The following is a 57671-nucleotide window of genomic DNA, read 5'->3' on the forward strand; positions in this document are numbered from 1 at the left end:
TAAGCTTTACCAACTCATTTTGGGCTTGCTGTTCATCAAATGCTAAAATATTGTTGTATGCATCATCGTTGTTATCACAGCTAAGTACTAACGTTGCAAGCTGTGCTGCATCATTTGTAGAGCACACACTAAAGGTATTATTGACAGTGTTGTGCGAGCGAGAAATTAAATAATGCTTACTCAGTGTATCACCTTCACTGGTTGTTAATACTAAAACGCGATTACCAAACTGAAACTCATAGCTGCCAACAAGCGTTTTATTCCCATCGACTAGCTTAGTGAATGACCCCGTGCTTGCTCCTTCTTCACTGGGTGTAAACTGCCACATTTCAATACTCGCTTTTGCCCCTTTTACAACGGGGTTATAAATTGTTCCCGTGAAGTCGGCAGGAGTGAAGGCGAGAGGCTGTGTACTGTTATACTGCTCAAAAATAAAATCTACAAAATGCATAATGGCAGTATCAGCACTCACTAAGCTGGTATTTGCTCCCCCAGCGTTAGCAAGCCATTGATTTACCTTTTCGTCAAAATCGTCACTGGCAAAGAATTCTGCAGGTGTTTGTCCTTGGGCTAATTCCATTACGGCAGCCTGTGCTGCTGCGTCACTAATGGTAATACCGTTACTGGTGTCACCATCCACATCTAACGACTGCAATAAACGCAAACTATTGATTACAGCAGGATGAAATACGGTGTCTGTAGAGAATACGCTCAGTGGAGTGACAACATTGCTGGCCGCGACACTTGGAAATGTCAGCTCACCAATAGAAAATGTGATCGCTTCACCACGGAAATAATCAAATTGGCCATTACTGTCCGTTTTACCGTTTGTCACAGACGGGCTGTTATAGGTCAATCCGGCGACAGGGCTATCTATAAAAACCCCTTGAATAGGGGGGAGTGGCGCCTCTTTTACGTTGACAGAGCTTTCTTCGCCGCAGCCTGCAAGTACGGCAGCAAGCAATAAGCAAGATGGAATTTTAATTGTGCTATTCATACATCCCTCCAAGGATGAACGCGTTTAGCAACACAAACGCGTGTGTTCAGTGATTATTTTTGTTTTAAGTAGTTGAATTATTAGTAGAACTTATAATTCATTCCTAGTTGATATGTCCGACCATAATCTTCTCGTTGATACAAAATCTCGCCGCCAGACTGATCATTACCGGTGAAATAACGAAGGTCTGACTCGTCGGTGATATTGATTGCATCAAAGTAGAATGAAAGGTGTTCGTTGAAGTCGTAAGTCGCTTTTATGTCAAAGGTTAATATGTCATCTTGGTAGATATCAGCCCATGTTTTACATGCTTTAGCATCATTTTTGTCTGCTGAAATAGGGCAAGAGCCTACTTGCTCTAAAATATCGGAACGATAATTACTGATTAGCCTAAGTGACGCTGTTTTATTCTCCCAACCCAGCGCAATATTAGCGGTAATATCTGCTTGGCCTGGTAACGGCATTTTTTCATAGCGTATGGTGTCATCGAGTTTTGACTCACTACTGACGACGGTCATATTACTTTGCCAAAATAAGCCGTTTTCAAAAAACTGGTTATAACTGAGCTCCATACCATACACGGTTGCTTTATCACCGTTTAAGGTGATATCAACTTGATTTATGACTAAGTCTTGTGGAATCGCGAAGTCAGAAACATGATCAACAGGTAATGTAAGAGGTAGCTCATCTAACCCCATTTGAATACCACTGACATCAACAATGAAGTTATCAATATTTTTATAGAAAACGGCTACTTCAACGAATAATTCTTTGGAAGGATACCAACCAAATGAGGCGTCAAAGTTGTCTGATGTCATTGCGACAAGATTTGGGTTACCAACTTGAAGTGCATTGTCGGGCCCCAAAATATAGTTTTGTAATTCTAATGCACTTTGCCCATCGGGTTCGCTATAACATGTATTGGTTGTGGGGTCGCATAAACTGATATCATCATCAAACCGTGCATATCCTCGTGCTTGTTTAAACGAAGGGCGAGTGTAGCTGGTCCATAAAGAGGTTCTAACTAACATCGTTTCATTTGGTTCATAACGAAGATGCATACTAGGGAAGTATTCACTGTAAGTTATTGATGATTCAGGTAACGGAACTGCAATATCTAAGGTATGCTCACCACCAAATGACCAATCGTCATTTTCAAGTGACATAAAACCAGTCGACGAAAACTCGGTATGCGCATAACGCACACCCGTTATTACGCTTACTTTTTCTGATAACTGCAGTTCTGCCATAACATAAGCGGCATACGTGTCCTCGGTGAGTATATAGTCTTCTTTAGTGCTGTCGATTGACGCTTCGCCACCGGTGGCATTTTCGCGCGTGATTTTTGTTGAATCAACCATGTACTCAACATCCTGCGCGGACACTAAAGGGTAGGTGAATAAATCACCAGCGGGCACACTATAGTCATAATCGGTAATATTAGAGTTAGCAACAGCGATACAGGTTTCATTACCATCGCAATCATCAGCATTTACCGTATAACTCCAACGATCTTTATCTCTGTAGTGTTCACGTTCGTTGTAGGTGCCTCCAAACTTTATAGAATTTAAAAACTGACTATCAAACTCCTTTTGAAAGTTAAGTTTAAAGCTTGTGATTTCGTCTGTGCGGGTGCTGTCTTCCATGAATAGGTTATCGTATTGCATATTAGAAAGATCGCTTAAATCACCGTCGGCCTCACCAGCAAAAACATCATTGTCTGGGTCAAGCTCAAAACCACCAAGAGCCGCAGCTTCAGAAGGCGTTAATACTTTCGCAGTAATAAAATCACGGCCAGCCTTGCCATAAACGATATTTTCTCGTTCGCGGAATTGCACACGACGATCGCCCACTGATTCATCGTCTGTTTTAGAGTAAGCATATTCGTAATCTACGCGCCACGACTCAGCAAAGTAGTTTTCACCACCAAAGCTATAGTTGGTGGTTACAGTTTCACCTTCTTGAATAAAATACTGGTTGTAAACATCAATATCTGAAAGTGCAAACTCCTTAGTTTGTGGGTTAACATAAATAACTTCGTCTTCTTGATCGCCATTATAAAAGTTATAAAATTCACGTTGAGCGATATCGTCGTCGGTGTATTTTGAATAATTACCACGAATATAGTAAAAGCTGTCTTCATTTGGTTTGAATTCGACATTAAGTGTGGCATTGGTACGTTTACGATCCGCTATTTCGCGACGGTTTTCGAGCTGTGCAGGGATTAAAATTTCTTCTGCATTTGCTAATTCTGTTTCAGAGAGACCAATACCCCCTTTTAAAAAGTTCATATCACGAGAGCTGTGATGACGTACTTCATCGACTTGTGTTTGTCTGTCTTCATAGCTGGCCGCAAAGCCAATACCAACTTTGTCATCAAATAACAACTGTGTACCATCAATACTAAACTTCGGTGAATGTGCCTCTCTCATTTCATTGTAAGAATCTTGAAGTTTTATTTTCAGTGTATTGTCACCACGGTCATAAGCCGAAATAGCTTTTACGTTTACTGCGCCACCGATTGAGTTTAAGTTCATATCAGGTGTGAGCGTTTTAAACACCTCAATTGCACCAAGAGAGTCACCCGTTATGCCATCAAGGCCGACTTTTCGGTCATCACCTGCACCAGAAAGTTCCGCGCCATTCATATTTACCGACACAAATTTGGGACCAAGACCACGTACTGCTACATATTTACCTTCGCCTTCGCTTCTTTCTAAGGTGACACCGGGAACACGACGTAGAGACTCAGCGACATTTTGGTCAACTAAGTTACCTAAATCATCTGTAGCAATCACAGAGCTAAATGCTTTGCTTTCACGTTCCATTGCTCGGGCTTTTAAATCAGCCTGATAAATGCCTGTTACAGCGATGATCTCAATGTCATCATCTTCATCTTGGGCTTTCTTTATCGCTGTTTTTTCATTACTACTAGACGCTGTTTGCGGTACGGATTTGGTTGTCTGTGCGTCTTGTGCATAGACGGGCAGGGCAACCAAAAGTGCTGCTGCAATACCGCTGAGTTTTATCGTTTTCATTGTTGTTCCTTTTTAAAAGGCTTTTATTGTGTTCTATTTTCTTTTTAAAAATCCATTTGCCACCGGTGGCAAATGAGGATAACATAAAGTTAACACCGCATTAATTAAACTGTCAATTTTTTAATCAGCATAAAGGCTGGTTTTTTTCTATAAGGTACAAAAAGGTGGGTTTGAATGAAAAGTGAACAATACCGGTTTCGTCGAAATGTCCTATTGCTACTGTTTGGTGCATTGAGTGTGTCACTATTTAGTGCAAATAGTATGGGTCAGTCGTTAACGCCTAGGTCTATTGCCTTTGATGGTGCTGAAGGGTTTGGTAAATTCTCTCGAGGTGGCGCAGAGGGGAAATTGTATATTGTAACGAGCCTCGAAGACAAAGATGAGCCCGGAACCTTACGTTACGCAATTAATCAAAAGCATCCTCGCGTTATTACATTTGCTGTGTCTGGGGTGATTAAGCTGTCAAAAGAATTAAAAGTAAACCACGGTCGAATTACGCTAGCAGGGCAAACCTCTGCGGGAGGCATTACCATTTCAGGTGCGCCATTTACTGTCTCAAATGCAGAGGATGTGATTATTCGGTTTATTCGTTTTCGATTAGGGACATTTAAGGTGGTAGAAGACGCACTAACTGTGCGCAATTCTAACAATGTTATTATAGATCATTGTTCATTAAGCTGGTCTGTTGATGAAACGGGTAGCTTTTACAATAATCGTAATTTCACATTACAAAACTCTATTATTTCATATAGCTTAAACGACTCTATTCATCCTAAAGGAAAGCATGGTTATGGTGGTATTTGGGGAGGAGCTAATGCCTCTTTTATTAATAATATAATAGCAAATCATGCAAGTAGAACTCCCCGTATAAATGGACACAGACTAAAATCTCCTTACCCTTACACAGATGAATTTATCGAAGTTAGTAATAATATTATTTTTAATTGGGGACACAATAATGTGTATGGCTCTGAGAATGGGCGATTTAATCTGATAGCGAATTATTACAAACCGGGTAAAGCGAGCAAGCGCATTCAATTTGCGGATATTTGGTTCTCCCCATTCATTAGCAAAAACCAAGCTTATATCGCTGGAAATATTCTAGAAGGGTACCCAGAGTTTGATGATAAAAACTGGTTAGCTGTCAATTATAGAAATAAAAAAGAAGGGAAACGTATCGCCAGCCAAGCATACAGCCCTTGGTTGAGTGATAAAAAAATTATAGTTGAGAAAGAGTCTGATTTTAAAGCAAAGAATGCGAAGCAGGTGTTTTATGACATCGCACAAAATCAGTTAGCGGGAGCGAATAGAAATGCAAATGGCGTGTTCATAGACAGCGTTGATCAGTTAGTTTATGACCAACTTAATGACAAGCGTCCCGTAACAGGGGATGGGTTAATTAATCATGAACTTGATGTTATTCCTAGCTGGCAAGCGTATGAAGCTCAATTTAAAGATGTTGCTGTTGTTCAAGATAAAAATAACGACGGTATTGCCGATAGCTGGTTTGCACAACAAGAAGCGGTGTTAAAAACATTAAACGAATCACAAAAATTAGAATTATATTTAGAGCATTTAGCAAAGTAGTCAATAATTTTTGTTAAATTTGCAGGATTAGGTATTTTACGGATTGGTATCATAGCCTATCGGTAAATGCCGCATAACAAAGGGAGCTATTGCTCCCTTTGTTAAGTTATAAGCATGATTTAAAAGCGTCTTTTTGGCACTCTTAGTTGCGAGTCAAATTCGTCAGGGAATAAAATAGTACCGTCATCTTGTTCAGTTGGAAAAACGGCAATCAGTAAGTCATCTTGTTCAAGACCTGGCGTCCAGCGGCTCAACCAATCTTTGACGGGTATCGCTTTGGGCTCGCAATCTTGCCACTCTCCGGTTGCCCAACTTTGTGCAAACTCACGGCTAGGCCAAACGGGTACGCAGTCATCGTCTTCATTGGTAAGCATTACACAGCCGTGCTCATCATTAAGGATCCAAATCTGTTTAAATTCGTGAACCATTTCAAACATATAAGCGAGTCGTTTTTTTGTACCAAGGGCAAGGATTTCGTCTAATTCTGTTTCAACACGTTTTGCAGTTGCATTATTCATGACAGGCTCACTCTTTTTAGTTATACACAGCATTATCTTAATCATAAGGTGATAAATTAATATGACAAGTAATAAAGCGATTATCTCTGTGCAATGAATGGTGGTTAATGCGCCTTCACGGCTATTAATGTAAGCGGCCAGCCATTGGTGCATTCGTTGTTTATAAATTAGATAGTTGTTGGTTCGGTGTGTGTTGATTTTGCACTTATCGATTTAGATTTAAGTAACTGAAATCGTTCACTGGAAGGTGGCACCAATGCAAAAGATAAATCATTTATCCACGAAGAATTAATATTAACAGTGACATAAGCAGGGTACACGTGCACTTTTGCTACAACAGTAATCGTGCTGATAACGCTGTGAGTTGGGTCGTTAGGAAGGGTCAATTTATCGGGATGAGTAAACCTACAAAGTGGGATTATGGGGTAGGACAGTTAATTTAACACTGAGCTGTTCAATGAAGTCATGGTTACTTGCTGTGATTGTAAATATATATTTTCCAGGCTCAGTTGCTTTATGTGTATGTGTAATAAGAGAAAAGAGGTCTCCTAAATTGATTTGCTTTTTTGTAAGATAACTATTCGCTATTGGCGTGGCGACATAGTAGTTATTAATAGTGCGAATGCCGTGAGTTAATTAAGAAGGGCACAATATAAATCATCGGCAAGCAGCTGTAGCGCTTTTGGATCGCTATTAGTGAGCGCATAAGTACGGATACCATAAATACCCATAACTAAAAAGCGCGCTAATTGCTGCGCGGTTTTACTGCTTTTAAATTCGTTGTTATCAAGGGCTTTTTGAATTTGTTCGGCAAGCGTATTTTCGTAGGCATTTAAGTTGCCACGTAGCACGCTGCAAATTTGCGGATCGTTGCCTTCTACCTCTGAAATACTCTTGGTGAGTAAGCACACTTTTGCTACTTCGCCTTTGATACACTCATCAACAATGAGGGTCAGATAATTTTTAAGTGTTTCTAAAATAGGCTGTTTATTATGAAATAACGCTGTGAACTGTTGATTACGATCTTTTTGATATTGTTCTATAGCTCTTAAAAATATCGCTTTTTTATTGCCAAAGGCGCCATACAGCGAACCGGGGTGAAGGCCAGTAACGTGCGTTAGTTTTTGCATGCTGGTTTTAGCATACCCAAACTCCATGAAGGCTAGCATGGCTTGTCTTAACACATAGTCATTATCAAATTCAGCAGTTCTCATTACATCAACTTTTTGAGGTCATTATTTGCAGTCTACTTAATCTTGAACAAATATTCAAAAATAGCCTTGAATAATGATTCAAGAATCCCTATCTTGAATGTACATTCAAAAATAATTGAGACATTTATGGCTACTGATTTATTAACTCCCTTTAGGTTAAACGACACAATTGAACTGCAAAACCGTGTATTAATGGCGCCGCTTACGCGCTGTATGAGTGATGATGATTTAGTCCCCACTCAAGCAATGGTTGACTACTATGCACGCCGTGCCGATGCCGGTTTAATCATTAGTGAAGCGACAATTATTCGCCCTGATGCACAGGGTTACCCAAATACCCCAGGGCTATTTACCAGCGAACAGATTCAAGGCTGGAAAAAAGTCACCGATGCAGTGCATGCGAAAGGCGGCAAAATGTTTGCTCAGCTTTGGCATGTAGGGCGTGTGGCTCACCCACATTTTTTTGGTGGTGATGTACTTGCTCCTTCGGCAATCGGTGTAGAAGGGTCTGTGCCACGCATGCGTGAATTAACTTACGTGACACCAAAAGCAGCAACCATTGAAGACATTCAAGGTTTAATTGCTGATTACGCTAAAGCGGCTGAAAACGCTATAGAAGCGGGCTTTGACGGGGTTGAAATCCATGGTGCAAATGGGTATTTAATTGATCAATTCTTACACTTTGCTGCCAACCAACGCGATGACCAATACGGTCAAACACCAGAAAATATGTCACGTTTCGCCTTAGAGGTGGTAGATGCTGTAATCGCAGCTATTGGCGCAGATAAAACAGCATTACGTTTATCTCCGGGTGCATATTTTAATATGAGTGAAGATAACCGCGATAAGGCCGTGTTTGATTATTTATTAACAGCGCTTGAAAGTCGCAATCTTGCCTATCTTCATGCGGGTATTTTTGATGACAGCATGCGTTTTGCAAGCCTTGAAAATAAAACGACATCTGAATACTTACGCAGTGCATATAAAGGTACATTAGTGGGTGTAGGTAGTTATACGTTTGAGTCAGCTAATCAGGCAATTGATAACAACCAATTTGACTTAATCGCGATTGGACGCCCCTTTATCGCAAACCCAGATTACATTAGTAAAGTTACCCATGGTGAAGCATTAACACCTTACAGCGAAGAAATGCTGGCAGAACTTATCTAATCTGCAGATCGCTTAAATTGTCACCTAAGAGCGTACTTAGGTGACTCTTATACCTATCCCATCTAATTAAAATATCTTACACTGTGTCAATTAGTTAGTTTCAAGCAAGGACAGTGTAAAGTGCTGAATATAATTCAATCAAATCGCATGGAAGCACTGCAAGCGCGGTTTCACGCTCTTCTTAAAGTTAATCCGTTAACGAGTCCATTCAAAAAAGAAATTGTGCTTGTGCAGTCACCCGGTATGTCGCAGTGGCTAAAAATAGGCTTAAGTGAACATTTAGGCATTGCCGCACAGGTTGATTTTCCACTGCCATCTAGTTTTATTTGGCAGCTGTATCAGCAACTATTGCCCGATGTGCCCAGTGAATCTCCCTATAATAAAGCAAACCTTGCGTGGAAGCTGTTTGCTATTCTGCCTGATTGTATTGATGAGCCGTTGTATTTACCTCTAAAAACGTATTTAGATGGCGATACTGATGGCCAAAAGACCTTCGCATTATGTGAAAAAATCGCCGATGTGTATGACCAATACCTAATGTATCGTCCACATTGGATTGCCACGTGGGAGCAGGGCACAGATCAACTTGATGATGTTGATATAGGCATAGCACCTTGGCAGCCTGATCTTTGGCGTAGGCTGGTGGCGCACAGTAAACAACTTGGCCAAAGCCATTATCATCGTGCCAATATGCAAGACCAATTACTCGCTGCGCTTGAAACGATGGATAGCAGCTTATTACCCGAGCGTATTAGCTTATTTGGTATTTCGGCGATTGCCAGTAGTCAGCTTGAAGTGTTCCAAGCCATTGCGAAAAAAACGCAGGTGTTTCTGTTTTTCTTCAACCCAAGCGAGCACTATTGGGGTGACACTTTAGATGAAAAAACGGCTGCTAAAATTGCTGCAAAATATGCCAAACGTCCGCACCTAGATGCGCTTGAAGACCATGCAAAAAATCCCGACCATGAGTACTTTTTTATTGGCAATCCGCTGCTATCGTCGTGGGGGAAATTAGGCCGAGATTACTTTGAGCAATTATTGCAGCTAGACGCGCAGTGGTTAGATGGTTTTGAGAATGAATTTGATGACACTTTATTATCGCAAATTCACGCTGAGATTTATCAATTAGCGTTTAAAGGCGAATCGCTTACACCCGATAAAGAATGGTTTATTAACGATGAAGGTAAACTGCCAATTAAAGCAGGCGATACCAGTATTGTGCTCAGTGACTGTCACACGCCACTGCGTGAAGTAGAGCGGCTTCATGATTACTTATTAAATTTGTTTAACCAAAACCCACACTTAACGCCGAAAGATATTATTGTGATGATGCCCGATGTTGGCACTTACAGCCCGTATATCGAGGCCGTTTTTGGTGGTGCAGAAGGTCGTCGTTTTATTCCTTATGCGTTAGCCAATTTAGCCATTGAACAAGAAAAGCCTGTACTGAGTTCATTTGCAAGTTTGGCCGATTTACCTTACTCACGGTTTGGTGTGTCTGACATTCTTGATTTACTGCAAGTCACACAAATCGCCGAAAAGTTTAACTTAGAGGCTCATGAATACGAACAAATTGGCTTTTGGCTTGAGCGAGTGGGTGTTAAATGGGGTTTAGATGCCGCGCATAAAGACAGTTTTGGTCTTCCTGCTATTGATTTAAATACCTGGCAGCATGGGTTAAACCGGTTACTGCTAGGGGTGGCACAACGTGATGAACACCTGCCATTTTCGGGAATTTACAGTGCCGATGAAGTCGAAGGCATGGCGTTAAATACCCTTAATAAATTAATTGAATTTATTGATGTATTGGCTCGTTATAAAGAAAAACTACACGATGATGCACCATTAAACGAAAAAGCCGCGATTTTAAAAGCCCTGCTTGGCGAAATTTACAGTGATGAGGGCGAGCAAAGCTGGGATTTACTGGTACTGCAAAAAGTGCTTGATACGCTCATTAAGCATTACGAAAACGGTGATTACCAAGGGGATGTTTCGCAGCGTATTGTTAGCTATTTAGTGAAGCAAGGTATTCAAGAGAAAGGCGTAGGACAGCGCTTTTTAGTTGGGCAAGTGAACTTTTGTACGCTGATGCCAATGCGTGCCGTGCCCTTTAAAGTGGTGTGTATGCTGGGTCTGAACGATGCTGATTACCCTCGTACCGTGCAGCCCATTGGTTTTGACTTAGTACCGTATTCAAAACGCCAAAAAGGCGACCGTTCGCGTAAACTAGATGACAGGTATCTGTTTTTAGAAGCCATTTTAAGCGCCCGTGAAAACTTATATATCAGTTATATTGGGCGCTCGTGTTTTGATAACCAACCAAGAATGCCCTCAACACTCGTCAGTGAGCTGTTAGAATACATCGCCCGTAGCTTTAAATTTGACGATGAAAAAGACTGTCACGCAGCACTGCCCGAGGCGCTGATTAATTATCAGCACTTGCAACCGTTTAATCCTGCCTATTATCTTAAGGCTAAGCAGCCTGCGGTAACGCAATTGCACAGCTATAACCCGGTGTGGATACCCGCTCAAAGTATTACGCCAGAGCCACAGCAAGACCTGTGTGTATCACCCGAGCAAATTGTTGAGCTAAACCAGTTTATTCGCAGTGTGTGTCAGCCGCACGAAAGCTTTTATCAGCAGAGTTTGGGCTTAAGGTTGCCGCAATTTAATGATATTGCGAAAGATGAAGAGCCATTTAGCCTTGATGCACTGCGTCGCTATTTCTACTTAGATGAAATTTTAGAAGCCAGTATTCTAGAAACACCAATTAATAAAGCGCAAATCATGCAACGCGGCGAGTTGCCCCAAGCGCATGTTGGCGATTTGGTGTTTGAAAGTATGCAGCACCGTGTTGATGCGTTAGCAGGGCAGGTGAAAGCCCATATTCAAGATGATGAGTTGCTGCCAATTGAAGTCAAAATAACTCTTGAAAATACCACCTTAGAGGGCTGGCTTAACCACATTTACGGGCAAAAACAGGTGTTTTATCGTACCGCAAGCATTAAAGCCAAAGACGTGATTAAGGGCTTTATTCAGCATTTAGCTGCACAGATCATGGGCCAACATGTTGAAACCTTAATACTTGGTTTAGATAAACAAATTAGTTTTTCAGCGCTTTCACAAGACGATGCACGTGGTTATTTGAACGATTGGTTTATGCTCTATAAAGCATTACTTACACGGCCAGTGGCATTTTTTCCAGTAAGTGGCTACGAGTACATTAAAACAAATAAAGACATGGCAAAAGCGAATAATAAATTTGCCCCGCAATATATCGGTGTAGGTGAAGGAGAAAACCCCTATATTCGCCTAACCATTCGGAATCTAAAAGACTGCGAAGACGAGTTTATTCATTGGAGTGAGCTGCTTTTATCGCCGCTGGTTGAATTAGCGCAGGAGGCTGACCATGCAAACGCTTAATCCTATTAGCATGGAGCTTTGTGGGCAAAGCCTGATTGAAGCCAGTGCCGGTACAGGTAAAACGTACACTATAACGGGGTTGTATTTACGTTATTTATTGGGCTTACAAAAAGCGACGCACGAAGACGGCACTGCGCTTTTAAATACCCCGCTCAGTGTTGAACAAATATTGGTTGTTACTTTTACTGAGGCGGCTACCCAAGAAATAAAAGACCGCGTGCGCGCACGTATAATCAATGCCAGAGATGCACTGCTGGGCAAAAATCCTGAAGATGAATTAATTAGTCAAATTATCAATGAAGTTAATGACAAACACGCGGCATTTGATTTACTCGACGCTGCGGCCAAATCAATGGACGAAGCGGCTATTTTTACTATTCATGGCTTTTGTCAGCGCATGCTCAAACAGCACGCGTTTGAGTCAGGTGTCGCGTTTAACTTAGAATTTATTTTAGATGAGCGAGAGCTCATTCAAGAAACACTCAATGATTTTTGGCGTGCCTTTGTATACCCACAGTCAAAAGCGCGCACAGAAGCGATTACTGATATTTTCCCGGTGCCAGCGTCGATGTATTCGCACGTGGTCAGCTTGCTCAGCAAACAAGGGGCGATTATTACCCCTGAATACAACCTTGATGAAATATGGCAAGCACGCGATAACTTTGTCGCAAAAGTACCTGCTTTTAAAAAGGCATGCCGTGACAGTGAATTTATCAATGCTGTAAAAGCGTCTGATCTGAGTGGTTCTAAAACGCCAGGCCGCAAAAACAGCCTTGCAGCGCTTGAAGAATATCTAAACAATGACGACACCTTTTTTGTATTTGGCACCAGCAAGTATTCGTTTGAAGTTTGGAGCACAGAGAATTTAAGCGACCCTGCGAATTATAAGAAAAACGGCAGTTTGCTTAGTCACGCAATGACGGCACAGTTTGATGAAATGGCCAAACTGAGTAGCCTTATTAATAACGGCTTGAATATTGCGATAGTGCAATATGCAACAAAATGGGTTGCGAATGCACTTATAAAACGTAAGCAGGAGCAAGGGGTTATCACCCCTGATGATTTGCTAACTAACTTGCATCAGGCACTTTGTAGCGACCAAGGAGACGTGCTAAGCGAAAAAATAGCGGCCTTATTTCCTGTTGCCATGATAGACGAATTCCAAGATACCGACCCAGTGCAATACGGTATTTTTAGCCGCATTTATAACGCCAAAAATACCACACTCGCTATGATAGGCGACCCAAAGCAGGCTATTTATGGTTTTCGTGGTGCAGATATTTTTACCTATATTGGTGCCAAAAAGGCGGTTGTTGCGCAAAAACAATACACATTAGACACTAACTTTCGCTCAAGTGAAGGGGTGGTCGAGAGTGTAAATCGCATTTTTTCTAAAAACGCTAATAGCTTTATTTATAACGATGCGATTCCGTTTCAAGCAGTTCATGCAAAGGGGAAGCCTGAAAACAAAGCGTTTTTAATCAATGGCGAAACCACCGATGCATTTGAGTTTTCAGTGTTTGTTGATGAATACGCTCAGGCTAATAATAAGCCAACCAGCAAAGGGGTTGCCCAGCAGGCGCTTGCCCAGCACTACACGCAAAAAATCACACGCTTACTTAAGCAGGCGCATTCAGGTGAAGCCACAATTGCTGGCAAAGCGGTCACCGCTGCCGATATTTGTGTATTAGTGCGAGATAGAAACGAAGCACAACTGATGAAGTCGGCGTTGAGTGAGGCAGCCATTGCCAGCGTGTATTTGTCTCGCGATAGCGTGTTTCAGCAAGAGCTTAGTCATCATTTATTAAACTTTTTAACAGCGCTTCATGGTCAGTACGATGAATCATTATTGCGCGGCGTACTGGCAGGACCCTTGTTTTGCTTAAGCTATAACCGTATTTATGCGTTACATGAAAACGAAAGCGAATGGCAAGAACATTTAAACTTTTTCGCTCAGCTTTCACATATTTGGCATAAGCAAGGTGCGATGGCGATGCTTGAGCGCTTACTGAGCCACAACCAACTCGCTGCACGCTGGCAGGGGCTTGGTTATAACGTGGAACGTTGGCTGACAGATTTTCGCCATTTAGGTGAAATCTTGCAGCAAAAGCAAATTGAACTAGAAGGCACTCACCGATTATTGCGCTGGTTTGCGCAAAAGGTCAGCCAACAAGAGGGTGAAGCGGTGCAAGTTCGTCTTGAAAGCGATGCCAATTTAGTAAAAATCGTCACGATGCATGCTTCAAAGGGCTTGGAATATCCGATAGTGTTTATGCCGTTTGCTTGTGGCTACCGTGAAACCAAAGAAGCGCTTTATCATCATAACGGAAAACTGATTTACGACCTTGCTAACAGTGATGAGGCCTTACAAAAAGCAGAGCAAGAACGCTTAGCTGAAGACTTGCGTTTATTGTATGTGGCGTTGACCCGTGCTATACATTTTTGCTCAGTCGGTGTGTATAACATTGCACAAGGGCGCAGTAATCGCCCTGGTATACAAAGTACCAGTATTGGTCATGTACTGTTTGCAGGGGAAGAAATTAAATCGGCTGATGAGTGGCACAGGTTATTAAGCGATTTTTGTGCTCAGTCGGCGCATATGCATTTTGAAGCTTTTACGCAACCCGATGAGGTCACTGTGCTTGACCTAACAAGCACAGATGCTGAGCAGTCATATCAAGTCAACACACTCGAAACCCACATTGAACGAGATTGGCGTTCAACCAGCTTTAGTGCATTAACCTTTAAAAAGCAGACTGATCATATTGAACTGGGGCGCAGTGATGAAGATCACGAAAAAGATGAATTTTTAGCGCAGCAAGCAGTGCAACTAACCCCCTATAGTTTCCCGAAAGGTGCAAAGCCGGGCAGTTGTTTACACGAAATATTTGAGCAATTGGACTTTACGGATCCCTATTCATTGAAACGACCTGACAACGAGCGTGACGACCATGCTCTTGATAAGGTAATAACAAAACTGTTTGCCAAGTATCACATTGATGATAGTTGGGAGGCAATGACCGAAAGCTGGATCAATGCCGCTTTAAAGTGTCCACTAAACGATAAAGGGCTTTGTTTATCAGCGCTTTCGCCTGAAGTGTGTTTAGTCGAAATGGAGTTTAATTTACCGTTATTATCGCTTTCAAGTGATAAGTTAAATCAAATTTTGGTAAAGCATTTTGGTTTACCGGGGAAACTCGACTTTACTGATGTGCAAGGTTTACTAAAAGGCTTCATCGATTTAATTTTTTGTTGGCAGGATAAGTATTACATTCTTGATTATAAGTCGAACTTTTTAGGCAACAGCGCAGCTGATTATCAACATGATCAGCTTGAGCAAGCGATGAGTAGTCACCAATATCATTTACAGTATTTGATTTACACTGTTGCACTGCATCGCTTATTACAACAACGTGTTAAAAATTACGACATAGAGACCCATTTAGGCGGCGTGTATTACACCTTTTTACGGGGCATGAGTGATGGCCAAGGGGTGTACTTTAATCAGCTTACAAAGCAGCAAGTACTTGAGCTAGATAGTTTATTTGCACGAGGAGCAATGTTATGAGTCAGATGACATTTGGCTTTGATGAACGTGAACCAGAGCAACCTCGCAAACACAAAGAACCGTTAAAGGAGCCTGTACAGGCATTAGAGGGGACTGAGGTTGAAATGAAAACACAGCCCTTACTCGACTTTTTGTTAGAGACGAAACGTATTCGCTTAGTGGATGTAAAACTTGCTGAGCTTTTAATAGGCACTGATACCTCCCAGAAAAATGAGGTGTTCTACCTTATTTTGTTGCTTGCCGTCGCTCAGCAAAGCCAGCATAGTTGCTTAGATTTAAACGCTATTAATTGGCAAAATCCGTTTGCAATTAGAGAACAGGCAGTATCGGAGGCAAGCATTGCTGCACCTGATATTATTTCGCCGTTTTCAGAAAACTATGACGCGCAGCAAGCTGAAACACAGCTCATGGCTGCAGCTTGTGTGGGTGATGACAAGCCACTGCTGCTGTTTGCTAATAAGTTATATTTTGCGCGCTTAGCTCAGTATGAAACTGTGTTAGCGTCACGTTTGAGTCATTTGGCAGCAAAACCACTAAACATCGATGAAACGGCGTTAACTGCGCTTTTGACAGAGTATTTCCCTGATGAAGCTCACCGTGAAGACCCCGCAGATCCTATTAAAACGTTAAATTGGCAAAAAGTAGCGTGTGCCATAGCCGCCACCAAAGGCTTTAGTGTGATTACCGGAGGGCCAGGCACCGGTAAAACCACAACTGTCACCAAATTATTAGCTATTATGCAGTCGTTGTATGCCAGTGCACCGTTGACAATTAAGTTGGTTGCACCCACGGGTAAGGCCGCGGCTCGTTTAAGTGAGTCAATTTTGGGAGCGAAGCAAAAACTCAGTATGATCCCAAAAGACATCGCACCGCTTATTCCTGAAACGGCACAAACGATTCACCGCTTACTTGGCGTGATTCCGCACACGAATAAATTTCGCCATAACAAACGTAATCCACTGCATTTAGATGTGTTGATCATTGATGAAGCCTCCATGGTTGATTTATCGTTAATGGCAAAATTAATTGAGGCGCTGCCAAGTCATGCTCGGTTAATTCTGCTGGGAGATAAAGACCAATTAGCCTCAGTTGATACTGGCAGTATTCTCAGCGATTTATGCCAAGGATTAACACTTGAAAAAATGCCTGCCTACAGCCAAGCGCGGGCAGAGCAACTCAATCGGGTGTGTTTTAATAATCGCGCCGTGCTTTCACACAGTGAAGACAGTTACTTGTTAAGCGACTGTATTGCGTTTTTACAGCAAAGCTACCGTTTTGACGGCAAAAGCGGCATAGGTCAATTAGCGCAAGCTGTTAATACCAATAGCCAAGGGTTACTTGGGTATGTTGAGCAAACGGTGAACGAGGGCGGCTTTAGCGACCTTAAACTTAATTACAATGTGATTAACAAACCGATTGAACATTTTGTTCAGTTAGCAGCCCAGCATTATCAGGCGTATTTAACACTGATACGCGAAGGTGCTGGGGTGGCTAAAGTGCACAATGCTTTTTCTGACTATCAATTACTGGCAGCGGTGAAAGAGGGCGATTATGGCGTAAACAGCCTTAATCTTCGAATTGAAAAAGCACTGTCACAACAAGGGCTTATTTCACCGTATCAGCGCCATTACCTGGGCATGCCCATTATGATCAGCCAAAATGATTATCAGTTAAAACTGTTCAATGGTGATATTGGTATTTTAATGCACGATGAGCAAGGTCAGCTAAAAGCAATGTTTATTGATGAGCAAGAAAACATTCGTGCTTTTTCGCCAGCTCGTTTACCCGCTCACGATAAAGTGTATGCCATGACTATTCATAAATCGCAGGGCTCTGAGTTTGCGTATACAGCGATGATTTTACCGCCAATAAATCAAGCAAACCAAGGGATCAACAGACAGCTTGTGTACACGGGGATCACTCGTGCAAAAAACACCTTTGAGCTGGTGGCAGATAAAAACGTGTTACTAATGGCAATGAATAAATCAGTTACCCGAGCATCGGGTTTATTCGATAGGTTAAAACATGCAGCTAGTTAGCGTGACTGATGAGCATTTAACTAAGCTAATGGGTTGGTTTAACACAGAGGCGGACCTGCGTATTTGGTCTGGGCCATTTTTTAACTTCCCATTTGATGCACACAGCTTTAAACAAGATTTAAATCTTGATGAACTGAACTCATACGCGCTGGTAAATAATGAGGGCCAGATGTTGGCTTTTGGCCAATATTACTTACGTGAAGGATGCTGTCATTTAGGACGTTTGGTCGTGGCTTTGAATATGCGGGGGCAAGGGCTTGCAAAAATACTGATTAATTTATTAAGCGAGCAAGGCAAACAGCAATTGCACTGTAATACAGTGTCGTTGTTTGTATATACCCACAATACCTTGGCCATTGCAGCTTATAAAAAATTAGGCTTTCAAGAATCCAAGTACCCAGCGGTAATGCCTTTGGCAGATTGTATCTACATGGTTAAATAAAAAGAGCCGATTAGTTCGGCTCTTTTCACAAGATTATTATTTAAGGTAATCAACTATTTAAGGTAATCAACTATTTAAGGTAATCAACTATTTAAGGTAATCAACTATTTAAGGTAATCAACTATTTAAGGTAATCAACCACTAATTGCGTCATGGCGTTGACACCCAATTGTAATGCTTTCTCGTCTGCAAAAAAGTGTGGTGAATGGTTACTAGGCGCTGTTACGGCATCTTGACCTTTTGGCGTAACTCCTAAAAAGAAGAACATTCCTGGTGTTTCTAAGGCATAGTAACTAAAGTCTTCTGCCCCTGTTATTAATGGCGTTGTGATCAGGTTTTCTTTGCCAACAACACCTGCAAGTGTTGGTGTCATTTTCTTGGTTAATTCAACATCGTTCACGGTGACTGGGTAACCGTGATCAATGTGAACATGCGCTTCTGCGCCACCAGATTCAGCCACCATTTCGGCGGTTTTAGCTAAGCGTTTTTTAATATCAGCACGCATGTCTTGATCAAAAGTACGAATTGTACCGACCATTTCAACTTGATCAGGGATTATATTATTACGTACACCCCCATTAATGGCACCAAAGGAGACAACAGAAGGGGCTTTTGTTACATCAACTTGGCGTGATGCAATGGTTTGCGTTGCCATAATAATTTGTGATGACGCGACAATGGGGTCAACCCCATTCCAAGGACGCGAGCCATGAGTTTGGCGACCTTTTACAGTAATCGTAAACTTATCGGCGCTGGCCATTAGCGGTCCTTCACGAAAACCAATTTGCCCTGTGTTTAGTGAGCTGGTGACATGTAAACCAAAGATGGCTTCGGGTTTTTCTTTAAATAAGCCTTCTTTTAGCATTAGTTCAGCTCCCCCTTCTTCGCCATCGGGTGCACCTTCTTCTGCAGGTTGGAATACAAATAGAATATCGCCAGCGAGATTATCTTTAATTTTGACCAAAGACTCAGCAGCAGCCATTAAGATTGCGACATGATTATCGTGGCCACAGGCATGCATAACACCCACGGTATTACCTTTATATTCAGTTGTTTGTGTTGATGCAAAAGGTAAATCAACTTGCTCTTTAACCGGCAGGGCATCCATATCTGCACGAAGCGCGATAAGTGGCCCTTTTTTGCCGCCTTTTAATTTGGCCACCACACCGGTGTGAGCTACGCCTGTTTGCACTTCTAGTCCTAATGAGCGAAGGTGTTTAGCAACATACTTTGCCGTTTCAAATTCACGATTGCTCAGTTCTGGATATTGATGCAGATGGCGGCGCCATTTTATGACCTTTTCACTGACACTTTTATTGGCTGATTTAAGTTCTGTCTCTATATCACTGGCAAATGCAGGAGCAGACATAGCACTGAGCAGTAAGCTGGTCGAAAGTAGTTTGTTAAACATCCTGTATCCTCTTATTATAAGTAATTGCACTCATAACAATGTAAGTATAAATAATTGAATGAACAAGACCTTTCGATAATTAACCACGATAAATGGTTTAAAAATCGCAGCCAAGAGTTTAAGCAACACTTACTTAAAAACGCTAAATTAATCACGTGTAATGCAGGTGATGCCTTATTTTTGCGCGGTGATGAAAATACGGGTTTGTATTGTGTAATAAGTGGGGTGTTACGTGTATCGGGCGTAAACAAACAAGGTAAAGAAGCGGTGCTTAGTTTTGTAACAAGTGCCATGTGGTTTGGTGAAGTGGCGCTTTTTGATGGCGGCAAACGAACCCACGATGTGTATGCCCATACTTCAGTGCGCCTTATACATGTGTCTGAACGAGCACTCACTCAATTGCTGAACGAACACCCGATATACTGGCATGACTTTGGGGTGTTATTAACCGAGAAAGTGAGAAGTTTGTTTGATTCTTTAGAAGATCATGCGTTACTTACGGCAAAGCAAAAAGTCAGTAAGCGACTGTATATGTTGTGCCACTCATCGGGGCAAACTAGGTTGCCACTTTCTCAGCAACAACTTGCCGATATGACTTATTTAACACGGCAAACAGTGAATCAAATATTACAATCATTGCAAACAGAGTCAGTTATTAGTCTTAAGTATCAGATAGTTGAAATAGAAAATATAGATAAACTCTTAGCTCAATGTTAGCTTGGAACTAAAATTGCTACATCTTTTCAGACAAGTTTAAAGGACGATTACGTGTGGCTATTACTTTTCATAACCAATATAAAGCTTATCATTACTCAGGCACTAATAAACTTGAGCGAGCACTGGATATATCAGAATCAAAATTGATGCCTCAAACGTCTTCTGATGCACAAAGTCTATTAAGAAAACAACCCGAACCAAGTTCATTTTTAGAGACAGCAAACGAAGCTCTTGTTTATCAGCGCTTAGGGGTAGATAAAGAGAAAATCGATGAAATCAAAGCGCAAATAGAAAAGCTTGCGGAACAAATGCAACAACAAGGTGCAGATACCAAAGCACTGCAAGAAAAAATGAATAAGTTGCAAGGCATGCTTGATGAAGAATATCAAAAAGGACGCGAGCGCATGGATATGCAGCCAGAAGCCGAAAAAGGCAAGGTCATCGATGCGCTAGTTTAATGTAGTTACTTTAAAATGTCGGCTAGATGACATTCTTAGTGGTAAATTTTCTGCTAATCTGAGTTTTGAACACAGTTTTGGCAGGAATAATAATGAAAACTCTCAAACAACAGCTGAGCAATTACGCCCTTTATCACCGTTCAAAACGCAATATCTATACACATTTTATTGGTATTCCCTTGATTGTGTTTGCCATTATTTGTTTATTGCAACGCGCAACAATCATGCTTGAACCCGTTACGTTAACAGTGGCAAGTATTGTTATTGCGATTACGTGCCTGTATTACTTAATGCTCAGTGTTTCTATGGGGCTAATTATGGCTGTGTGCTTTGCTTTATTGAGCATTATTGCACAGCCTGTCGTTGTGCTTTCAACAACAATGTGGCTGGCTGTGAGTGTGGGCTGCTTTGTGGTGGGTTGGCTATTTCAATTTATGGGTCATTACTATGAAGGTAAAAAACCCGCCTTTGTTGATGACATTATTGGCCTCGTTATTGGACCCTTATTTGTTGTCGTAGAAGCCTTAATCATACTTGGTTTTTATAAAGATGTTGCTGATTACATTGAGCAACATGCAGGTCCACATAAAGCGTGATAACAGCAATAATAACAATAAGAAAAGGAACACACATGAATTTAAAAGATAAAATAGTTTGGGTTACGGGGGCATCATCAGGTATTGGTGAAGCACTGTGTGAACAATTGGCTGCAAAAGGGGCAATCTTGGTTTTATCTGCCCGTAATGAAGATAAATTAAAAGCGCTAAATACACGTTTAGGCGGAATGCATCATGTTGTGCCACTCGATTTAGCAGAGCCTGAGGCGCTGCTTAAAGAGATGCCTGCGGTTGTTGAACGTATTAAGCGTATTGATGTGCTAATTAATAACGGCGGGGTGTCGCAGCGCAGTTTGTTTTTAGAAAACGATTTCAGTGTGTATCGCCAGTTAATGGAGGTGAACTACTTTGGCCTTATTGCATTAACGAAAGTGGTCGTGCCGCAGATGGTTAAACAAGGTATGGGCATGGTTGTATCTATAAGCAGTGTGGCGGGTAAAGTTGGCTCTAAATTCAGAACCGGTTACTCGGGCTCAAAATATGCGGTTGTGGGGTTTATGGATTGTTTGCGTGCTGAACTGGCAGATAAAAATGTCAATTGTTTAACAATCTGTCCCGGATCAATCAAAACAGCCATTGCGCATAATTCGTTGGATGGGCAAGGTAAACCACAAAATAAACCCGAAGAATCGATTGAAAATGGGATGGATGTTGGCAGAGCTGCTGCGAAAATGATCAAAGCCATAGAAGCGGAAAAGGATGAGGTTGTCGTTGGTGAAGGGATCAGCGGTTTAGCGCCGACAATTAAACGCTTTTTCCCTCGCTTTTTTAATCGACTAACGGCACGAATGAATTACCGGTAAAAGCAAAAACGTGACCGTGAATGATTATTAATAAAAAACACGCAATTAAATTGCGTGTTTTTTATACTGCGAGGTGAAATTATTTGCACTTTAATCGATAAAAGGCATGCGTTAGCTATGGTTAAACGGGGAGGTATTAGCATACAATGGAGAAAAAGTAGTCCAAACAAGAGAGAACAACAATGGCCGCATTTGGTACTGTATTTATGCCACACATGATCCAAGCACGCTTTGCAGACAACACATGGAGTGAAAGCGCGCTGGTCCCATCTGATAAAATCGAATTACACGCAGGTGCTCACGTATTACATTATTCAAGCACGTGTTTTGAAGGATTAAAAGCATTTCGTCACGAAGATGGCTCGGTCTATATCTTTCGTATGGACGCAAATATTGCCCGAATGAAGCAAAGCTCAAAGCTATTAAACTTGCCTGATTTTGATGAAAGTATGCTTGAGCAAATGATCAAAGACATTGTTAAAGAGTACGCAGACGAAACGCCAGCCCCTCCGGGTTCAATGTATATTCGCCCAACTCATATTGGTACAGAAGCGGCAATTGGTAAAGCGGCTGCGCCTTCAATGAGTTCATTACTGTATGTGCTTCTTTCGCCTGTAGGTGATTATTTTGCAGGGGGTGCAACAGCACTTCGTGTATTACTTGAAGAAGACGGCATGCGCTGTGCGCCTCATATGGGTATGGTAAAAAGTGGTGGTAACTACGCCAGTGCATTAGGGCCTATTTTACAAGCACGCTCTGAGCATCAGGCTGACCAAATATTGTTCTGCCCAGGTGGTGACGTACAAGAAACGGGTGCTGCCAACTTCATTCTTATTGATGGTGATGAAATTATCACCAAGGCACTTGATAGCACTTTCTTACACGGTGTTACGCGTAATAGTATTTTAACTATTGCCAGAGATTTAGGTATGACGGTGTCTGAACGCAACTTTACCGTAAGTGAATTACTAGAGCGTGCCGCTAAGCCAGGTACTGAAGCTGCGCTTTCAGGCACTGCTGCAGTGCTGACGTCTGTTGGTACACTTATTCATAACGACCAAGAGTTTAAAGTAGGCTCGGGCGAGCCGGGTGAGAAAGTGGCGAAGTTACGCCAAGCATTGAATAATATTCAATGGGGTAAATCACCGGACAACCACGGTTGGTTGACTAAAGTATAGGCACCCTTTTTATTGCAGAGCCACGCACTTGCGTGGCTTTTTTATTGGTATTTTACATTGGTTTACAGCCTAGGCTGTGTTTAACCGCAAATTGCTAGACTTTCTATTTCATTAACTCTATTTTCTGTTTGTTAACAATAACTAAAAAGTATGAAGATTATGATTAAGAAGACGCTTGCATGTGCAATTCTAATTGCACTGGCTGGTTGCAGTGAATCAACCACAACGAAGACAGAACAAACAGTAAAAACCGCAGAGGTAAAAGCTGCCGTGAATTATCCTGAAACTAAAAAAGGCAATGTTGTTGACGAGTATTTCGGTGAAAAGGTTGCCGATCCTTACCGTTGGCTTGAAGACGACATGAGCGAAGAGACGGCGCAATGGGTTAAAGCCGAAAATGAGGTGACATTTTCTTACCTAAAGAATATTCCTTATCGAGATGAATTAAAAACGACTCTCGAAAAGCTAATGAACTATGAAAAAGTCACTGCGCCGTTCACTGAGGGCGAGTACACCTATTTCTACAAAAATGATGGCCTACAAAACCAATACGTTGTTTACCGTAAAAAAGGTGACTCAGAGGCTGAAGTTTTCCTTGACCCTAATACATTCAGTGCTGATGGCACAACCTCTATGTCGGGATTAACGTTTACCGAAGATGGCACGCTAGCTGCGTACCAGATTTCAGAGGGTGGAAGCGACTGGCGTAAAATTATTATTATTGATACTGCCACTAAGCAGCCTATTGAAGAGGCGTTAGTTGATGTGAAATTTAGTGGTATTTCGTGGTTAGGAAATGAAGGTTTTTATTATTCAAGCTACGATAAGCCAAAAGGGAGTGAGCTGTCGGCTAAAACTGATCAACATAAAGTGTATTATCATAAGCTTGGCACTTCTCAAGCGGATGATCAGTTAGTTTATGGTGGCACAGAAGAACAAAAACATCGTTATATTGGGGCTGCTGTTACCCGTGATAATCGCTACTTGATCATCTCGGCAAGTACCTCAACATCTGGTAATAAACTGTTTATTAAAGACTTATCTAATCCAGATAGCGAATTGGTGACAATTTTAGACAACACAGATTCTGATACATCCATTATTGATAATGATGGCAGTAAATTGTATTTGGTAACAAACTTAAATGCACCGAATAAACGTGTTGTGACAGTTGATGCGAATAATCCAAGCCCAGAAAACTGGCAAGATCTTATTCCCGAAACAGACAATGTATTGAGCCTGACTAAAGGGGGAAATTACTTCTTCGCTAAGTATATGGTCGATGCTATCTCGCAAGTTAAGCAGTACGATAAATCAGGTAAGTTAGTTCGCGAAATCAGTTTACCAGGTGTAGGCACAGCCTATGGTTTTAGTGGCAAGCATGACGCTGACACGCTGTATTATTCTTTCACGAATTACACGACGCCGGGTAACACTTACTCATTTGATATTGAGTCAGGGCAATCGGATGTTTATCGCAAGTCGGGTGCTAAATTTAACAGCGACGAGTACGTGTCTGAACAAGTGTTTTACACATCGAAAGACGGCACGAAAGTACCGATGATTATTTCGTATAAGAAAGGCACTGAACTTAACGGTAAAAATCCAACGATTTTATATGGCTATGGTGGCTTTAATGTAAGTTTAACACCAAGCTACAGCCCAACAGTTGCAGCGTGGCTTGAGCACGGTGGTGTGTATGCAGTTGCTAATATTCGTGGCGGTGGTGAATATGGTAAACAGTGGCACATTAATGGTACACAGCTTAAAAAACAAAATGTATTTGATGATTTTATTGCGGCTGCAGAATATCTAAACGATAAAAAATACAGCTCGCCAGACTATTTAGCTGTGCGTGGTGGTTCAAACGGTGGCTTATTAGTTGGTGCGGTTATGACCCAGCGCCCAGAGCTATTCAAAGTAGCATTACCGGCTGTTGGTGTACTGGATATGCTGCGCTATCACACATTTACAGCGGGTGCAGGCTGGGCGTATGACTACGGTACTAGTGAACAAAGTAAAGAGATGTTTGACTACTTGAAAGGGTATTCACCTGTTCATAACGTAAAAGAGGGGGTAACGTACCCTGCAACGCTTGTGACGACAGGCGATCACGATGACCGTGTTGTACCTGCTCATTCATTTAAATTTGCCGCTGAGTTACAAGCAAAAGGTGCAAAACAGAACCCTTACCTGATCCGTATTGAAACTAACGCGGGTCATGGCGCGGGTACACCAACCAGTAAGATTATTGATCAGTACGCTGATATCTATGGTTTCACGCTTTATAATATGGGTGTTAAATCACTTTAATTTAATGAGTGGTAACAAAAACGCCGAGCAAAATTGTTCGGCGTTTTTTGTTTTAAACGATCGTTTTTAAACGCGTATTTTATAAATCGATTCCCAAAGCAAAAATCATTTTATAGTCTTCCTTTTCAGGCACCACGGCATTCTCGTCGGCAATCGGGTCTGCTAAGTAATCCCAAACCAGAGAGATATCAAAATCAATGTCGTCAGTAATATCAATCTCGAAACTTGCCATAGCGTATTGAGAATCTCCTCCTGTATCACTTTTGGCCGTGAGGTAGCGATAATTGAAGGTAAAGTCGATTTTTTTAGTAAGTTCATGCTCAAAATTAGTGCCAATAAAGTAAGACATTGACGCATTACTTTTGTCTTCACCGGTGGTGACAGTATCAAATTCAGTTTTTTGATACGCAGGGCCAGTTGAAAAATCCCACTCAGTTTTGTCGGTATCCATCACGTAATAACCGACACCTGCGCCTACAGTGTATTTATTAGCAATGTTTTGAAAAGGGTCACGGTAATATTCAAAAAAGATAGGACGGAAATACATTTTTTGAGTGTAAAACCAGTCGAACGTGCCATTGGCTCTAATGTTGTTTTTAGTTACTTGTTCATCGCTGGTGGTACGGTAGCCTAAAAACTCGGCTAAAAAGCGACTCGATGCCGTACGACGTTTAATATCGGCTCTGGCAGAGTATTCTGTTTGGTCTGTATTACCTCGCGATAAATCAGCACCCAAGGAAATTTTTACTGTCCACGCGCTGAGCTCACTGTCGATTGAAGGGGCAATCGACACTAAATCACGATAGCGATACTTTGCCGGTAAGTCACCGACCTTTACATAACCGCCTGATATATTAAGTGTGCCACTGAGTTCTGTGCCGTCGTTAAAGCGTACTGTGTGATGGCGGTCAGAGACAATCATATAGATATCTTCACGGTCAATTACGAGGGTGTCGAGTACATCACTGTCAAATTCAAGCTCTTTATCGTACATTGCGATAAGTTCACCTTTGAGCCATTCACCTGAGTTGAGCCTTACCCAGTCAAATTGACTGGCATCTTTAATGATGACACCACGCTCTTCTAACAGTGGATCAGGCATTGCGAAGCAAGTTAAAGGAGAGAGTAAAAGCGTGCTAATAAGCAGGTATTTTTTGAGCATTATTCCAATCCATGTTTAATAAAATGCGAAAGAAAGTTGTTATAGTAATTAGGTACTAATTAAATACTAGCTCAATATTTTACCCTCTTCAAAGTCCTTAAGCAGAGGGTAAAAATAGGCGTTGATAGGTTTTATATGCGTATTCGTCACTCATCCCCGATAAGTAATCGCAGATAATACGCATTGCATTATCACCTTGTTGGTGTGCATTTAGCCACATTTCTTGGGTGGTTTCTGGCAGTAAACGCATAGGATCACTTGCAAACGCACTGAACAGTTCAATGAGTAAATTTTGCCCTTTAAATTCAACTTGCTGCATTTTCGGTTCACGAATTAAACGTTTAAATACAAAGTGTTTTAACACATTAAGAATGCTTGCAAATTCGTCGGGTAAACTAACCGTGTATTGCAAGATTTCTGATTCGAAATCAGCATTTTGCACCACTAAATTGGCGTGAATTATAAAAGTATTAACAAGCTCACCGATGGCATCTTTTCGCTCATATTCATGGTGTGAAAAAAGGCGCGCCGTAATAGAGCTTAAATGCGTTGTTAACCATGGTGAGTTTAGTGCTTGTAACTGCGTTAATGCATGGTTTTGCCAATCAGCTAATGTGAGTACTTCTGTGGCGATAGCATCTTCCAGGTCATGAACAGCATAAGCTATATCATCGGCGAGCTCCATGATGGCAGAGTCAATCGATTTATAATGTGTTTTTGCTCTGAATTCATCAACGTTATAATGGCGACTTAAAATGTGCTGGTCGTTTTTTGATAGTGGCGCGACAATCCAATCAAACACATCTTTGTCGTCTTTGTATAAGCCTTTTGCAGGACGCCAGTGATCAGCTTTAATAAAGCTGCGCTGCTCAGAGAGCGGTGGAATGGTGTGCCATAAGTCATCAATAAAAGCGGGGTATTTTATAAAACCAAGCAAAGTGCGGCGTGTTAGGTTCATACCATAGCCATTGCTGTATGGCTCAAGCTTAGAAACAATTCTTAGGGTTTGCGCATTTCCTTCAAAACCACCGTGTTCACGCATCATGTAATTAAGGGCTATTTCACCACCATGACCAAAAGGAGGGTGCCCAATATCATGAGCAAGGCACAAGGTTTCAAGTAAGCTACCACTGGGGAAATGGCTAAAATTTGGGTGTTGTTTTTTAAGGTGGCGCAGTAGACCACTGCCTATTTGTGCGACTTCAAGAGAATGGGTGAGGCGAGTACGATAAAAATCGTTTAGGCCAATGCCCATTATTTGAGTTTTAGCTTGTAAACGTCTAAATGCTGCCGCGTGAATTATACGAGAGCGGTCAACCTGCCAGGCAGTGCGGTTGTCGTTTGGGCGATATTTTTGCTGATCAATGATACGCGCTTGCCAAGACTGGCACATAAATAGAACCTTATAATTACTCGCTCAGTTGCCCTTTAGTATACGCAAGCACTTGAAAATTGCGAGTAAATTGGACGTGATTCGCAGCAAGTCATGTTGAGTTAGGGCAAAAAAATACGCTGATATTCGCGAAAAAATTAGCTCTTTGATATAATCCGCCTTTGTGTGTGCGTGGCTTTACCGCACATGAGTTGTAGTTTATTTGAGAGAATACATGCTTAAGTACGTTTTTCGAGGTTTACTGACCGCTTTTTTTGCATGGGCGTTATTATCGCCTTTCATGAATCAAGATGTTGCAGTGGAGGAGGCCGACCAAACCGAGGCAACTCAGCAGGGTAAACAGCGAGTAATTAAAAAAGAAAAGCCATTACATAATGTAAAGCTGCCTGACTTTGCGGGCTTTACTGATGTAAAAGAAAAGAAACAGGCGTTTTTTGATTTTATTCGTCCCCATGTTGAAGCTGAAAACAAGAAAATTCTACAGCAGCGTGCCAGCTTAGAAATTGCACGTATGATGCTAGAATATAATGAGCCTCTGACGAGTAAGCAGCTGTCTGATATTAAGAAAATTCTTACCAGTTATAAATTACCAACAAGTATTGATGTATTGTCTTTGACACAAGCACTGCGTCGTGTTGATATCATTCCAAAAGAACTTGCCTTAATGCAGGCGGCGAATGAGTCAGCATGGGGAACATCGCGTTTTGCGCGTATTGGCTTAAACTTTTTTGGCCAATGGTGTTATAACAAAGGCTGTGGCATGGTGCCACGACGTCGTGCAAATGAGGCGGCTCATGAAGTGACGGCATTCAAATCTGTTCGTGCTGCTGTAAGCTCTTACTTTAAGAATATTAATACCCATGCGGCGTATAAAGATTTACGCACAATCCGCGCAGATTTACGTCGCCAACAAAAACCGATTGAAGCGACAAAACTAACCCAAGGGTTGTTATCGTATTCTGAGCGACGTGAAGCATACATAGAAGAATTAAACACGATGATTAATCAGAACAGAGCATATTTTGATGAATAAAGTCTTTTTATTGTTAAAAGTGGTGGGTGTGATCAGTGCATTAAGCGTTACGAGCTTTAAAGCAACTGCCAGTGAGTTTGTGATTGCATATGACGGTTTTTACGACCGTTTAAAAGTCGTAAACAAGGGGGAGTTTCAGTACGCACAAGTTAACTTTTATTTAAGTGATATTGCCACTAACGAAGTATGTACGATTAAGTCAGGTAAAATTCTAACCGAAAAACAAGAGTTCGATTTAACGTACACCGACAATGCACAGCTGTTATTGCCTTTTGATAAGCAGTTAGACACGGATAAAGCCGTGATTGTCGTACAGCCTAAAAACCCTCAGCATGATTGCCAATTAAAGCTGCAAATTGAAGCAACAGAGCTTAGTAACTTTGCACTAACAAAAGCGAATTTATTTGAGCTTAACCAAGAGTTTGATGAGCTTTTATCTGATTTATCGGGCTTTTTTGTTAGCAAACTAATGTGGTTTTTACTACCTGAGCAACAAGGAGTCGTACTTAAATTTGACGCTCCTGCAAATATGTCGGGTGAGGGGGTTAGCTGTAAAGAAAACCGCTGCACGATTAAAATCACTGATGAGTGGCAAGATGATAAGACTCTGCTTAATAGCAGTGCAAATCTTATTAGTGCAACGCCGTGGATTGTAAAATAGCTGAGTCATCTTTTTTATAGCATAGCTAATTATTCAAAAAAGGATCTTTACAGGTCCTTTTTTTGTTGCTTTTAAATTACGCTTTAATGATTTATACCATTTTGCAAAAATACTTAATCATTTTGAGTGATTAAACCAGTCGCTACCTACGTTAAAAATTTCTGATTTACGACTGCATGGATGCAGGAGGTAGAGCAATCCAGGAGCAATTGCCGAGAACAACTAAATAACTAAATTTTTGCCTTGTTATCAACGCGGTTTTATTGCCTCAAAATAGACCACTTAATTAAGCACAATGGTATTAATCTGAAAAATCTATATCTAACACTATCTCTTAAATACAAATAAAGCATGTCACATAAATTGATTTGGTGGATAAGGACGTTCGAATGTATCTCAATGAGGTATCTAAACTGTATGGGGCAACACAAAGAGCAATAAGGCTCTATGAATCAGTGGGATTACTGACTGTTTCTAGGGTTGGAAAGTATCGAGTTTATAATCAAGAGAATATTTATTTAATCAAATTAATAAAAGAGGCTCAAACTCTGGGAGTTGCACTGTCAGATATGGTTGCTTTGAAGGGAGAAAACGAGGATTTTGATTGGCAGGCTGTCAGCCATTGCCTTATTCAAAAGCAAGCTGCAGTCGAAGAAAAGATAAAGGAGCTTGAAGTTCAAAGAGAGCGCATTAAAAATTACCGAATTTCAATTGATAAGTGTATTCAAGAACTTGACTCTTACCCTTAGGTGAGAGTTTACACTGTGTCCTCACTCTAAATGGATATGTCAGTGTATGAAAAGAATATTAGTAATCAATGCTAACCCGAAACTAACCAGCCTGTGTAAATCTTTAGCGGAACAGTATGCAGCAGTTGCCATAAAAAAACATGACGTTAAGCACGTTAATATCGGTGACTTGAATTTCGAAATGAACTTAGCCGAAGGCTATGACAAAGTGATTGATTTAGAGCCTTGTTTAGCAGATCTCCAAGAGAAGATTCTGTGGTCTGAGCATATTGTGATTGTTAGTCCTGTTTGGTGGGGAACCATGCCTGCTAAGTTTAAAGGGGCGATTGATAGAGTTTTTTTACCGGGGTTTTCGTTTAAATATGTCGAAGGTAAATCAATACCGAAAAAGTTATTAAAAGGACGTACATCAGAGTTATTAATAACGTTAGATACCCCTGCTTTTTGGTATAAATACATTCAAGGGAATGTTATCTATAAGAATTTTAAACATTGTATTTTGGACTTTTCTGGCATTAAAAATAAAACCACTACATACTTTGGGCCAGTTATAAATTCCAGTAGCAATAAAAGAAAAGTCTGGCTTGAGAAAGCAGCTCGATTAGGAGCGAAGGTTAGTTAGATAATTTTTTACCAAAAATAAAAAGGAGAGCTTCTTTGCTCTCCTAATAATTAGTTAAATGTTTTTTTAAACCATTAGCTCAGGTTAATTGTCACAACGTCACTAATGTGCTCGTCATCAAGCGCAGGCTGTTTTGGGATATCTGGCTTATCAAGGGCGATATCGCCACCATCAATTACATCACCTGTTTGCAGGTCTTTAAAATTGAATAAGTCTTTATCAGCTAAGTGCGACGGCACGACGTTTTGCATTCCCGTGAAAATGCTTTCAATACGACCCGGATGCTGTTTATTCCACTCAGCAAGCATGGCTTTTGTGTGTTTACGCTGCAAGTTTTCCTGAGAGCCACATAAGTTACATGGAATAATAGGGAATTCCATACGCTCTGCGTATTTTTCGATATCGACTTCTTTACAATATGCCAGTGGGCGAATCACCATATGCTCGCCGTTATCGCTCATTAATTTAGCGGGCATACTTTTTAATTTACCGCCGTAGAACATATTTAAGAACAACGTCTCTATCATATCATCGCGGTGGTGACCAAGGGCAATTTTAGTCGCGCCCATTTCTTTCGCTGTACGGTATAAAATACCGCGACGAAGGCGTGAGCACAGCGAACAGGTTGTTTTACCTTCAGGAATAATATCGGTAACAATGCTGTAGGTGTCTTCTTCAACTATTTTGTATTCAATACCGAGTTTATCTAAGTATTCGGGTAAAACGTGCTCAGGAAACCCTGGTTGCTTTTGGTCTAAGTTAATGGCGAACAAATCAAACTTAACCGGTGCGACACGTTGTAGATGCTGTAATGTATCTAATAGGGTGTAGCTGTCTTTGCCGCCTGATAAACAGACCATGATACGATCGCCATCTTCGATCATATTAAAATCCATAACGGCTTGGCCGGTTAATCGACGTAAGCGTTTTTGTAACTTATTAAAGTTATATTGCGCTTTAGCTTCTGCTGAGTGAGACACTACGCCCCCTTATAAATACATGGGTAAAATAAAGGGGCGTATTATATTTGAAGCGCGGGTAAACAACAATTATTTGTTTCCCGCAACGATGAGAATTATTTTGCTAAAGGGCTCACGTAGCCATCTGGTTTTAGAGCCAATACGTCGCAATCTAGGCTATCAATTACATGCTCAGCTGTATTACCAACCAATGCAGCACTTAAACCGGTGCGGCCTACAGTGCCAATGACCACAAGCTCGCTGTTAAGTTTTGCAGCAACATCAGGAATCACATCTTCAGGAAGACCTTCTTCAATGTGGCATTGTGCTTCATCAATTTGAAAACTTTTTGCTAGTTCTAAGGTTGATTCAAAATGATGCTTTTTAACCGATTCGTTGTATACACCCGGGTTAAACTCAGGAATTTCGATAGCAATATTTACCGGTGTAGCAGGGTAGGCATTCACTAAATTAAGCTGCGCATTAGCAAGGTCACAAATAAAGCGTGCATCATTGATAATACGTTTGTTCAGCGCAAGGTGTTGCTCATTTTCACTGACTGCATTAACTGCTGCGAGTATGTTGCCATGTGCAGGCCACTCTTTTTCTTTAACTAATAACACCGGTGCAGGGCACTTACGAATGAGGTGCCAATCTGTCGGTGTAAAAATCACTGATTTAAGGGTGTCATGCTGATGTGTGCCTTTAACCACAAGATCATAACCGTCATTGATCACCGTATTAATAATGGCTTCGTAAGGGCGATTGTGCCAAACAACACAACTATCAATTGATAATTCAGGGTAAAGGGCGATTTGTTCATTTAACCAGACTTGACGGTCTTTGATGACAGCTTCGCGCATGGCTTCACGCTCATCAGATGAAAGCATTGTGGTCATTTCGTAGGAGAAGTCATAAATACTAAGAAAAGCAGTGATGGTTGCGCCTGACTTTTTGGCTAGGTCAATTGAGCGGCTTAAACTATGCTGCTGTTCCTTGGTGGGATCTATTACTGCTAAAATTCGTTTTATTGCGTCCATATGCTGCTCCTTAACTGTTCTGCAAAAAGGTATACCTTTGAGTGTAACCTAAATTCTGAGCAGTTAAAGGGGCAAGCAATAGAAAGTTGCGCTATATCAAACTCTATTTACATTTAATCGCGGCTGTTGAAGCAAGCGCCTGTTGATCTAAAATGGTAATAAATTTACCTTCAACTTTGATAGTGTCGGCTTTTTGAAAGCGGCTTAGTAGGCGGCTAATTGTCTCGACGGTTAAACCAAGATAATTACCTATTTCGCCACGAGTCATTGTAAGACGGAACTCTTTACGCGAGAAACCACGCTCACCAAATCGTTCTGCAAGGTTGTAAATAAAGCTGGCTAAACGCTCTTCTGCTGATTTCTTATTAAGCAGTAACAACATTTCTTGGTCGTAATTAATTTCGTTACTCATCAAGCGCATAATTTGTTGGCGTAACTTTGGTAGTTTACCTGCCAATTCATCTAATGTATCGAATGGAATTTCGCATACCATTGATGTTTCAAGCGCTTGCGAAAAACTTTGATGAGACATTTTATTGATAGCATCAAAGCCAACGAGATCACCGGCTAAATGAAAGCCTGTGATTTGCTCATCACCTTGCTCCGAAAGCGTATAAGACTTAAATGAACCTGAGCGAACTGCATAAATTGCATTTAGCTTTTCACCCGACTCAAATAAAAAGTCGCCTTTGTGAAGAGGCTTTTTACGCTCGATAATCTCATCAAGACGATCCATTTCTTGGCCGTTAAGCGAAAATGGTAAACACAGCTGACTAATACTGCAATTATTACAGCTAATAGTGCATAAGCCTTTTGACTTGTTTTGTGAAAAGTCCATACATCAAATCCATTCTAATAAGTTAACAACTCGTAAGGTTAATGAACGAGCCTGTCAGTTGCTATAATTAATAAGTATACACCGTACCATATTATTACGCTTCCTAGAATAACCCTAGTCCAAACATGGTTTAAAAAAACGTTTATTTTTTGACTCGCGAGGCCAATACTGACCATCGCTGGAAATGTGCCTAGGGCAAAAAATAGCATAACCCCTGCACCATGAAGCGCAGAAGGGCTCGTCAGGGCCCATGTCAGTGCAGAGTAGACTAATCCACACGGCAGCCAACCCCAAAGCGCACCATAAAGCAGGGCTTTAGGGGTTGTATTAACCGGCAATAAATAGCGATTTAATTTTGCTAAATGCTGCCACACGAGCGTTTTCCCAAGTTTTTCTAACCACTGTAATGTGGCAGCCAAACGCATAATATAGATGCCCACAAGTAGCATAAAAATGCCACTCAAAAATGATAAAGCGAGGGCGATACTGGTGTTCTGTGCTGCAAAGCGACTGCTGATACCCGCGACTAAAGCACCCGCTAACATATAACTCAGCGCGCGCCCTACATTGTAGGCAACAGAAAAGCTCACAGCACGATTTTTGTCGGCGGCAAGCTGTAAGCTACTTGCAATGCCACCACACATCGCTAAGCAATGGCCACTGCCAAGTAACCCCATAACAAATGCACTAATGAAAAGGGGATCAATCATTACTTTTGTTGTGCTGCTCTTTGTCATCTTCAAACAGGATACTGTGGCCCTGTTTATTTAAATCTGAGAATTGTTCACTTTTTACAGCCCAAAAAAATACACCAATAGCGATTATTACAAACAAAATCGCAATCGGGATTAACATGTAAATGATACTCATAGTTTTAATAACCTTAATGAGTTGGTAATAACCAAAATGGAGCTTGCAGACATGCCAATAACAGCCATCCAAGGCGCAACGAGCCCCAATGCTGCTAAAGGTAAAATCGAACCATTGTAAATAAGTGATAACGCCAAGTTTTGTTTCACAATTCTGCGCGTTTTTTTCGAGACGCTAAGCAGATGCTCAATGGCGCTTAAATCACTATTGAGTAATACCACATCGGCACTGTTTTTGGAAATATCTGCCCCAGTTTCCATCGCAATTGATAAGTGTGCACTTGCAAAAACTGGGCTGTCATTAACGCCGTCTCCAACCATAGCAACCACAGCGCCTTTACTTGCAAGGGCATCAACATGCGTTTGCTTATCTTGTGGGCTGCAGCCAGCGTGAACAGTGTCGAGATTTAGTTGTTTAGCCAATCGCTCCCCACTGTTTGAGGCATCCCCAGTTAACATATGGCACTTTATGTGTTGCGCATGAAGGTTTTTAATGAGTTTATCGGCATTATTACGCAAACTATCCGATAGGTAGAAGCGTGCAACAATCTGTTTGTTTACATATAAAGTGGCTTGGGCGTCTGCCTTATCGGTTTCAAACCAGCCACTTTTACCAATCGCAAAGTGCTCATTATTAAGGTTAGCAGTGATACCTTTGCCTGGTTCAATAGTGACATTTTCGAATGGATTGACGCTATTGTTAAACCCTGCAAAGGCATTGGCAATCGGGTGCTCGGAAAAGCTCTCTAGCTGAGCAGCAAGAGTTAATGCTTCAGCTTCTGAGTACGTATTATCTATTAACTCAATGCGCTCAATTGTAAAACGACCTTGTGTGAGTGTGCCTGTTTTATCAAAGGCGATATCACTTAGTTGAGGGAGTGTCTCTAAGACGTGGGCTTGTTTTATTAATATACCGCGTTTAGTTAAGCTTGCCACGGCGCAAGTGAGTGCCGTAGGAATCGCTAAGCTGAGCGCACACGGGCAGGTTGCAACCAATACAGAAATGGTGATCCAAAATGCATGTTCAGGATCAACTTGATACCAGCCAATAGCGGTGATTGAGGCAAAAAGCAATAAGCATGCGACAAACCATTGTGCCACTTTATCCGTTATCTCAACAAGTCGTGGACGCTTAGTTAGGGCTGTATGTTGCAATTTTATAATTTGATTAATAAGGGTGTTTTGGCCAATTTTATTAATCTCAATGCTGATCACGCCATCGTGGTTAATGGTGCCAGCAAATACTTGATGATTAACAAATTTATTAACGGGTTGATGCTCGCCTGTCATCATCGCTTCATCGACCGTTGTTTTACCTTTAATAACTATCCCGTCAGCGGGGATTGTTTCACCAGCTTTTATAAGTACCACGTCGCCCAGTTTGAGTTTTTTAGCGGCAATGATTGATTCTTGATGGGTGTTATCAATAATGCGTGCGGTGAGCGGGAGTAGTTTTTGTAGGTTTGCTGTGAATTCGCTGGCTTTTAATCGTGCTCTGAACTCTAAATACTTACCCAACAATAATAGAAAGGTAAACATACAGATTGATTCAAAATACACTTCGCCAACCGACATAATGGTTGCATAACAACTTGCGCCATACGCGCCAAAAATAGCCAAAGAGACGGGTAAGTCCATATTCAGCTGTTTTGCTCTTAATCCATTAATTGCATTCGTTAAGAAGGGTAATGCACTGTAAAGAATAACCGGCGAAGCAAGTACGAGGCTTATCCAGCGAAAGTATTGTTCAAAATTTTCTTCCATGCCAGAAAACATGCCAAAGTACATTGCAAAAGCAAACATCATTACCTGCATAGTCATCAGGCCGGCGACACCTAAGCGGCGAATATAGGCCTTTGCAGCTTGTTGCTTTTGGCTGGCTTCTAAGTCGGCTTGAAAGGGGTAGGCTTTGTAACCTATTTCATGTAATGCAGTAATTATTTTACTCAGTGGGGTGACTGATTTATCCCACTGGATCATGGCACGATTTGTTGAGGTATTTACATCTACGCGTCTGATGGCTGACAAATTAAGTAACTGCTTTTCAATAAGCCAAGCACAGGCGGCACAGGTAATCCCTTCAACGGTCAGTAAAACCTCAGATAACTCATGGGAGGTGGCAATAAACTCATCTTGAATATCTTCGTTATCGTAACTTTTTATAAGCTCTAATTGCTCTGGAACTAGTTGTTCAACTTTCCCAGAGCGAACAGTTCTAAACTTATAGTAATCGGTCATGCCTTGGGCAACGATATTCTCGGCCACTGTTTGGCAGCCAATACAACACATAGGCTGTGCCTTCCCATCTATTACGACAGTTGCATTAAAGCCTTTTGGCACACTTTCAAGACAATGAAAGCAATTATCAGACATGAGCGTTAACTACTTATATTCAGGGCTAATCGAAATTGTTTTAGCTGTTGGAAGAATAATATCTTCTTTTAGTTTCCAACTGTTATCGACAGGTTCAATAAATACGGTATACGCACCATCAACATGAGCATCGAGCAGGGCTGTAAAGTCACCATGAGCATTTTTCATCAAGCTTACATCAAAGTCGTTAGCTTTAATGGTGCGATGATAAAATGACATTTTTAAAGAATGAACATTACTGGCATCACCTTTAGTGAAAACAAACGTGACTTTGTCATCAGTAACGTTTAAATCACCATGTAAATAAAGCGCTTTGGCTTTATTAAATTTACTAAGCTCTAAATTGATTGCTTTTCCTTTTTTATAATAATCATCAACAACCATGTCAGGTCCGTTGCCTATTGCCATATAGATAAGACCCGCACAACCGATGATAGCGGCAAGTGGGAAAGAGATTAAAAACCATGGCCAGAAATTTTTATACCAAGGAGTGGGATTCATAGTACTTACTACCTCAAAAAACGTTGTACGCATTTTATCGGATCTAAAAGCAAAAGACTAAAAAAAAGCCTCCAGATGGAGGCTTTTTTGATCTTAATTAATCTATTGAATTAAAAGATTAATTGTATATACATTTTATTAACCGCGCGGTTATTTTTCTTGTGACAGACTGTAAACGTACGCTGTTAAAAGGTGTACTTTGTCTTCACCAAGAATGTCTTTCCATGCTGGCATCACACCTGCACGACCATTTCTCAGTGTTTCTTCAACAGCACGTTTAGAGCCACCATATAACCAGATATTGTCGGTTAGGTTAGGCGCACCAAACGGTAAGTTGTGAGCAACCGACCCTTTGCCGTCAGCACCGTGACATGCAGCACACATTGCAAATTTAGCTGCACCAGCTTCAGCGTCTTTTTGGTTAACTGTACGACCCGAAAGGCTAAGTACGTGAGCAGTCATTTCTTTAATGCCTTGCTCGCCAAGTGCATCACCCCAAGGTGGCATTGCTGCAACACGGCCGTAAAGAAGCGTTTCTTTAATTTTGTCTGGTGAACCACCGTATAACCAATCGTTATCCGTTAGGTTAGGGAAGCCTTGACCACCACGCGCATCTGAACCATGGCATTGAGCACAGTTTTGAGAGAATAAACGTTGACCAATCTCAAGCGCTTTTTCATCTTTTACAAGTGATTCAATGTCTTGTTTCGCGAACGACTCAAAGATTGGGCCAAAACGCTCATCTGCTGCAATAAACTCTTGGTCTAACTGAACATTCTCACCATTGGCTAACGCTTCTTCAGTGGCCTTTTTAGACTCTTCTAAAGACGTAATACCTTGGTTTGAACTTGTCCATTTACCTAAACCTTCCCAGTTACCTAAACCCGGGTAAGCCGCTAAGTAATAAACTGACCAAACGAATGTTGCAAAGAACATGTAAGTCCACCATTTTGGTAGTGGGTTATTCAGCTCTTCAATGCCATCAAATTCGTGACCACAACTTTCGCCTTCTTTAACACCTGTGTAGTTTTTTAAGTTCCACAGAAGTAGGCCGAAGATGATAGCAAGACACGCAAGGGTTAATACAATAACCCATATACTCCAAAAGCTAGTCATTTCTCAGACTCCTTTTCCTCGTTAGAGATTGTGTTGTTGTGTTTTTTTTCATCTTCAAATATGGCATTAGCTGCGTCATCAAAACGACGTTTGCTACGCTTGCTATATGCCCATACAACAATCACAATAAACAGTACTAAAATTACCAGAGTTAAAATGCCTCTGTATGTTCCGTAATCCATAATAATTACTTCAAGTGTGTGCCAAGCTGTTGTAAGTAAGCAATTAGAGCTTGCATCTCAGTTGCGCCTTCACCATTGTTCATGGCTTCAATTTTCGCAATGTCAGCTTGTAACTCTTCATCGCTTCCATAACCTTTACCGTCGTAACGGGTGCTTGCTTTATCAATTCCGAAGCTATCACGGAATATTTGAAGCTTTTTAAGAGTATGGGTCGTATCGACTCTGTTTTCGTCTAACCAAGGAAACGCTGGCATATTTGATTCTGGAACCACAGCACGTGGGTCCATTAAATGCGCATGATGCCAATCGTCTGAGTAACGCTCACCAACACGTGCTAGGTCTGGACCAGTACGTTTAGAACCCCATTGGAATGGGTGATCCCATACTGATTCACCAGCAACAGAGTAGTGACCATAACGCTCAACCTCGTCACGGAAAGGGCGAATCATTTGTGAGTGACAGTTGTAACAACCTTCACGTACATAAATATCACGACCTTCCATTTCTAAAGCTGTAAGAGGGCGTAGGCCATCAACAGGCTTAGTCGTATCATCTTGGAACATCAACGGTGTAATTTCTACAAGTGCACCGAAGCTGATCGCAAAGACAGTCAAGATAGCCATAAGGCCAACATTTTTTTCGACTATTTCATGTTTGTTTTGTGAATTATTATTGCTCATCATCCTACTCCGTTATGCTAATTGTGCGTCAGCGTCTAATTGAAGCGAATCTTTCTTCGCAGCAATTGTACGGTAAACGTTGTAAGCCATAATTAGCATGCCCGTTACGATGAATACACCGCCAAGGAAACGCATGATGTAGAACGGATACGATGCTTCTAGTGATTGTACAAAGCTGTACATTAACGTACCGTCTGAGTTTACTGCACGCCACATAAGACCTTGCATTACACCTGAAATCCACATTGCTACGATATATAGAACAACCCCTACAGTGTGTAACCAGAAGTGTGTATTAACCAGTTTAACACTGTACATACGACCCTGAGAGAATAGTGCAGGGATTAAGTGATAAATTGCACCGATTGAAATCATCGCAACCCAACCTAGCGCACCTGAGTGAACGTGACCTACTGTCCAGTCTGTGTAATGTGAAAGTGCATTAACAGACTTAATAGCCATCATTGGACCTTCAAACGTAGACATACCGTAGAAAGACAGTGAAACAACTAAGAAGCGAAGTACTGGGTCAGTACGAAGTTTGTGCCATGCACCTGATAACGTCATGATACCGTTAATCATACCACCCCATGATGGGACGAATAAGATAACTGACATAACCATACCTAAGCTTTGCGTCCAGTCTGGAAGCGCAGTGTAGTGAAGGTGGTGAGGACCTGCCCAGATGTATAAAGAAACAAGCGCCCAGAAGTGAACAACCGATAGACGGTAAGAATATACAGGGCGACCTGCTTGTTTTGGTACGAAGTAGTACATCATACCTAAGAAACCAGCAGTTAATAAGAAGCCAACAGCATTATGACCGTACCACCACTGAACCATCGCATCTACTGCACCCGCATAAATAGAGTATGATTTAGTTAGTGACACTGGAATTGCCATGCTGTTTACAATGTGTAATACGGCAACAGTAATAATGAAACCAGCATAGAACCAGTTTGCAACATAAATGTGCGATACTTTACGTTTGATTAGCGTACCAAAGAATACAACGGCGTAGGTTACCCAAACTACCGCGATAAGAATATCAATTGGCCATTCAAGTTCTGCGTATTCTTTTGAGCTCGTGATACCTAACGGTAAGGTAATCGCGGCAAGTACGATAACAAGTTGCCAACCCCAAAAGGTAAAGGCCGCTAGTTTATCTGAGAAAAGACGCGTTTGACACGTACGTTGTACGACGTAATAAGACGTCGCAAAAAGTGCACTTGTACCAAATGCGAAAATTACTGCGTTCGTATGTAACGGACGTAGTCGAGAGTAAGTTAACCATGGTGTATCAAAGTTAAGTGCTGGCCAAGCTAATTGGGCAGCAATCAGAACCCCAACACTCATGCCAACGATGCCCCAAATCACTGTCATAATAGCGAATTGGCGTACAACTTTATAATTGTACTCAGTTTGTGATGCTACTGTTTGGCTCATTTTCTGGCTTCCGCTGCAATTAATGCGTTTTAGAAATGAATTACCCACTTAGTAATAAGTGGGGCCTACTATTACTTCACAAGCGTGTTACCCAAAGCTAGCTGTAGATGATAGCTTCAGAAAACAAACTCGAGAAACCCTTATTTTGCGATGGAAATGATAAAATTTTTGACCTTAAAAAGATAGGTCAATTGCATAAAATTATGACATCAATCAAATTTTCCCGCTTTGTTGGTTATTTTTTGTCAGTCATTGTATTTTTATTAACTTATTCTACTTAGCCTAGTTGTTTTTCATAGACGAGCGGACTAGTATCCGCTTTTATTTTATACAGGTAAGTTGAGTGCGAACTACAATAACCAGCTACATTTTGTTTTTGAGTGTTTTCATAGTTGCTTGTGACAGGCAAAGTATAGATGAGCCACAGACAAGTGCAACGTGCGAAAAAAATACACATTGTCAGTTTGCGAACGGTGTGGAAATTTGGTTGCCCAATTCAGTCATTAGCCCAGAAACTCCCTTTTCAATTAACCTTAAATTACCTCCAAATGCGTATAACGTTTCGGCAAAACTAGAAGGGGTTACGATGTATATGGGGTATATCCCTTTACAGTTTACCCAAAAAGGCAGTTATTGGTCGGCCCAGACGATGGTCGGAGTGTGCTCCGAACCTGTGATGACTTGGAAAATGACAGTCGTTTTTACCGATGCGCAAAACCGTCAACAGAGTGTTTTTTATTACTTTGACTCACGCCATGCTGTGTAAATAAGGTTGAGCATTAACAGCCTCCTCATTGCCTTATAATAGGTAATAGCTTTTTACGTTTGCCACTTTTCTTGAATAACACGCTCTCACTGCTTTTTTGCATGGAAATTTAATCCGTGTGAACAAAATACAAAAACCATCCTCTAATACCTTGTTTAAAAGCTAACTTTGCCAATTTAGTTATTTTTTGTGAATAACTATGGTTAGCAGACATATTGACCTATTACGGTTTTTATAACGTTGTGTGATCAACTTGTAAAATTTTCATTTAAAGACAAATATCCATCATGGTTACACTTGATTACAAAGTGTGTGTAATTGATTTCAATCGTGTTTTTTTTGTTTTAAACATTTTGTACCTGTTTGTTTTGTATTGGTTTTTTATTGTTAACATTGATACATAGTGAAATCTTATTACCTTAAATGGGTACGTAATTTTTGGGGTGTTTTTTATTTAATCTACCATTCAGTTTTCGTTCAGTTAACTGCGCCTAAGTTGCCCTCCGCTGACTCGTGATTCTAATAATAACGAGCGCTACCTAACTAAAGGTAAATTTCCAACAAGTAGGGTTTCACATGAAAAAATCAATTCTTGGTTTAGCTGTTGTTTCAGCAATCCCAATGTTCTCAAGCATGCAAGTTTTAGCTGCTGATGATGCAGCAGAATCTATCGAAAAGATTCAAGTTACGGGTTCTCGCATTAAGCGTTCAGATATGGAAAACGCAAGCCCAGTAACATTGATTGGCGCAGACGATATTAAAGCGATGGGTGCAACTAGCATCGATAGCGTATTACAAAAAATGACTGCCACTGGCGGTGCGATGACTAACCCAGGTATCAACAATGGTTCTGGTGGTAATGCACGTATCGATTTACGTGGTCTAGGTAGCAGCCGTACATTGGTTCTTGTTAACGGTCGCCGTATGATTGCATCGGGTACTGGTGCTGCTTCAACTGTCGACTTAAACACAATCCCTGTATCAATGATCAAATCAGTTGAAGTGCTTAAAGATGGTGCTTCTGCTGTTTATGGTACAGATGCGGTAGCAGGTGTTGTTAACATCATTCTAAAAGACGATTTTGAAGGTCTTGACATGAATGTTAACTCAGCTATCACTGGTGAAGGTGATGCAACTGAGAATTCATTTGACTTCACAGTTGGTTCATCATTCGACAAGGGTAATATTGTAATCGGGATGCAATATACAGACCGTGGTAAAGCGAAGCAATCAGACCGAGATTTTTCTTCTTGTCCAATCGCTGAAGGTGCTAATGGTTTAAATTGTAATGGTGGCTCACAATACAGTGAAGGCGGTCACATTTGGCAAGGTGGGGTCATCGGTGATGTAAACGATAAAGGTGAAACAGTCGATGCTGATGGTAAAAAAATTACTTCTAGCTTAGCGCCTAGCGATTATGGTTTAAGTGGTAAAGATGGCTTACACCCTTACAGTGATTCTGATCTTTATAACTTTGCACCTGACAGCTATTTGTATACGCCAATGGAGCGTTTAAACCTGACTGGTTTAGCACGATATGAACTATCTGATGACACAACATTGTTTTCAGAATTCACTTATACTAAACGTTGGTCAGAACAGCAAATGGCTGCTCAACCAGTATGGTTTGATTTCAAATATACTGAAAATATGGGTGACTCATTACTTGGTCAAACATATGTTGGTAAAGTAGATCGTGATGGTGACGGTATTGCAGATCGTGATGCTGATGGCAACTACATCACTGATACTCTGAACTACGCTTATGGCGATGATATTTCTTATGGTCGTCGCATGACTGATACAGGTGCACGTTACTTTGAGCAATCTGTAGACACTGTTCGTGCAGTAATTGGTGCCGAAGGTTTCATTGGTGATTATGCTTGGGATGTGTCTGCTAACTTTGGTCGTAATGACTCAGTTGACAAGCTAAGCAACCTTCACAACATGGGTGCTATTCAAGACCAAATCACTGAGGGGACTTTTAACCCATTAGATCAAGCTGCATGGGTATCTGAAGATTTCCGTAAAAATGTTTACACTGAAGTTAACAACGGTGGTAGCCAATTATTTATGCTATCAGCATCGATCTCAGGTGAAATGTTTGAATTACCAGCTGGTTTTGCTGCATTCGCTGCAGGTGTTGAACGCCGTCAAGAAAAAGCATGGTACACACCTGACTCACTTACAGCACAAGGTCTGGCTAATGATCCTCCAGTAGAGCCAACTTCAGGTGGTTTTGATGTTAATGAAGCGTATGTTGAATTTGCATTGCCACTTCTTTCTGAATTGCCATTTGCTCAATATGTTGAATTAAGTGCTGCAATTCGTGCGTTTGATTACAGCACATTTGGTTCAGATGAAACATGGAAACTAGGTTTAACCTGGAAAGCAAACGATGAATTAATGCTACGTAGCGTTGTGTCAACTGCGTTCCGTGCACCAACTGTTTCTGAGTTATATTCTGGTAATTCACCATCTTTCGAACGTATATCATACCCAGGTGCTCAAGACCAAGCTGAAGTAACTGTAGGTGGTAACTCTCTTCTTACTCCTGAAGAAGCAGATACGTTTACTGCAGGTATCGTTTACGAGCCTGAGTGGTTTGAAGGCTTCAGCATGACGCTTGATTACTACAAAATCGATATTGAAAATGCAATTGCGTCAGTTAATGAGCAGTATATTGTTGATCAATGTTTAGCTACTTCTGCAAATAGCGACACAGTATTATGTCAATCAGCAAACATCGGTATTGATAGTACTGGCCGTATTAGTTTTAACAATCAACTTCAAAATGTTGGTTCTGAAAAGACTTCAGGTGTTGACCTTAACTTAGCATACAGCTTTGAAGCTGCAGGCCTTAACTGGAAAGCAGGTTTAGACACAACATATTTAGATGAGTATGTTGTGACTGTATTAAATGACACCGTTGACTACGCTGGACTAATTACATCAAACATTGGTGGATATGCAGATATCAAATCTAACTTCACGCTAAATGTAGCGGGTGATAATTGGGATGCTCAATACCAAGCACGTTACATTGCAGGAATGGATAGCTATGCATGTGTTGGTAAAGATTCATGCTTAGCACCTACAACACCATCAGTTGTTTATCATGACATCAGTGGTTCATACTTACTATCTGATACAGTGACTTTATCTGCAGGTGTTAATAACTTGTTCGATAAAGAGCCACCTTACTACACAGGTAACAATGACTCAAACACTGACCCGTACACATACGATGTACTAGGTCGTCGTTTCCACGCTGGTGTGAACGTTAAGTTCTAATCTAGTTTGAAATGATTATTAAGGCCCGGTTTTTACTGGGCCTTTTTTATTGTCTGAAAAGCTATCTCGGCGTAAACTTACAGTGTAAAAGTAAACAACGAGGTGATATTGCTTAAACAAGACGAAAACCTATCTTTTATTATCGAACCTGAGCTAAGTCCCCGCGCAGAGCAGCGTCTCGATCTGTATTTTTCTATTCCAAATGAAATGAGTGTCAACCCGCAAACACTCAGTGAAGAAGCGTACTTCAACAACCACTTTAAGTCGCACCTAGCTTACAATGCGAACAATATTCACTTGCCACTGGTGCGAAGTCGGTTTGTGAGTAAAAACAAAGGTGAGCAACAAGATTATAGGCAAAACCTAAATTTATATTGTTATCAGGTTCGTCTAGCACTCAATGCCGATATTAAAGACACCCTAAAACATAACGAAGCTGACGAGTTTTACCCTGCGGCGATGGAGTTGTGTGAGCAAACTGAAGGGTTACTAAAAAAACTACGTCGTTATACCCCAGATGATGAAAAGTTGCTGCCATTTTATAAAAATGCCGATAACTATTTAAGCTGGCATGTTGAACAATCATTTTTAAAGTTATTAGACGAAGGGCCGCGCAGTAGCGATTTTGCAAAAGAGCGTGGTGAGTTGCTCGATTTCTGTAAAGCAGAAAACAGCTACCGAGAAGAACAAGAGTATAATTCGCAATCAACCCTTGAAGATGCAAACCGCATTACAAATAAAATGCGTTTATTACAACGCTTAATTGAGCATGGCGTTATCTTAAATCGCACCACACGCCATCTTAATAGTTATCTAAAGCGAATGGTTAAAGGCACTGTCACTGCCGTTATAATGGCTTTTGTTATGCTGGTTGTACTTAATGCACGCTCAACCTTTACTGAAGTAACAGCAACATTAATTTTGATTTTAGGAGTGATCTACGGGCTGCGTGAAATATTTAAAGAAGATATAACCCGTGTTATTTGGCGTGCCATTGTGAGAGGCCGGCCGAAATGGCGTTTTCAGTTTAAGAACAGTATTACAAAAGACAGGATCGCCAGTCAGTACATTTGGCTCGAATACACCTCGTTCAAGCGGATCCCAAAAAAAGTGCGTCAGATATTTTCTAAGCGTCGCCATCAAAATAAACAAGCAGCACAATGGTTACACTTTGCCAGTGAAACACACGTCAATGCAAAAGAGTTTTTGCCCGGGTATGATACGTTGCAACAAACTGTTAGCTTTAGCTTAGCGCCGTTTGCGCGTTACTTAAAACGTGGTGAGGGGAAACTCTATCATCTCGACAGTAATAAAATATCAAAGCAGGCAGTTGAGAGGCGTTACCAATTAAATTTGGTGTTAGTTTTTTCAGAAAATGAGCACGAAACTAGGTATGAACGCTACAAAATTACGTTAAATCGCAGCAAAATTATTAATATAGAGCTGATCCACAGTCAATTAGATAAGAGTGAGTAGGGTGGCTATATGCCACCCTTACAGGATTATTTAGCGTCTAAACCTGTTTTACTATAAAGCGATACTTTATCTGAAACTAAAGTGATTTCGATATTTTTATCATTATCACCCCAGATACAGTTCGTATGCAGTGTTTTCTCTTCGCACTTATCAGCCGAGCCTAAGATAGCTTCAACTTCTGCTTTATCCATACCGATTTTTATTTTTTCATAGTTCTCAAGGTTTACTTTAGAGCAGCCAGCTAATGTTAACACTGCAGCGGCAGCAGCAATTGCCATATATTTTTTCATAATAGATTCCATTAATGGTTGTAGCGTCTTATTTGCACGATCATGCCCATACGAGGATGATCGAAATAATGTATTTCGTTGCTGATCACACGCTTAAATTGTGAAAAGCGGGCTTTTTCATAATCACCGGTTTCTAAACGCTGACTAATATCAAAATCAGCATTTATAAAAAGGTAATGACGAACGTAAATTTTCATTAAACCATCTAATTCCCAATCAGGCGTTTGTTGCAAACTCTCCGGAATATATTGCTCTGATGGAGTTACTAGGCTAATAAAGTCATTGTTATCTGGTTCAATAGCAGGTGAACTTGCTGCTAAATGTTTGCCTGCAAATAACCGAATACTTTGAGCGCGTGATTCACTCATTTCAGGAAAACGCCAACCGGTGTGTAATAACGGTGTTAAACCTTTTCTATCAAGCTGGTTTTTCTGTTCAGTAAATTGCAGTTGCTCAGGCGCCATTAAATAAATTTCGTCGGTGTCTTCACGTGGTTCGACAGGGGGAGAGACTGGTAATTCGTTGTAGCTTGCTAAAAAATCAACGCTGTCGTCACAGACATTCGAATGTGGGTTTGAATTAATCAATTCATCAGTAAATGACTGTGAACGAAAACGACTATCACCGTTAATACAAGCTTGTTTAGCGTGCGCTTTGTAGACAGGTGATAATAAGTCTTTCGAACGTTTTGCATTGATTTCATCATGTTTTAACGAGAAATCTTCTTGTAAGTAGGGCGCTGGACGTTGTTTATAAATAAGCACTTCTATTTCGAACCAGCGTGCTGCAAACGATGAGCTTGTAAATAAGCAACAAAGTAAAATAAAACTATTTCTAAACAACATTAATGGCTAACCTTTTTTTCGAAATCTGCAATCATTGCAGTGACCATTTTCAAGCGTTCACGAGGGTTCGCCTCGCTGATCGCAAAACGCAATTTATTTGCGCCGTCCATTTTATATATATGCGGAGCACTTTGTATCAAACCTATAATGAAGCTAGGGTTAACCTTTGTATGCTGGCTAAACTCAAAATAGCCGCCTTTCGGGTTTGCTTCAATCTTTTTGATGCCAATATTGCTGGCTTGCAATTTCAGTTGTTGCAAACTAAATAAGTTTTTAGTGGCATCTGGGAGTAAACCAAATCGGTCTATTAACTCGACCTGTAGCTCGTCCATGTCATTGAGATTAGCACAGCTTGCGATGCGTTTATAGATTCCTAAGCGTGCATTTACATCATGAATATAATCATCCGGTAATAAGGCTGGCAGTTTTAAATCAACCTCAGTCTGTTGACCTAGCAGGTTCTCCAGTGTTGGCTCTTTGCCTTCTTTTAGTGCGTTAACGGCCTGTTCAAGCATTTCCATATAAAGGCTAAAACCGATGCTCTGCATTTGCCCTGATTGATCATCACCGAGTAGCTCACCCGCGCCACGAATTTCTAAATCATGTGTCGCTAACGCAAAGCCTGCGCCTAAATCTTCTAAAGACTCGATGGCCTCAAGGCGTTTTACTGCATCTTTGGTTAATGACTTTGGATTGCCTGTTAATAAATACGCGTACGCTTGGTGGTGACTTCGACCAACGCGGCCGCGAAGCTGATGCAGCTGAGCTAGGCCAAGCTTGTCGGCTCTATCCATTATGATGGTATTCGCAGTCGGAACATCAATGCCGGTTTCAATGATTGTTGTACACACAATCACATTGTATTTTTGGTGATAAAAATCACTCATGATTTGCTCAAGCTCGCGTTCACGCATTTGGCCGTGTGCAGTGGTAACGCTTGCTTCTGGTACCCACTCAGTAATTTCTTCAGCAACACGGTCGATAGTTTCAACATTATTGTGTAAGAAATAAACTTGGCCGCCGCGCTTAATTTCACGCAGAATAGCTTCGCGAATGAGCTCAGCATCACGTTGTCTTACAAAGGTTTTAACGGCCAATCGTTTAGCCGGTGGTGTGGCGATAATCGATAAGTCGCGCATGCCGCTCATTGCCATATTCAGTGTACGCGGAATCGGGGTGGCGGTGAGGGTTAAAATGTCGACATCGGCGCGCAGTGCTTTTATTTTTTCTTTTTGACGAACACCAAAGCGATGTTCTTCATCAACGATTAATAAGCCTAAGTCTTTAAATTTAATGTCTTGCTGAATTAATTTGTGTGTACCTATGACAATATCTAGCTTGCCTTCGGCCATTTTATCCAGTGTTTCTTTTTGCTCTTTTGTCGAATTAAAACGCGATAAAACACCGACTTCTATTGGCAAATCAGCGAAGCGATCTTTAAAGTTTTCAAAATGTTGCTGTGCAAGTAACGTAGTCGGGACAAGCACGGCGACTTGCTTGTTATCATTTACGGCAACAAAGGCAGCGCGCATGGCGACTTCTGTTTTACCAAAACCCACATCACCACACACTAATCGGTCCATAGCCTGTTTACTTTGCATATCGCCCAGTACAGCTTCGATGGCGTTGCGTTGGTCGTCTGTTTCTTCAAATGGAAAGCTGTCGCTAAATTGGCGATAAGCACTGCCGTCAAGCTTAAACATATTGCCAGGTTTAGCTTGGCGTTTTGCGTAAATATCTAACAGCTCAGCAGCGACATCGCGTACTTTTTCTGCGGCGCGTTTTTTCGCTTTTTCCCATGCATCTGAACCCAGTTTATGAAGTGGGGCACTTGCTTCTTCTCCACCTGAATAACGGCTCAACATATGAAGTGCAGAAACGGGCACATAGAGTTTGGCTTCGTTTGCGTAGGTGATCGTAACAAACTCGGTAATCACCCCTGCAGCATCAATGGTTTCAAGACCTTGATAACGACCCACACCGTGATCAAGGTGCACAATTGGTTGACCTTGACGCAGTTCTGCCAGATTGCGAATTAATGCATCTTGGCTTGCTTCGTATTTATGTTTTCGGCGTCTGCGCTGAGACACCTTAATACCTAATAACTCTTGCTCTGTAATGATGGTTAAACGGGGTTTACCATCCAGCACTACACTTTGTTCAAGGGGCGAGACAATTAAACCCACATCGCTGGAGCTTTGGGTAAAGTCGGTGAATGAATTAAATTCTTTAAACTTTAAACCACTTGGTCTTAACAGTGTCAGCAGCGATTCACGTCGTCCGTCAGACTCTACAGACAGTAGCACACGGCCTTTTTGTTTTTTTTCACTGGCAACATAGTCAATTAGGCCTTGATACGGCTCATGCAATTTATGATCAATACGTACATTGGGTAAATCGTTGCTGGCTAAATTTGTGTGTCCTGCTTTCGTACCAAGCTTTGCCTGTGATAAACGTATTCGCGCGTAGTGTGCAAACTCACCAAACAGTTCATTGACACTTTGATAAAGTTTTATGGGCTCAAGAAGCGGTCTAAGAGGGTCTACACGGCGGTTTTCATAGCGTACATTTACATCATGCCAAAACTGCTCAGCGGCATGCTCAATATCACCAAAGTGCATGAAAGTGGTATTGTTGGGAAGGTAATCGAAAATTGTCGCTAGTTGATCGAAAAACAGCGGCATGTAATATTCAATCCCCGCAGGCCAAGTGCCTTTGGTTACCTGCATGTAGATAGAATCTTGCTCGGAGCTGGCACCAAATTGTTCACGATAATTAATTCTAAACCGTTCTATATCTGCATCGTTTGTCGGGAATTCGTGGGCCGGTAAGAGCTCTATTTTATCGACTTTTTCATCAGAACGTTGGCTTTCTACGTCAAACAAGCGGATGCTGTCTAGTTCATCATCAAAAAAGTCTAATCTGAATGGGTGAGGACTCCCCATCGGGTATAAGTCAACAATTGAGCCACGTATTGCATATTCACCATGCTCCATCACTTGTTGAACATGTAAGTAGCCTGCTTGCTCAAGGTTATCACGTAGGGTGTGAGTATCTAGCGTGTCACCCACCGTAAAATTAAGGGTTGAACCATAGATAAATGACGCGGGAGCAGTGCGTAGCATCAAGGTCGACACGGGCACAATTAACACGCTTTGTTGTTCTTTTTTTAAGGTGTTAAGAGTGGCAAGACGCGCAGAGATAATATCCTGATGCGGTGAAAAATGATCATAAGGTAACGTTTCCCAGTCAGGGAAGACCATGACTGGGTTTTCAGGTAATAAAAATTCGAGTTCAGTTTCAAGGCGAAGGGCGCTTGGTGTATCTGGGGTGACAATCACAACAAGTTCGTTATGTTGTTTCACACCTTCGGCTATTGCGATACTCAGCCCGCTGCCGGTTAGTTGTCCCCAGTGAATTTTATCTTTCTCAGATTTTACCCAAGGCAATGCTGCCCATTGCGCAAACGCCATTTACTACTCCTTTAAACTGTGTTTAGTCTCGATAAATTTTTGTTAGATCCTGATAGTGGTCGATACGACGATCACGTAGGTATGGCCAAATACGGCGAATGTTTTCGCTGCGTTGTTGGTCAAGTTCAACAACAAGTAACTGCTCGTCGCTGTTATTTGCGTGTGCAAGGATTTCACCTTGAGGGCCTGCGATAAACGAATTACCCCAAAACTGAATACCCTCGCTTTGCGCACTTGGATCACTTTCATGACCAACGCGGTTACAGCTAATAACGGGCACACCATTGGCAACAGCATGCGCACGCTGTGAAATAACCCAGGCGTCTTTTTGACGCGTTTGCTCGTCTTTATCATCACGAGGATCCCAGCCGATGGCTGTTGGGTAAATTAAGATTTCAGCTCCCGCCATCGCCATTAAGCGTGCGGCTTCAGGGAACCATTGATCCCAACATACTAGCACACCGAGTTTACCCACTGAGGTTTGAATTGGTTGAAACCCTAAATCCCCCGGTGTGAAGTAAAACTTCTCGTAAAACCCCGGATCATCCGGAATATGCATTTTACGGTATTTACCCGCAATGCTGCCGTCTGTTTCAAGTACAACGGCGGTGTTATGGTAAAGGCCTGTGGCACGCTTTTCGAATAATGATGACACGATCACCACATTTAACTCTTTTGCCAGCGCGCCCAGTGTGTCTGTACTTGGGCCTGGAATTGTTTCTGCTAAATCGAAAACATCAACGTCTTCTGTTTGGCAGAAATATAAACTGCGGTGTAGTTCTTGAAGAACAACCAGTTTAGCGCCTTGGCTTGCTGCATCACGAATGCCTGCAATTGATTTTGCCATGTTTTCTTGGGCGTTATCAGAATTAGATTGCTGAACAAGGGCAACCTTTAAATGCGTTGGTTTAGTCATTGTCTGCTCCTGCTAAAAAGCCGCGCGGTAATTGCATCGTAATGCAGTGTAAACTGCCAAACTGATGGATAATTGGTAAACAGTTAATACCCAGTACAGTGTGTTCTGGGTAGGCCATTGCAATTTGAGCTAATGCCAGTGAGTCATGTTCATCACCGTAAATTGGCACAAGCACTGTTTTATTGATGATTAAATAATTGGCATAAGTGGCGGGTAATCTGTCACCGTCATCGTTAAACACCGCTTTAGGCCAGGGAAGAGCGATAAGCCTGTAATCTTCACCTTGGTGTGTTTTAAACGTGTGTAACTGTTTTTCCATCGCGTCTAATGCAGCAAAATGCTCATCATTTTCGTCATCACACTTAACGTATACAAGCGTATTGTTTGGTGCAAAACGCACTAACGTATCAATGTGGCTGTCTGTGTCATCACCCGCTAAATAGCCGTGATCAACCCATAAAAACGATTCGGCACCTAATTGTTCTTTAAGGATTTGCTCGATGTCTGTTTTAGATAACGATGGATTACGATTCGGGTTTAGCAAACATTCACTGGTCGTCAACAGCACACCGTGCTCATTAATTTCAACGCCGCCACCTTCAAGCACTAAATCACTTTGCTGATAAGCCGTGTTTGGGTTTGCTAGTTGTTTGACGAGCACTTGATTAATATGGTTATCAAGCTGGCTTTCGAATTTATTACCCCAGCCATTAAAAATAAAATCCATGATTTTTAAATCAGCTGCGTTATCAAGGTTCGCACAGGTTAACGGTCCATGGTCGCGAGCCCATGTATCGTTGCACGGGGTAACGACAAAGTGAATACGGTGTGCATCAACACCCGCGTCGGCCAGTAGGGCACTTATGTGGTTTTTAAGTGCGTCGTTATGAGCAACAATCACCACATCTTGTTGTTGGCTAATTGCTTGACATAGGGCGACGTAAACGGGTTCTACAACCGTTAAAATTGCAGCCCAATCGGTATCTTGGTGCGGCCAAGTGAGCATTACAGCGTCTTGCTCAGCCCATTCAGGTAAAAGTCTAAATTTCATGAAGGTATTAAACAAACAAAGGTGGGGCTAGTTTAGCATTTTAGCCATAGATGTCAGCTTTTTGTGCGCGATAAAGCAGGATTTTTAACTGCTTTGCGACGTGTTTTCTTGTTGACGTTTTTTAAGCTGGCGAGTTTGTGCATGCAATGCTGCCCGAACGACTAAATCTTGGTCTGCATCGCGAATGGCAGTGAATAATAAAGTGTATTGGTATTTATCATCATCGCGCTTTTCAATCGCAACTAATTCGGTATAACAATATATCGCTGATGCTTCATGCTGCAAAAATAGTTTGGTTCTAAACGTTTGCCCTAATTCGTATACCTCAGCCGATGTGAGTTTTACGCCACCGCCACCATAACTATCACAATAATTTGCGTTATCTTCGGGCTGTTCAGAGGCCAGAATGTGGCTCATAATCAAGTCTATTTTACGTGATTGAGCTTGTAAAAATATGGCCAGCTCTTGAGCTATGTCACCTAAATTACGCAGTGGGCGTAATGTACTTTGCTCAAGTTCATTCACTTCATTTGCAAGCTTAAATAGGGCGGGAATATCGGCTTCAAGTTCAGCATGCGTTTTCGGCACAACATGTGGCTCAACAGCGTATAAGTTCACGCGGTTGCTTTCTTCTATCTGAAAGTATTGCTCAAATTCGCTTAATTTTTGATTTTTCATGCTGTACTCCACACATATTTAGTTAATATTAGCGCCGCAAAGCACAAATTACCAGTAATGAAATACTGACAAATGACTTATAAAAAAAGGGCAAACTTATTGTTTGCCCTTCGTTTTTTATAAGTTGCCTTCTTGCGTATCGACATGCTCTTGCTTATGGTGCGCAGCAATTTCATCAGCAAGCTCTTGCCTTGAACGTTTTTCAGTTAACTTACGCTCAGTCAGCCAATAAAAGAACAGAGGTACAAAGAACACTGCGAGGAAGGTAGCCGCCATCATGCCACCCATTACGCCTGTACCAACGCTGTGACGGGCTCCAGCACCGGCACCTGAGCTTAACACTAATGGTACAACCCCCAATATAAAGGCTAATGAGGTCATAATAATGGGTCTAAAACGTAAGCGAGCTGCTTCCAATGCTGCAGTACTTGCGCTCCACCCTTGTTGATGTTTCATTAGCGCATACTCAACGATTAATATGGCATTTTTACTCGCTAGACCGAGTAGGGTGACTAAGCCAATTTGGAAGTAAACGTCGTTAGTCATGCCTACCAGCCAAACAGCAATCAATGCACCAAACGTACCAAAGGGTAATGCTAGCATCACTGAGAGCGGTAATGACCAACGTTCATACAATGCTGCCAGAATTAAAAACACCATGATCACAGCAAGCCCTAGTGCAATACCCGTTGTCCCTGAACTGCGTTTTTCTTGGTACGCAGACCCTGTCCATTCGTAGGTCATGTTAGGGGGGAGCACTGCGTTTGCGATCCGTTCTACTTCGGCAATTGCTTGGCCTGAGCTATAACCTGGTGCTGCATTACCCATTAGTTTTACGGCTGGTAAGTTATTGTAGCGGTTTAAGTTCTCAGGGCCTCGGCTGTACTCAATTGTTGTAAACGCTGACAAGGGCACCATATTGCCTAGGTTGTTTTTAACATAGATACGTTTGATGTCATCAGGTTTCATTCTAAATTCAGCATCCGCAGACATAAGCACTTGCCATGCACGGCCAAACTTATTGAAGTCGTTTACATAATAGGTGCCTAGGTTACCAGCCAGTGCGGTAAAGGCATCGTCTATTTCAACCCCCATTGCACGAGCTTGCTCGCGGTCAACATCAACACGCAGTTGCGGGGCATCTGGGCGCCACAGAGTTTGAAGGCCACTAATGATAGGGCTCTTTTGTGCTTCTGCTGTCATTAACTGCATCGCTTGTTGCAGTTTATCAGGGTCACTGTCACCTTTGTTTTGAATATAAAACTCAAAACCACCTGTATTTCCCAGACCAAAAATAGCGGGGGGATTAAAGGCAAGTACCAGCGCTTCTTTTATCCCGGCTGTTTTCATAAACAATTCTTGAACAAGCGCTTTCGTGTCGACCTCGCGTTCATCCCAATGTTTTTGAGTGACAAACAAGGTTGCAGCGCTGTTTTTATATCCGCCACCGATAAAGTCAAAACCCGTAAATGCCACGACGTTTTCGTTGGCAGGGTTTGATTGCACCGCTTTAACAACTTGTTGAGTAACGTGCTCTGTACGCTCAAGCGATGAACCATCGGGTAAGAAAATAGCCGATATGTAATAGCCCTGATCTTCGTCTGGTACTAATGAACCGGGTGTGTTCTGCCACAGTCCGATTGTGGCAGCAATCATTGCAGTCATGAGTATTAAGCCGAGTAATCCACGACGCACCATAAATCCGACTGCACCAACATAACGGCTCGTAATTTTTGTGAAGGTTGCATTAAACCATAAGAAAAACCGCGCGGTTTGTTTATGCTCTTGTTTTAAGATTAGGACGCACAGTGCAGGTGTCATGGTTAGCGCAACTACGCCCGATAAGCTCACCGCAATAGAGATGGTGATCGCAAATTGACGGAACAATTCACCAGTTAAGCCGCCTAAAAATGCAATAGGCACAAACACAGAACACAGCACTAAAACGATTGCAACAACAGGGCCACTGACCTCACGCATTGCTTTAATTGCCGCTTCGCGTGCACTTAAGTGTTCTTCGTGCATAATACGCTCAACGTTTTCGAGTACCACAATGGCATCATCAACCACGATACCTATCGAGAGCACCATACCAAATAATGTCAATGAGTTAATCGAATAGCCAAGCATGTACATGCCGGCAAATGTTCCAAGCAGAGACACAGGCACAGCAAGGGTGGGGATTAATGTTGCGCGCCAGTTTTGCAAAAATAAATACACTACTAAAAATACCAGTACCATGGCTTCGAGCAGTGTTTTAACAACTTCACGAATAGAGACTTCAACAAAACGTGTCGTGTCGTAAGAAGTTAAATGTGAGAGACCGGTTGGAAACTGGCTTTTCATCTCTTCGATTACAGTATTTACTTCGTCTGCGACATCAAGCGCATTCGCGCCGGGTTGTAAGAAAATACCCAACAGGACCGCTTCTTTACCGTTGATTGTGCCTTTAAAGTTATAATCTTTGGACCCGAGCTCAACACGCGCGACATCCTTTAAGCGTAAGCTACTGCCATCTGGGTTTGAACGAATAATAATGTTTTCAAACTGTTCAGGCTCAGAGAGTCGGCCTTGTGCCGTTACACTATAAACAAGCTCTTGTGGTGAGGATGCAGTGGGGGTAGCGCCAATTTTACCTGCGGCATATTGGGAGTTTTGAACGCGAATCGCTCCGGCCACCTCTTCGACAGTCACGCCTAATTGACTCATAACATCAGGACGCAACCAAATGCGCATAGCGTAGTCTTTGGCACCAAAAATCTGCACACTCGTAGTGCCTGGAATACGTTTTACACGGTCTAGCACGTTCATGGTGACATAGTTTGATGTCCATAAACTTGAGCGAGAACCATCCGGTGAATAAAAGGCATGCACTTGTAAAAAGCTGGATGAACCTTTTTGAACAACCACACCTTGACGGCGTGTTTCTTCTGGTAAACGCGCTTCAACTTGTTTAACACGGTTGTTCACATTTACTGCGGCTTGGTCTACGTCTGTGCCAATTTCAAACGTGACTTCAATAGTGGTTGAACCTGCACTCGTCGAGGTTGATGACATATACATCATGCCTTCAACACCGGTGATCGCATTTTCAATTGGGGCAGCAACTGTTTGCTCAAGTACGTCTGCAGACGCACCTGGGTATGCAGCTGTTACTTGAACGACTGGGGGCGCAATTTCAGGGTATTGGGCAATGGGTAAACTGCGCATGGCAGCAAGACCTGCCAAAACGATGACAATAGATATAACAAACGCAAAAATAGGTCTGTCTATAAAATAACGAGAAAACATAAGGCTCCCTGTGTTTATTCTGCGTGGTTTGAGTTTGCAGGCGATTGGCCAACATTCACTGGCATACCAGGGAAGAAAATACGCGCCATTCCATCAACTATCACGTTATCACCTTCTTTTAGGCCACTTTTAATCAGCCAAAAGTTCTGATATTGCTCGTTATTTGGTTGTTTAACCCATTCTCCTACCGTTACGGGAGCCGGCAGGGCAACATCCATGCCTTGCTCATTTTTACTGACAACGTACACAAACTTACCGGTGCCGTTATCCAGTACAGCACGCTGTGGCACAATGATCGCATTTTTACGCACAGCACCACTTAACTCAATACGGACGAATTGACCAGGACGTAATTGAAAATCAGGGTTTGGAATAATCGCTTGAAATTCACTGGTGCCTGTATTTGGGTTAATACGCACATCTGAGAAGTTAACTTCACCTGTTTTGCCGTACACAGAGCCGTCTTGAAGTTTA

At 41.6% G+C, this 57671-nt stretch carries 44 protein-coding genes and 1 pseudogene (2 of these 45 cut by a window edge); 19 read left to right on the top strand and 26 right to left on the bottom strand.

Going from position 1 to position 57671, the window contains the following annotated elements; translation table 11 throughout:
- Window positions 1-997, bottom strand: the 5' portion of a protein-coding gene (locus JIG41_RS19240; protein WP_199525299.1) for a pectinesterase family protein. It extends 5171 nt beyond the left edge of the window; 997 of the gene's 6168 nt are visible here — the first part of the coding sequence; the start codon lies at window positions 995-997; the stop codon falls past the left edge of the window.
- An 80-nt stretch (window positions 998-1077) separates the two neighbouring features.
- Window positions 1078-4035 carry a TonB-dependent receptor gene (locus JIG41_RS19245; RefSeq protein WP_199525300.1) on the bottom strand — a complete coding sequence of 986 codons (2958 nt, stop codon included), beginning with the start codon at window positions 4033-4035 and terminating at the stop codon, window positions 1078-1080.
- 174 nt (window positions 4036-4209) lie between these two features.
- On the opposite strand from JIG41_RS19245, the gene JIG41_RS19250 reads away from it, so the two are divergent.
- On the top strand, window positions 4210-5622 hold the full coding sequence (locus JIG41_RS19250; RefSeq protein WP_199525301.1) for a polysaccharide lyase family 1 protein: 1413 nt from the start codon (window positions 4210-4212) through the stop codon (window positions 5620-5622).
- 119 nt (window positions 5623-5741) lie between these two features.
- Here the strand turns inward: JIG41_RS19250 and JIG41_RS19255 are convergent, their stop codons facing one another.
- Both JIG41_RS19255 and JIG41_RS19260 read right to left on the bottom strand, forming a co-directional pair.
- On the bottom strand, window positions 5742-6140 hold the full coding sequence (locus tag JIG41_RS19255) for a DUF2750 domain-containing protein (protein ID WP_074989413.1): 399 nt from the start codon (window positions 6138-6140) through the stop codon (window positions 5742-5744).
- Between the two features lie 632 nt (window positions 6141-6772).
- Entirely contained in the window at window positions 6773-7354 is a 582-nt protein-coding gene (locus tag JIG41_RS19260; RefSeq protein ID WP_036967802.1) for a TetR/AcrR family transcriptional regulator, read from the bottom strand.
- A 126-nt stretch (window positions 7355-7480) separates the two neighbouring features.
- Between JIG41_RS19260 and JIG41_RS19265 the strand changes: the two genes are divergently transcribed.
- The 5 genes from JIG41_RS19265 to JIG41_RS19285 all read left to right on the top strand — a co-directional run bounded on the left by JIG41_RS19265 (window position 7481) and on the right by JIG41_RS19285 (window position 17996).
- Complete coding sequence (locus JIG41_RS19265; RefSeq protein ID WP_065978515.1) at window positions 7481-8524, top strand: alkene reductase; 1044 nt, start codon at window positions 7481-7483, stop codon at window positions 8522-8524.
- Window positions 8525-8644: 120 nt separating this feature from the next.
- Window positions 8645-11947 carry an exodeoxyribonuclease V subunit gamma gene (recC, locus tag JIG41_RS19270; protein WP_199525302.1) on the top strand — a complete coding sequence of 1101 codons (3303 nt, stop codon included), beginning with the start codon at window positions 8645-8647 and terminating at the stop codon, window positions 11945-11947.
- A complete protein-coding gene (gene recB / locus JIG41_RS19275; RefSeq protein WP_199525303.1) occupies window positions 11934-15515 on the top strand; it encodes an exodeoxyribonuclease V subunit beta in 3582 nt (1193 codons plus the stop codon). Before recC ends, recB begins: the two co-directional genes overlap by 14 nt.
- A 5-nt stretch (window positions 15516-15520) precedes the next feature.
- On the top strand, window positions 15521-17554 hold the full coding sequence (recD, locus tag JIG41_RS19280; protein ID WP_083633640.1) for an exodeoxyribonuclease V subunit alpha: 2034 nt from the start codon (window positions 15521-15523) through the stop codon (window positions 17552-17554).
- Entirely contained in the window at window positions 17541-17996 is a 456-nt protein-coding gene (locus tag JIG41_RS19285; protein ID WP_199525304.1) for an N-acetyltransferase, read from the top strand. Before recD ends, JIG41_RS19285 begins: the two co-directional genes overlap by 14 nt.
- A 121-nt stretch (window positions 17997-18117) precedes the next feature.
- On the opposite strand, the gene JIG41_RS19290 is transcribed toward JIG41_RS19285, so the two are convergent.
- A complete protein-coding gene (locus tag JIG41_RS19290) occupies window positions 18118-19407 on the bottom strand; it encodes an amidohydrolase (protein WP_036967817.1) in 1290 nt (429 codons plus the stop codon).
- A gap of 54 nt (window positions 19408-19461) precedes the next feature.
- Between JIG41_RS19290 and JIG41_RS19295 the strand changes: the two genes are divergently transcribed.
- The 6 genes and pseudogenes from JIG41_RS19295 to JIG41_RS19320 all read left to right on the top strand — a co-directional run bounded on the left by JIG41_RS19295 (window position 19462) and on the right by JIG41_RS19320 (window position 25493).
- The gene (locus tag JIG41_RS19295; RefSeq protein WP_036967820.1) at window positions 19462-20124 is read left to right on the top strand and encodes a Crp/Fnr family transcriptional regulator; all 663 of its coding nucleotides are present in this window, start codon (window positions 19462-19464) and stop codon (window positions 20122-20124) included.
- A 53-nt stretch (window positions 20125-20177) separates the two neighbouring features.
- Window positions 20178-20582, top strand: a complete 405-nt coding sequence (locus tag JIG41_RS19300; protein ID WP_118844382.1) for a hypothetical protein — start codon at window positions 20178-20180, stop codon at window positions 20580-20582.
- Between the two features lie 92 nt (window positions 20583-20674).
- Window positions 20675-21178 (top strand): DUF962 domain-containing protein, encoded by a 504-nt coding sequence (locus JIG41_RS19305; protein ID WP_075593475.1) that lies wholly within the window; start codon window positions 20675-20677, stop codon window positions 21176-21178.
- Between the two features lie 35 nt (window positions 21179-21213).
- Window positions 21214-22002 (top strand): SDR family oxidoreductase, encoded by a 789-nt coding sequence (locus JIG41_RS19310; protein WP_065978510.1) that lies wholly within the window; start codon window positions 21214-21216, stop codon window positions 22000-22002.
- 176 nt (window positions 22003-22178) lie between these two features.
- Window positions 22179-23180 (top strand): annotated as a pseudogene (locus JIG41_RS19315) (branched-chain amino acid aminotransferase); the annotation flags it as partial.
- A 159-nt stretch (window positions 23181-23339) separates the two neighbouring features.
- On the top strand, window positions 23340-25493 hold the full coding sequence (locus JIG41_RS19320; protein WP_036967836.1) for a prolyl oligopeptidase family protein: 2154 nt from the start codon (window positions 23340-23342) through the stop codon (window positions 25491-25493).
- A 79-nt stretch (window positions 25494-25572) separates the two neighbouring features.
- Here the strand turns inward: JIG41_RS19320 and JIG41_RS19325 are convergent, their stop codons facing one another.
- Window positions 25573-26655 carry a YdiY family protein gene (locus JIG41_RS19325; RefSeq protein WP_199525305.1) on the bottom strand — a complete coding sequence of 361 codons (1083 nt, stop codon included), beginning with the start codon at window positions 26653-26655 and terminating at the stop codon, window positions 25573-25575.
- Between the two features lie 97 nt (window positions 26656-26752).
- The gene (locus JIG41_RS19330) at window positions 26753-28048 is read right to left on the bottom strand and encodes an anti-phage deoxyguanosine triphosphatase (RefSeq protein WP_036967839.1); all 1296 of its coding nucleotides are present in this window, start codon (window positions 28046-28048) and stop codon (window positions 26753-26755) included.
- A gap of 214 nt (window positions 28049-28262) precedes the next feature.
- Between JIG41_RS19330 and JIG41_RS19335 the strand changes: the two genes are divergently transcribed.
- From JIG41_RS19335 to JIG41_RS19350, 4 genes are all read left to right on the top strand, one after another.
- A complete protein-coding gene (locus JIG41_RS19335) occupies window positions 28263-29081 on the top strand; it encodes a glucosaminidase domain-containing protein (protein ID WP_036967842.1) in 819 nt (272 codons plus the stop codon).
- The gene (locus tag JIG41_RS19340) at window positions 29074-29742 is read left to right on the top strand and encodes a DUF2987 domain-containing protein (RefSeq protein WP_196857240.1); all 669 of its coding nucleotides are present in this window, start codon (window positions 29074-29076) and stop codon (window positions 29740-29742) included. Before JIG41_RS19335 ends, JIG41_RS19340 begins: the two co-directional genes overlap by 8 nt.
- 389 nt (window positions 29743-30131) lie before the next feature.
- Window positions 30132-30491 carry a MerR family transcriptional regulator gene (locus JIG41_RS19345; RefSeq protein WP_180310901.1) on the top strand — a complete coding sequence of 120 codons (360 nt, stop codon included), beginning with the start codon at window positions 30132-30134 and terminating at the stop codon, window positions 30489-30491.
- A gap of 46 nt (window positions 30492-30537) precedes the next feature.
- Window positions 30538-31113: an NAD(P)H-dependent oxidoreductase gene (locus JIG41_RS19350; protein WP_182394983.1), complete on the top strand. Its 576-nt coding sequence runs from the start codon at window positions 30538-30540 to the stop codon at window positions 31111-31113.
- 74 nt (window positions 31114-31187) lie between these two features.
- Here JIG41_RS19350 and ttcA read toward each other — a convergent pair whose 3' ends face one another.
- The 11 genes from ttcA to ccoN form a co-directional block, all read right to left on the bottom strand.
- On the bottom strand, window positions 31188-32093 hold the full coding sequence (gene ttcA / locus JIG41_RS19355; RefSeq protein ID WP_199525306.1) for a tRNA 2-thiocytidine(32) synthetase TtcA: 906 nt from the start codon (window positions 32091-32093) through the stop codon (window positions 31188-31190).
- A 95-nt stretch (window positions 32094-32188) separates the two neighbouring features.
- Window positions 32189-33112: a universal stress protein UspE gene (gene uspE / locus JIG41_RS19360; protein ID WP_036967857.1), complete on the bottom strand. Its 924-nt coding sequence runs from the start codon at window positions 33110-33112 to the stop codon at window positions 32189-32191.
- Window positions 33113-33215: 103 nt separating this feature from the next.
- Window positions 33216-33950, bottom strand: a complete 735-nt coding sequence (locus tag JIG41_RS19365) for an FNR family transcription factor (RefSeq protein WP_182394981.1) — start codon at window positions 33948-33950, stop codon at window positions 33216-33218.
- A 38-nt stretch (window positions 33951-33988) separates the two neighbouring features.
- On the bottom strand, window positions 33989-34660 hold the full coding sequence (locus JIG41_RS19370) for a sulfite exporter TauE/SafE family protein (protein ID WP_199525307.1): 672 nt from the start codon (window positions 34658-34660) through the stop codon (window positions 33989-33991).
- Window positions 34653-34820 carry a cbb3-type cytochrome oxidase assembly protein CcoS gene (gene ccoS / locus JIG41_RS19375; protein WP_036967866.1) on the bottom strand — a complete coding sequence of 56 codons (168 nt, stop codon included), beginning with the start codon at window positions 34818-34820 and terminating at the stop codon, window positions 34653-34655. The genes JIG41_RS19370 and ccoS overlap by 8 nt, the downstream gene beginning before the upstream one ends.
- Window positions 34817-37192, bottom strand: coding sequence for a heavy metal translocating P-type ATPase (locus JIG41_RS19380; RefSeq protein ID WP_196857235.1), 2376 nt, complete (start codon window positions 37190-37192; stop codon window positions 34817-34819). The genes ccoS and JIG41_RS19380 overlap by 4 nt, the downstream gene beginning before the upstream one ends.
- A 9-nt stretch (window positions 37193-37201) precedes the next feature.
- Entirely contained in the window at window positions 37202-37693 is a 492-nt protein-coding gene (locus JIG41_RS19385; RefSeq protein WP_065978504.1) for a FixH family protein, read from the bottom strand.
- A gap of 150 nt (window positions 37694-37843) precedes the next feature.
- Window positions 37844-38809, bottom strand: coding sequence for a cytochrome-c oxidase, cbb3-type subunit III (gene ccoP / locus JIG41_RS19390; RefSeq protein ID WP_036967877.1), 966 nt, complete (start codon window positions 38807-38809; stop codon window positions 37844-37846).
- Window positions 38806-38991 carry a cbb3-type cytochrome c oxidase subunit 3 gene (locus tag JIG41_RS19395; protein ID WP_010373992.1) on the bottom strand — a complete coding sequence of 62 codons (186 nt, stop codon included), beginning with the start codon at window positions 38989-38991 and terminating at the stop codon, window positions 38806-38808. The genes ccoP and JIG41_RS19395 overlap by 4 nt, the downstream gene beginning before the upstream one ends.
- A 5-nt stretch (window positions 38992-38996) precedes the next feature.
- The gene (ccoO, locus tag JIG41_RS19400) at window positions 38997-39671 is read right to left on the bottom strand and encodes a cytochrome-c oxidase, cbb3-type subunit II (protein WP_036967880.1); all 675 of its coding nucleotides are present in this window, start codon (window positions 39669-39671) and stop codon (window positions 38997-38999) included.
- Window positions 39672-39683: 12 nt separating this feature from the next.
- On the bottom strand, window positions 39684-41117 hold the full coding sequence (gene ccoN / locus JIG41_RS19405; protein WP_036967883.1) for a cytochrome-c oxidase, cbb3-type subunit I: 1434 nt from the start codon (window positions 41115-41117) through the stop codon (window positions 39684-39686).
- Between the two features lie 343 nt (window positions 41118-41460).
- Here ccoN and JIG41_RS19410 point away from each other — a divergent pair, with 343 nt between their 5' ends.
- The 3 genes from JIG41_RS19410 (at window position 41461) to JIG41_RS19420 (ending at window position 46653) form a co-directional block, all read left to right on the top strand.
- Window positions 41461-41883, top strand: a complete 423-nt coding sequence (locus JIG41_RS19410) for a hypothetical protein (protein ID WP_083202723.1) — start codon at window positions 41461-41463, stop codon at window positions 41881-41883.
- 576 nt (window positions 41884-42459) lie between these two features.
- Window positions 42460-45177, top strand: coding sequence for a TonB-dependent siderophore receptor (locus tag JIG41_RS19415; protein ID WP_036967885.1), 2718 nt, complete (start codon window positions 42460-42462; stop codon window positions 45175-45177).
- A 108-nt stretch (window positions 45178-45285) separates the two neighbouring features.
- Window positions 45286-46653: a hypothetical protein gene (locus JIG41_RS19420; protein WP_036967889.1), complete on the top strand. Its 1368-nt coding sequence runs from the start codon at window positions 45286-45288 to the stop codon at window positions 46651-46653.
- Between the two features lie 26 nt (window positions 46654-46679).
- Here the strand turns inward: JIG41_RS19420 and JIG41_RS19425 are convergent, their stop codons facing one another.
- From JIG41_RS19425 to JIG41_RS19460, 8 genes are all read right to left on the bottom strand, one after another.
- Entirely contained in the window at window positions 46680-46943 is a 264-nt protein-coding gene (locus JIG41_RS19425) for a lipoprotein (protein ID WP_036967891.1), read from the bottom strand.
- An 11-nt stretch (window positions 46944-46954) separates the two neighbouring features.
- Entirely contained in the window at window positions 46955-47788 is an 834-nt protein-coding gene (locus JIG41_RS19430) for a CsiV family protein (RefSeq protein ID WP_036967893.1), read from the bottom strand.
- On the bottom strand, window positions 47788-51261 hold the full coding sequence (gene mfd, locus JIG41_RS19435) for a transcription-repair coupling factor (RefSeq protein ID WP_199525308.1): 3474 nt from the start codon (window positions 51259-51261) through the stop codon (window positions 47788-47790). Before mfd ends, JIG41_RS19430 begins: the two co-directional genes overlap by 1 nt.
- A 22-nt stretch (window positions 51262-51283) precedes the next feature.
- Window positions 51284-52177: a carbon-nitrogen hydrolase gene (locus JIG41_RS19440; RefSeq protein WP_036967897.1), complete on the bottom strand. Its 894-nt coding sequence runs from the start codon at window positions 52175-52177 to the stop codon at window positions 51284-51286.
- The gene (locus JIG41_RS19445) at window positions 52170-53228 is read right to left on the bottom strand and encodes an agmatine/peptidylarginine deiminase (protein WP_199525309.1); all 1059 of its coding nucleotides are present in this window, start codon (window positions 53226-53228) and stop codon (window positions 52170-52172) included. Before JIG41_RS19445 ends, JIG41_RS19440 begins: the two co-directional genes overlap by 8 nt.
- A gap of 84 nt (window positions 53229-53312) precedes the next feature.
- Window positions 53313-53906, bottom strand: coding sequence for a PilZ domain-containing protein (locus JIG41_RS19450; protein ID WP_199525310.1), 594 nt, complete (start codon window positions 53904-53906; stop codon window positions 53313-53315).
- A gap of 117 nt (window positions 53907-54023) precedes the next feature.
- Entirely contained in the window at window positions 54024-57197 is a 3174-nt protein-coding gene (locus JIG41_RS19455) for an efflux RND transporter permease subunit (RefSeq protein WP_036967904.1), read from the bottom strand.
- A gap of 14 nt (window positions 57198-57211) precedes the next feature.
- Window positions 57212-57671, bottom strand: the 3' end of a protein-coding gene (locus tag JIG41_RS19460) for an efflux RND transporter periplasmic adaptor subunit (RefSeq protein ID WP_199525311.1). 746 nt of this gene lie beyond the right edge of the window; 460 of the gene's 1206 nt are visible here — the last part of the coding sequence; the start codon falls outside the window, past its right edge; the stop codon is at window positions 57212-57214.

The sequence above is a fragment of the Pseudoalteromonas sp. bablab_jr011 genome, from assembly GCF_016464045.1.
GTDB classification, from domain to species: Bacteria; Pseudomonadota; Gammaproteobacteria; order Enterobacterales; family Alteromonadaceae; genus Pseudoalteromonas; species Pseudoalteromonas lipolytica.

Bases quoted from the DNA above. Each gene is read 5' to 3' on its own strand.
- JIG41_RS19245 (WP_199525300.1), bottom strand. From the start codon at position 4,035: ATGAAAACGATAAAACTCAGCGGTATTGCAGCAGCACTTTTGGTTGCC.
- JIG41_RS19250 (WP_199525301.1), top strand. From the start codon at position 4,210: ATGAAAAGTGAACAATACCGGTTTCGTCGAAATGTCCTATTGCTACTG.
- JIG41_RS19255 (WP_074989413.1), bottom strand. From the start codon at position 6,140: ATGAATAATGCAACTGCAAAACGTGTTGAAACAGAATTAGACGAAATC.
- JIG41_RS19260 (WP_036967802.1), bottom strand. From the start codon at position 7,354: ATGAGAACTGCTGAATTTGATAATGACTATGTGTTAAGACAAGCCATG.
- JIG41_RS19265 (WP_065978515.1), top strand. From the start codon at position 7,481: ATGGCTACTGATTTATTAACTCCCTTTAGGTTAAACGACACAATTGAA.
- recB (WP_199525303.1), top strand. From the start codon at position 11,934: ATGCAAACGCTTAATCCTATTAGCATGGAGCTTTGTGGGCAAAGCCTG.
- recD (WP_083633640.1), top strand. From the start codon at position 15,521: ATGACATTTGGCTTTGATGAACGTGAACCAGAGCAACCTCGCAAACAC.
- JIG41_RS19285 (WP_199525304.1), top strand. From the start codon at position 17,541: ATGCAGCTAGTTAGCGTGACTGATGAGCATTTAACTAAGCTAATGGGT.
- JIG41_RS19290 (WP_036967817.1), bottom strand. From the start codon at position 19,407: ATGTTTAACAAACTACTTTCGACCAGCTTACTGCTCAGTGCTATGTCT.
- JIG41_RS19305 (WP_075593475.1), top strand. From the start codon at position 20,675: ATGAAAACTCTCAAACAACAGCTGAGCAATTACGCCCTTTATCACCGT.
- JIG41_RS19310 (WP_065978510.1), top strand. From the start codon at position 21,214: ATGAATTTAAAAGATAAAATAGTTTGGGTTACGGGGGCATCATCAGGT.
- JIG41_RS19320 (WP_036967836.1), top strand. From the start codon at position 23,340: ATGATTAAGAAGACGCTTGCATGTGCAATTCTAATTGCACTGGCTGGT.
- JIG41_RS19325 (WP_199525305.1), bottom strand. From the start codon at position 26,655: ATGCTCAAAAAATACCTGCTTATTAGCACGCTTTTACTCTCTCCTTTA.
- JIG41_RS19330 (WP_036967839.1), bottom strand. From the start codon at position 28,048: ATGTGCCAGTCTTGGCAAGCGCGTATCATTGATCAGCAAAAATATCGC.
- JIG41_RS19335 (WP_036967842.1), top strand. From the start codon at position 28,263: ATGCTTAAGTACGTTTTTCGAGGTTTACTGACCGCTTTTTTTGCATGG.
- JIG41_RS19340 (WP_196857240.1), top strand. From the start codon at position 29,074: ATGAATAAAGTCTTTTTATTGTTAAAAGTGGTGGGTGTGATCAGTGCA.
- JIG41_RS19345 (WP_180310901.1), top strand. From the start codon at position 30,132: ATGTATCTCAATGAGGTATCTAAACTGTATGGGGCAACACAAAGAGCA.
- JIG41_RS19350 (WP_182394983.1), top strand. From the start codon at position 30,538: ATGAAAAGAATATTAGTAATCAATGCTAACCCGAAACTAACCAGCCTG.
- uspE (WP_036967857.1), bottom strand. From the start codon at position 33,112: ATGGACGCAATAAAACGAATTTTAGCAGTAATAGATCCCACCAAGGAA.
- JIG41_RS19365 (WP_182394981.1), bottom strand. From the start codon at position 33,950: ATGGACTTTTCACAAAACAAGTCAAAAGGCTTATGCACTATTAGCTGT.
- JIG41_RS19370 (WP_199525307.1), bottom strand. From the start codon at position 34,660: ATGATTGATCCCCTTTTCATTAGTGCATTTGTTATGGGGTTACTTGGC.
- ccoS (WP_036967866.1), bottom strand. From the start codon at position 34,820: ATGAGTATCATTTACATGTTAATCCCGATTGCGATTTTGTTTGTAATA.
- JIG41_RS19380 (WP_196857235.1), bottom strand. From the start codon at position 37,192: ATGTCTGATAATTGCTTTCATTGTCTTGAAAGTGTGCCAAAAGGCTTT.
- JIG41_RS19385 (WP_065978504.1), bottom strand. From the start codon at position 37,693: ATGAATCCCACTCCTTGGTATAAAAATTTCTGGCCATGGTTTTTAATC.
- ccoP (WP_036967877.1), bottom strand. From the start codon at position 38,809: ATGACTAGCTTTTGGAGTATATGGGTTATTGTATTAACCCTTGCGTGT.
- JIG41_RS19395 (WP_010373992.1), bottom strand. From the start codon at position 38,991: ATGGATTACGGAACATACAGAGGCATTTTAACTCTGGTAATTTTAGTA.
- ccoO (WP_036967880.1), bottom strand. From the start codon at position 39,671: ATGAGCAATAATAATTCACAAAACAAACATGAAATAGTCGAAAAAAAT.
- ccoN (WP_036967883.1), bottom strand. From the start codon at position 41,117: ATGAGCCAAACAGTAGCATCACAAACTGAGTACAATTATAAAGTTGTA.
- JIG41_RS19415 (WP_036967885.1), top strand. From the start codon at position 42,460: ATGAAAAAATCAATTCTTGGTTTAGCTGTTGTTTCAGCAATCCCAATG.
- JIG41_RS19425 (WP_036967891.1), bottom strand. From the start codon at position 46,943: ATGAAAAAATATATGGCAATTGCTGCTGCCGCTGCAGTGTTAACATTA.
- JIG41_RS19430 (WP_036967893.1), bottom strand. From the start codon at position 47,788: ATGTTGTTTAGAAATAGTTTTATTTTACTTTGTTGCTTATTTACAAGC.
- mfd (WP_199525308.1), bottom strand. From the start codon at position 51,261: ATGGCGTTTGCGCAATGGGCAGCATTGCCTTGGGTAAAATCTGAGAAA.
- JIG41_RS19440 (WP_036967897.1), bottom strand. From the start codon at position 52,177: ATGACTAAACCAACGCATTTAAAGGTTGCCCTTGTTCAGCAATCTAAT.
- JIG41_RS19445 (WP_199525309.1), bottom strand. From the start codon at position 53,228: ATGAAATTTAGACTTTTACCTGAATGGGCTGAGCAAGACGCTGTAATG.
- JIG41_RS19450 (WP_199525310.1), bottom strand. From the start codon at position 53,906: ATGAAAAATCAAAAATTAAGCGAATTTGAGCAATACTTTCAGATAGAA.
- JIG41_RS19455 (WP_036967904.1), bottom strand. From the start codon at position 57,197: ATGTTTTCTCGTTATTTTATAGACAGACCTATTTTTGCGTTTGTTATA.